This window comes from Streptomyces sp. NPDC053048 (genome assembly GCF_044547045.1).
Classification (GTDB): Bacteria; Actinomycetota; Actinomycetes; order Streptomycetales; family Streptomycetaceae; genus Streptomyces.
The window spans coordinates 145,311-200,216 of the sequence record NZ_JBITZS010000010.1 but is presented as its reverse complement, the minus strand read 5'-3'; the positions used below and the strand labels follow the sequence as shown (position 1 = coordinate 200,216).

The window sequence follows — 54,906 nt, the reverse complement described above, 5'->3', positions numbered from 1 at the left end:
CGCCGAGAAGGACGGCACGGCGCTGGCCGGCCGCGGCAGCGCGTGCCACTTCTGGAAGGAGACGATCCATGGCTGAGACCGGCAAGAAGGACGAGGCCGTGGCGGCGGACGCGACCCCCAACGTCTCCAAGGTCGAGGTCAGCGACGCCAGTACGACGGCGGAGGTCGAGGCCGTCCTCGACGCCCCCGTCGAGCGCGGCGAGCCGATCCTGCAGGTGCGCAACCTGGTCAAGCACTTCCCGCTGACCCAGGGCATCCTCTTCAAGAAGCAGGTCGGCGCGGTCAAGGCCGTCGACGGCGTCTCCTTCGACCTCTACCAGGGCGAGACGCTGGGCATCGTCGGCGAGTCCGGCTGCGGCAAGTCGACCGTGGCCAAGCTGCTGATGACCCTGGAGACGGCCACCTCCGGCGAGGTCTTCTACAAGGGCCAGGACATCACCAAGCTGTCCGGGCGTGCGCTGAAGGCCGTCCGCCGCAACATCCAGATGGTCTTCCAGGACCCGTACACCTCGCTCAACCCGCGCATGACGGTCGGCGACATCATCGGCGAGCCCTTCGAGATCCACCCCGAGGCGGCTCCCAAGGGCGACCGCCGCAAGCGCGTCCAGGAGCTGCTGGACGTCGTCGGCCTCAACCCGGAGTACATCAACCGCTATCCGCACCAGTTCTCGGGCGGACAGCGCCAGCGCATCGGCATCGCCCGCGGCCTGGCGCTGAACCCGGAGATCATCATCTGCGACGAGCCGGTCTCGGCCCTGGACGTCTCCGTCCAGGCGCAGGTCGTCAACCTGATGGAGAAGCTGCAGGACGAGTTCAACCTCTCCTACGTCTTCATCGCCCACGACCTGTCGATCGTCCGGCACATCTCCGACCGCGTCGGCGTGATGTACCTCGGCAAGATGGCCGAGATCGGCACGGACTCCGAGATCTACGACCACCCGACGCACCCCTACACCCAGGCGCTGCTGTCGGCCGTCCCGGTCCCGGACCCCGACGCCCGCGAGGGCCGCGAGCGCATCATCCTCACCGGTGACGTGCCCTCGCCGGCCAACCCGCCGTCCGGCTGCCGCTTCCGCACCCGCTGCTGGAAGGCGGAGGACAAGTGCGCGAAGGAGGTGCCGCTGCTGGCGGTGCCGGAGGTCTTCGCCGGCAGGAAGACGCCGGCGGCGCACGAGTCGGCGTGCCACTTCGCCGAGGAGAAGCAGGTGGTGGGCGCGGCGTAACGCCCGCTGCCGCCTTTCGAACGCCGACAGGGGCTCACCCGGGGGACCGGGGGAGCCCCTGTCGGCGTCACATTCCCTCGCCGCGAGCGTCTGCGGCGGCTGGACCTGGCGTGCTGGGGGAGTGAGGGTGACACCGTTCGATGGATCCGCCTCTTGATCAGCCGAACCAGGAGACTTGCACGACAACGATGCGTTCACCTCGGACATCCGTCAGATAGGTGAGAATGACCCGGCCCCGGCTCTCGGTGCGCAGCCCGGGGCCGGGGCCCACGTAGGCGGTGCCGTCGAGGAAGACCATGGAGTCGCGTGTGGCGATCTCCTGAGCCAGGAGTGCGACCTCGGCAGTCGCTTCGGGAGGAAGCCCGTCGAGAAGGTCGTCCGGGTCGTGCTCCCAGTGCCAGTCAGCCACTCTCGACCTCGCGATGTGCGGCACGGACGATCTCGCCGGCTTCGCGGACCGCCTGGTCCCGTACCGCCGCATGCTCGCTGTCCAGTGCGCGTTCCGCGTCGTGCAGGCGCCGCGCGGTCTGCGGATGGCGTTCGATCTCGACGACGACGGCCCAACGCCGGTAGAACATCCGGATCGGGACGACGCTTCCTTCCTCACCTGCCTGGACGAACGCGTTCTGCATGTCCTCGAAGAATTCCGGCAGGCGCGACGGAGCGACCGCGGCCACGGCTTGGCGAAGGGCGGGCAGCGTCTGGGCGGGCTTCGGGATGAGCGGGCCGTCGTGATCGGCGTGCTGTACGGTCATGCGCCGTCCTTCTCGATCGCGGAATTCGCTGGCAGCCGGCGGTCAGGATAGCGCCGACAGCGGGGGTGGCGGGCCGTCGGCCTGCTATCACCTGTTCGGGCACGTGGTAACGCGCACCGGCCGGGTGTGCGCCGTGACAGCCCACGCCGGTCTTCGTCGTGTGCACATGAAGCTGATCCGGTCATCCCAGTGAGGAACAGGGCCTGGCGAGCTACGGTGGCGGGATGACCGAGCCCGAAACCGAGCCTGAGACCTGGAACGCCGACGCCGTGGGCGTCCTGCGGTTGCCGTCCGGGCGGCTGGTCAGGGGCCGCGGCCTGTGCCGGGGTCTGCCCGCCGGCCCGGTGCCGCAGTTCGGCGTCCATCTGCTGGGCAAGCGACCGCCCGAGGCTCCCTGGGAGTCCCGCTGGCTGCGCTGGCCGGACTTCCGGCTCCCCGCCGACCAGGACGCCGCCCGAGCCGTGCTGCGCGAGGCCTGGGAGCGGGCCGCCGCCGAACGCGTGGAGATCGCCTGCAGCGGCGGCCGCGGCCGCACCGGCACGGCCCTGGCCTGCCTGGCCGTCCTGGACGGGGTGCCGGTCGCCGAGGCGGTCGCCTACGTGCGCCGGGGGTACCACCCGAGGGCCGTGGAGACGCCGTGGCAGAAGAGGTACGTGCGAGGGTTCGCGGGGTGACGGGAGCGGGGTGAGGCTGGTATCGGCCGCCCCCCGCCGTCACTCCCGCATATGGGCGGTTTCTCGGCCCATGGGTGCTTCGAACGCCGCCTCACATCACCTCATAGGGTGTTATTTGGGCCTAAGTGGGATTGAGTGGACTTGGGACCGATGAGGAGGGCACCCCATGCCTGGAGGCACGCGCGCCAGAGCCGGAGCGGGATCGCGCGTCGTGGCCGGACTCGCCGTCTGCGCGACCGGCGCCGTGCTGCTGGCGGCGGCCGGCTGCGGCGGGGGTGGCGTCGGTGCCGGCACCGGGACCGTGCGGTCCTCCTGGGGCGACCCGCAGAGCCCGCTCGAGCCCGCGAACACCAACGAGGTGCAGGGCGGCAAGGTGCTCTCCATGATCTTCCGCGGGCTCAAGCAGTACGACCCGCGGACCGGCGCCGCCCAGGACATGCTCGCCGAGAAGATCGAGAGCCCCGACCAGCAGAACTTCACCATCACGGTCAAGGACGGCTGGACGTTCGGCAACGGCGAGAAGGTCACCGCGAAGTCCTTCGTCGACGCCTGGAACTACGCGGCGCTCACCGACAACAAGCAGAAGAACGCCCCCTTCTTCCAGGACATCGACGGCTACGACAAGGTCCACCCCGCCGGCGGCCGCGCCACCGCGAAGACCCTCTCCGGGCTGGTCGTCAAGGACGAGCGGACGTTCACCGTCAAGCTGCGCACCAAGTTCTCCACCTGGCCGGACACCCTCGGCTACACCGCCTTCGCGCCGCTGCCCCGGGCGTTCTTCGACGACCACGCCGGCTGGCTGAGGAAGCCGGTCGGCAACGGCCCGTACCGCATCGACTCCTACACCAAGGGCTCGCAGATGCGGCTGTCGAAGTGGGACGGCTACCCCGGCGAGGACAAGGCCAGGAACAGCGGGGTGGAGCTGCGCGTCTACACCGACAACAACACCGCCTACACCGACCTGCAGGCCGGGAACCTCGACCTCGTCGACGACATCCCCAGCGCCCAGCTGAAGAACGTCAGGACCGACCTCGGCGACCGCTACATCAACCAGCCGGCCGGCATCATCCAGACCGTCGTCTTCCCGATGTACGACCCGGCCTGGTCAAAGGCCGGGATGGAGAAGGTCCGCCGGGGCCTGTCCATGGCCATCAACCGCGACCAGATCACCGAGCAGATCTACCGCAGGACCCGCACCCCCGCCACCGACTGGACCTCGCCGGTGCTCGGCGAGAAGGGCGGCTTCAAGGCCGGGCTGTGCGGCGAGGCGTGCACATACAACCCGGGCGAGGCCAAGAAGCTGATCCAGGAGGGCGGCGGGTTGCCGGGCGGCAGGGTCACCATCACCTCGAACGTCGACACCGGCTCGCACCGGGTGTGGATGGACGCCGTCTGCAACAGCATCAACAACGCCCTGGGCAACGACCAGGCCTGCACCGTCAACCCCGTCGGCACCTTCGCCGACTTCCGCAACCAGGTCTCCGACCAGCGCATGACCAGCATGTTCCGCTCCGGCTGGCAGATGGACTACCCGCTGGCCCAGAACTTCCTGCAGCCGCTGTACTACACGGGCGCCTCGTCCAACTTCGGCCGGTTCAGCGACCAGCAGTTCGACCGGCTCGTCGACCAGGCCAACGCCGAGTCCGACACGGCCAAGGCCGTCGCCACGTTCGAGGACGCCGAGCGGATCCTCGCCGAGCAGATGCCGGCCGTCCCGCTCTGGTACCAGAACGGCAGCGCCGGCTACTCCGAGAACATCTCCGACGTCCAGCTCAACCCGTTCAGCGTGCCCGTCTACGAGCGGATCACCGTCAAGTAGCCCGTCTCGTCCTCGTCCAGCACTCCCGGAGTTCCCATGGGACGGTATGTGATCCGGCGGCTGCTGCAGATGATCCCCGTGTTCATCGGCAGCACATTCCTGATCTTCTTCATGGTCTACGCCCTGGGCGACCCCGTCGCCGCGCTCTTCGGCGACAAGGCCCCCGACCCGGCCACCGCCGCCCGCATCCGCGCGGACCTCCACCTCGACCAGCCGCTGTGGAAGCAATACCTGTACTACATGCGGCAGATCCTCACCGGGGACTTCGGCACCGCCTTCAACGGCCAGGACGTCACCGAACTGATGGCCGACGCCTTCCCCGTGACGCTGCGGCTGACGCTCGTCGCGATCCTCTTCGAGATCGTCATCGGCATCACCCTCGGCCTCCTCAGCGGGCTGCGCCGCGGGCGGACCGTGGACACCTCCGTCCTGCTGGTCACCCTGATCGTCGTCTCCGTCCCCACCTTCGTCAGCGGCTATGTGCTGCAGTACCTCCTGGGCGTCAAGTGGCAGGTGGTCTCCCCGTCCGTGTCGCCCGCCGCGCCCTACGACGAACTCCTGCTGCCCGGCGTGGTGCTCGCGCTGACCTCGCTCGCCTACGTCACCCGCCTCACCCGCACGTCCATCGCCGAGAACTCCCGCGCCGACTACCTCCGCACGGCCCTCGCCAAGGGCCTGCCCCGGCACCGCGTGGTCACCCGGCACCTGCTGCGCAACTCCCTCATCCCCGTCGTCACCTTCATCGGCACCGACATCGGGGCGCTGATGGGCGGGGCCATCGTCACCGAGCGGATCTTCAACATCCACGGCGTCGGCTACCAGCTCTACCAGGGCATCCTGCGGCAGAACTCGCCGACCGTCGTCGGCTTCGTGACCGTCCTGGTCATCGTCTTCCTAGTGGCGAACCTGATCGTCGACCTCCTCTACGCCGTGCTCGACCCGAGGATCCGCTATGCCTGAGACCGATCCCTCCGACCCGAACGCGACCATCACCCCGGCCGGCGGCGGCGCGATGACCCTGGCCACCAGCGACGCCCAGACGCTCGAGGGCGGCCCGATCCCCGGCGGGACCGAGAGCGGCAAGGCCCGCAGCCTGTGGTCCGACGCCTGGCACGACCTGCGGCGCAACCCCGTCTTCGTCATCTCCGCGCTCGTCATCGTCTTCCTCGTCCTGATCGCCGTCTGGCCCCGCATCGTCGCGAGCGGCAACCCGCTGAGCTGCGACCTGGCCAGGGCCCAGGAGGGCTCCGGGCCCGGCCACCCCTTCGGCTACGACGCCCAGGGCTGCGACGTCTACACCCGTACCGTCCACGGGGCACGGGCCTCGATCGCCGTCGGCGTCTGTGCCACGGCCGGGGCCGCGCTGCTGGGCGGCGTGCTGGGCGGGCTCGCCGGGTTCTTCGGCGGCTGGTGGGACGGGCTGCTCTCCCGGCTGGCCGACATCTTCTTCGGCATCCCGATCATCCTGGGCGGGCTGGTCTTCCTGTCCGTCGTCACCAGCGGATCGGTCTGGCCGGTCGTCGGCTTCATCGTGCTGCTGGGCTGGCCGCAGATCTCCCGCATCGCCCGCGGCGCGGTCGTCGGCGCCAAGCAGCACGACTACGTACAGGCCGCACGGGCCCTCGGCGCCGGCAACGGACGGCTGCTGCTGCGCCACATCGCGCCCAACGCGGTGGCGCCCGTCATCGTCGTGGCGACCATCGCCCTCGGCACGTACATCGCGCTGGAGGCGACGCTCTCCTTCATCGGCGTCGGCCTCAAACCACCCACCGTCTCCTGGGGGATCGACATCTCCAACGCCTCGAGCCAGATCCGCAACGCCCCGCACATGCTGCTGTGGCCGGCGGGCGCGCTGAGCGTCACCGTGCTCGCGTTCATCATGCTCGGCGACGCGGTGCGCGACGCCCTCGACCCCAAGCTGCGCTGAGGAGCCGCCAGGCATGAAGGAACCGCCAGCCGTGGACCAGCCGCCGGCCGCGGATCAGCCACCGGCCAGGGAACAGCCGCCCGCCGTGGACCAGCCGACCCTGCTGGACGTACGCGACCTGCACGTCGAATTCCGTACCCGGGACGGGGTGGCCAAGGCCGTCAACGGCGTCAGCTACACCGTCCGGGCCGGGGAGACGCTGGCCGTGCTGGGCGAGTCCGGTTCCGGCAAGTCCGTGACCGCGCAGGCCGTCATGGGCATCCTCGACTCGCCGCCCGGCTTTGTCACCGGCGGCGAGGTGCTCTTCCGGGGCAGGGACCTGCTCACCATGGGCGACGAGCACCGGCGCCGGATCCGCGGCGCCAAGCTCGCCATGATCTTCCAGGACGCGCTGTCCTCGCTCAATCCGGTGATGACGGTGGGCGCGCAGCTCGGCGAGATGTACGAGGTCCACCAGGGCATGACCCGCAAGGACGCCCGCGCGCGGGCCGTCCAGCTGATGGACCGGGTGCGGATCCCGGCGGCGAAGGAGCGGGTGGGCGACTATCCGCATCAGTTCTCGGGCGGTATGCGGCAGCGCATCATGATCGCGATGGCGCTGGCGCTGGAGCCGGACCTGATCATCGCGGACGAGCCGACGACCGCGCTGGACGTCACCGTCCAGGCGCAGGTGATGGACCTGCTCGCGGAGCTGCAGCGCGAGTACAACATGGGTCTGATCCTGATCACCCACGACCTGGGCGTCGTCGCGGACGTCGCCGACAAGATCGCGGTGATGTACGCGGGACGCATCGTCGAGACCGCCCCCGTGCACGAGCTCTACAAGCGCCCGGCGCACCCCTACACCAAGGGCCTGCTGAACTCCATCCCCCGGCTCGACCGGAAGGGCCGGGAGCTCTACGCCATCAAGGGCCTGCCGCCCAGCCTGACCGCCATCCCGCCCGGCTGTCCCTTCAACCCGCGCTGCCCCATGGCGCAGGACATCTGCCGCACGGACCGGCCCCCGCTCTTCGCCGTGGCGCCCGGCCGCACCAGCGCCTGCCACTTCTGGAAGGAGACCCTCGATGAGAGCTGACGGCGAGGCGATCCTCGAGGTGCGGGACCTGGTCAAGCACTACCCGCTGACGCGGGGCGTCGTCCTGAGGAAACAGGTCGGGGCCGTGCACGCGGTCGACGGGGTCTCTTTCGACCTGCGGCGTGGTGAGACCCTCGGCATCGTGGGCGAGTCCGGCTGCGGCAAGTCCACGGTGGCGAAACTGCTGGTCAACCTGGAGCGGCCGACGGCGGGCGAGATCCGCTACAAGGGTGAGGACATCACCAAGCTGTCCGGGCGTGCGCTGAAGGCCGTCCGCCGCAACATCCAGATGGTCTTCCAGGACCCGTACACCTCGCTCAACCCGCGCATGACGGTCGGCGACATCGTCGGCGAGCCCTTCGAGATCCACCCCGAGGTGGCTCCCAAGGGGAGCCGGCGGCAGAAGGTACGCGAGCTGCTGGACGTCGTCGGCCTCAACCCGGAGTACATCAACCGCTATCCGCACCAGTTCTCGGGCGGCCAGAGGCAGCGCATCGGCATCGCCCGCGGCCTGGCGCTGCGGCCCGAGGTGATCGTGGCCGACGAGCCGGTGTCGGCGCTGGACGTGTCGGTGCAGGCGCAGGTCGTCAACCTGCTGGAGAAGCTGCAGGACGAGTTCGACCTCTCCTACGTCTTCATCGCCCACGACCTGTCGGTGGTACGGCACATCTCGGACCGGGTGGCGGTGATGTACCTGGGCAAGCTGGCCGAGGTCGGCACGCATGCGCAGATCTACGAGCACCCGACGCATCCCTACACCCAGGCGCTGCTGTCGGCGGTCCCGGTCCCGGACCCGGCGGCGAGGGAGCGGCGGGTGGGGGCACCTCCCAGCGGTAGCTGGGGGAGGATCCTGCTGCCGGGGGACGTACCGTCCCCGGCCCACCCACCGTCCGGCTGCCGCTTCCGCACCCGCTGCTGGAAGGCCCAGGACAAGTGCGCCCGCGTGGTGCCGCCCCTGGAGGTCCCGGACTGGTTCCGCGAGGGCGGCGGCCCGGCGGCGCACCTTTCGGCCTGCCACTATGCGGAGGAGCGGGGGGTGGTGTCGGCGGGGGCCGAGGAGGAGCCCTGAAGGGGGTGCGGCGAGCCGGCCCCTGACGGGAAATCAACCCTCCTCCCACCTACTCATGCACACTGAACCCTCTTCGTGTCAGCGGTTCAATGGTGAGGATGTGGTGGGCGGATGAGGTCGAACGAGACGTACGAGAAGCTGATCGCCCTGCTGGACGAGCACGGGGCCGCGTACCGGACGATCGATCACGAGGCCGAGGGCGGCACCGAGGCCGTCAGCCGGTTGCGGGGGCACGGGCTGGAGCAGGCCGCCAAGTGCATCGTCGTCATGGTGAAGCTGGGCAAGAAGACCAAGCGGTACGTGCTCGCCGTCGTCGCCGGTCACCAGCGTGTCGACCTCGCCGCGATCAAGGCGCTGCTCGGCGGGAGCTACGCGGGGTTCGCCTCGCAGGACGTCGCCGAGCGGCTCTCGGGCTGTGAGAGCGGGACGATCCTGCCGTTCTCCTTCGACCCCGAGCTCGAGCTCGTCGTCGATCCGGCGCTCCTCGAGCAGTCCGAGTTCTTCTTCAACGCGGCCCGCCTCGACCGCTCCCTCGCCCTCTCCACCGACGACTACCTCAAGGCCGCCCAGCCCCGCGTCGAGCCCATCGGGGTCACTGCGCCGTCGGCGTGAGCGGCGTCAGCCGCCCAGTTTTGTCGGTGCCGGAAGGCCGCCGCCCAGGCGGGTCGGGTCGGGGAGCGGGGCCGCGTCGGCCTTCCTGGTGAAGGTGTCCTTCTTGCCGCTGCCCCAGGAGACCACGAGGGTGTCGTTGTTCGGGCGGCTGATCGTGCCGGTGGCCCGGTCGGTGTTCCCGTCGGCGCAGCGGAGCTCGAATGCCGCGGGCTTCCTGTCCTCGTGGACGACACCCGTGCACGCGCGCTTGCCCTGGTTGCTGTACAGGCCGGCCTTGCCGCGGTGGACGGACAGGCCGACGGGGCCGTCGTCGGACCGGGCCGCGTAGGTTCCGTCGAGTGCCCCGGCGCCGCCCGTCCCGCCCGTGGCCCGCTGCGAGGTGGCGGCGGACGGGCTTCCGGAGGCGGAAGCCGCCCGCTCGTCCTTGTCGCTGCCGCTGCCGCCGCTGCCCCCGCAGCCGGTCATCAGTACGGCCGCGACCAGCGCCAACCCCGTGAACTGCACTGCTTCGCGCACGACTTCCCCCTCCGAGCACCAAACAACATGTATTCAGAAGCTAACAGGTGCCACGTGCCGCCGCCTCCTCCGGGAAGAAGCACGCCGACAGGTGCCCCTCCGCACTGCCCTCCGCCCGCACCAGCGGTGGCTCCTCTTGCGCGCACTTGTCCCGCGCCTTCCAGCAGCGCGTGCGGAAGCGGCAGCCGCTCGGCGGGGAGAGCGGTGACGGCACGTCACCCGTGAGGCGGATGCGGTCGCGGGGCGGGGCCGGCTCGGCCGGTGTCACCTCCGGGACGGCCGACAGCAGGGCGCGGGTGTACGGGTGGCGGGGGCGCTCGTAGATGTCCTCGCGGGTGCCCGTCTCCACGATCCGGCCGAGGTACATCACCGCCACCCGCTGCGAGAAGTGCCGCACCACCGCCAGGTCGTGGGCGATGAACAGGAAGGCGATGCCGAGCTCGCGCTGCAGGCGCTGCAGCAGGTTGACCACCTGGGCCTGGATGGAGACGTCCAGCGCCGAGACCGGCTCGTCCGCCACGATCACCTTCGGCTCGAGCGCCAGGGCGCGGGCCACGCCGACGCGCTGGCGCTGACCGCCGGAGAACTCGTGCGGGAAGCGGTTGTAGTGCTCGGGGTTCAGGCCCACGATCTCCAGGAGTTCGCGGACGCGGGCCTCGCGGCCGCCGGGCGGGGTGATGCCGTTGATCTCCATGGGGCCGGAGACGATGCTGCCGACCGTGTGCCGGGGGTTCAGCGAGGAGTACGGGTCCTGGAAGATCATCTGGATCTGGGAGCGGATGGGCGCGAGCTGCCGGCGGCCCGCGTGGGTGATGTCCTCGCCCCGGTAGAGGACGCGCCCGGCGGTCGGCTCCAGCAGGCGCGTCAGCAGCCGGCCCGTCGTGGACTTGCCGCAGCCGGACTCGCCGACCAGGCCGAAGCTCTCGCCCGCCCGTACGGTCAGGTCGACGCCGTCCACGGCCCGCACGGCGCCCACCCTCCGCTTGAACGGGAAGCCGGCCATGACGGGGAAGTGCTTGGTCAGGCCCTCCGCGACCAGGATGTCGGTCAAGGAACTCACTCACTCTCCGCCCGGTCGGGGCCTGATCTGTTCGGCGAGGACGGTCCGCCGTTGCTCGGGGGTCAGATGGCAGGCCGCCCCGCGGCCGGCCGGCAGCTCGGGGCGGGCCGTGCGGCAGGCGTCGTCCGCGACGGCCGTCACATACCCGCAGCGCGGGTGGAACGGGCAGCCGGGCGGCGGTGCCAGCAGGCTCGGCGGGGTGCCGGGGATCGGGGTGAGCGGCTCGGTGACGGACGAGGTCAGGCGGGGCATCGAGCCCAGCAGGCCCCAGGTGTACGGATGCCGGGGCGAGCGCAGCACCTCCCGGACGGGGCCGCGCTCCACGGCCCGGCCCGCGTACATCACCAGCAGCTCGTCCGCGGTGTTCGCCACCACTCCCAGGTCATGGCTGATCAGCACGATCGCCGAGCCGGTCTGCTGCTGAAGGTCCTTCAGCAGGTCGAGGATCTGGGCCTGGACGGTGACGTCCAGCGCGGTCGTCGGCTCGTCGGCGATCAGCAGCTCGGGGTCGCAGACCAGCGCCATGGCGATCATCGCGCGCTGGCGCATGCCGCCGGAGAACTGGTGCGGGTAGTCGTCCACCCGCTGCCGGGCGTGCGGAATGCCGACCTTCTCCAGCATCTCCACCGCCCGCGACCGCGCCTCGCGCCGCGAGGCGCCGGTGTGCTTGCGGAACGGCTCGGCGATCTGCCGGCCGACGGTGTAGTAGGGGGACAGGGCGGTGAGCGAGTCCTGGAAGATCATCGCCATCTTGTTGCCGCGCAGCTTCTCCAGCACGGACTCCGGCGCGGTGGTCAGCTCCTGCCCGTCCAGCGTGATCTCGCCGACGACCTCGGTGGTGCGCGGGTCGTGCAGGCCCAGCACGGTCAGGTTGGTGACGGACTTGCCGGAGCCCGACTCGCCGACGATGCCCAGCGTCCGCCCGCGCTCGAGGTCGAAGGAGAGGCCGTCGACGGCCCGTACGACGCCGTCCTCGGTGCGAAAGCGCACCCGGAGGTCGCGTACGGACAGGAATGGCTGCGTGGTCACGGTCGTCCGTTCTCCTAGGCCAGCCGAACGCGCGGGTCGATGAGGGCGTACGCGGCGTCGACGACGATGTTGGCGATGACGATCGCCGTGCAGCCGACGAGCATCACGGCCATCAGGGTCGGCAGGTCCTTGCTGGTCGTCGAGGACACCGCCAGCCGCCCCAGCCCGTGCAGGCTGAAGGTGAACTCGGTGATGATCGCCCCGCTGAGCAGCGAGCCGAGGTCGATGCCGAAGATGGTCACGATCGGCGCCAGCGCGCCCCGCCAGGCGTAGCGGAAGAACACCGTCCTGCGGCCCATCCCCTTGGCGCGCGCCGTGCGCACATGGTCCTCGGCGAGCTGCTCGATCATCTGGGAGCGCGTCATCCGGCTGTATCCGGCGACGAAGATGATGGAGAGCACCAGCCAGGGGATGAGCATGCCCGTGAACCACTTGGCCGGGTTCTCGGTGATCGGGTGGTACGCCGGGTTGTCCATCCAGTGCAGCCCGCTGACGAGGACGGCCAGCGCGATGACGCCCACGAAGTAGATCTGCAGGGCGTTGCCGAGGAGCGACAGGGAGCTGAAGAGCTTGTCGATCCAGGTGCCCCGGAAGGCGGCCGCGAGCATGCCGATGCCGACGCCCACGAGGAGGAACACCGCCGCCCCGCCCAGCGCGATGGACAAGGTGGTCGGGTAGCGGTCGACGATGGTCTCCCACACCGGCTGCTGGTTGGAGAAGGAGTAGCCGAAGCAGGGGGCCGGGCAGTGGCCGACGGAGAAGTCGCGGCCGGCGAAGATGCCCGTCATGTAGTGCCAGTACTGCACCGGCACGGGCTGGTCGAGGCCCAGGTTCTTGTTGATGACCGCGAGGGCGTCCGGGGTGCAGTTCTTGCCGCAGGACATCAGGGCGGGCTCGGCGGGCAGCGCGAAGAACAGGAAGAACGTGATCGCGCTGATCAGCAGGATGATGACGAGGGCGCCGAGGGTGCGGCGGGCGAGGAATCTCAGCATGGTTCTTCCGTGGCCAGGGCCGGGCCCGCCCGTGAGGGGAGCCCGGCCGGGGCGGCTACTTCACGTACACGCCGGTCGGGTCCACGCTTCCGTAGACCGGGTGGTACTTGATCCCGCCGAGGCCCGAGCCCCACAGCGAGAACTGCCGGTTGTAGAAGGTGGGCACGCCCGGTACGTCCTCGCCGAGGATGCGGTCGGCGAGCTTCTGCCACTCCGGCGCCGCCTTCTTCACGTCGGGGATGGCGTTGATGCGGTCGATGTCGGCGTTGACCCGCGGGTTGTTCAGGTGGCCGTAGTTCTGGGCGCCGTCGGAGATCTGCCGGCCGTCGAAGAGCGGCGGGACGACGGTGGAGGGGACCGGCCAGTCCGCGCCCCAGGAGGTCCGGTAGATGTCGAACCGGTTCTTCACCTCGGCGATCGCCGTCCGCCAGGTGTTGGCGTCGATCTCCTTCTTCTGCACCCTGAAGCCGGCCCGCTCCAGGGCCTGGGTCACCACCACCGAGACCTTCTGCTGCACGTCGGTGTTGGCGTAGGCGTAGACGATCTCCTGGCCCTCCTTGCCCGCCTCCTTCAGCAGCGCCCTGGCCTTGTCCGGATCACCGGCGGGCTTGGCCTTCTTCCCGAACGGGTCGCTGGGCCGGTAGCCGTCCATGGCGGGGGAGAGCAGGCCGGTGGCCACCACGCCCGCCGTCGCCCCGCCGTTCTGCTGCAGGATCTGCCCGTTCGGCATGGCGTACGCGAGGGCCTTGCGGACCTTGACGTCCTTGAGGCGGTCGGTGTTGAAGCTGATGTAGTCGACGTACGGCTGGACCTCCACCAGGCGCCGCGCCTTGGTGTCGGGCTGGTTCAGCACCTTCTCGGTCATCTCGGGCGCCACGGCGTTGCTGAACGACAGCGCGTTCTTGTCGGCGCCCTGGTCGGCGAGGAAGCGGCGGGTGGAGTCCGCGTACTGGTGGCCGAAGCTGATGTCGAAGCGGTCGGCGTACTGGTGGCGGATGGGGTCGGTCTTCGGATCCCAGTGCTCGTTGCGCACGAGCGTCAGCGACTTGCCGGGCTTGTGTTCGCCGATCCTGTACGGGCCGCAGGAGAAGGGCGCGGTGTCGTACTTCTGCTTGGTGTCCTTCTCGGCCTTGACGGGCGCGACATTGGGCATCGCCGTCGCGAAGGGGGTGTCGGCGTGCGGCTGCCGGAAGTGGAAGATGATCGTCTTGTCGTCCGGGGTGTCCAGCACCGACGACGGCAGGTGCTTGCCCTCGTACGGGCCGTCCGGCAGCGCCTTGCGGAAGTCGTTGCCGTCGCCGGAGAGCCACTGCGGGATGTAGAGCGGCCCGTCGGACTGGTACGAGGCGTACAGGCGCTCGATGCCCCAGCGGACGTCCTTGGCGGTGATCGGCGAGCCGTCCTCGAACTTCAGCCCGTCCTTGAGGGTGAACTTCCAGGTCTTCCCGCCGTCGGAGGCGGTGCCCGCGTCGGTGGCCAGGTCGCCGACGACCTTGACCCGGCCCTTGTCGTCGATCTTGTAGCCGGTCAGGCTCCGGTTGTAGAGCAGCTGGTTGGTCAGGATGTCGATGTAGTAGATCTGGCCCGGGTCGAGGTGGTTGAAGGCGTCGCGCTGCAGGACGCCGACCGTGCCGCCCTTCTTGGCGCCCGGGACCTCGGGGGCGGGCCCGGTGGAGTCGGCCCTGGTGCCGAGGGTGTAGTTCGCGGACGTCGTCTTGTCCTCGCCCGGACCGTGGCTCCCGCCGCCGTCCCCGCCGCCACCTCCTCCGCTGCTGCACGCGGAGAGCACCACCGCTCCCGCCGCCAGGGCCACGGCCGAGAGCCGGACCCTGTGCCTGGGGAACCTCGACGTGGGGGTCATGTCGATGCACCTGCCTGTCGGTCGTGGGACGTCGTCAGCGGCTTCAGCGTCCGGTCCGGGGGTCGAAGGCGTCCCGGACCGAGTCCCCGAGCAGGTTGAAGGCGACCACGAACGCGATCATCGCCAGCCCGGGGAAGAAGATGTAGGTGATGTCGCTCTCGTAGTACTGGGCGCCGTTGGCGAACATCCGGCCCCAGTCGGGGGTCGGCTCGACGATGCCCACCCCGATGAAGGACAGCCCCGCCTCGGCCGTCACCAGCGTGGGCAGCATCAGGGTCGACTGGACCAGGATCGGCGTCCACAGATTGGGCAGCAGCTCCCTGGTGATGATCCGCCAGGGGGAGGCGCCGGTCACCTTGGCCGCCTCGACGAACTCCCGCTCCCGCAGGCTCAGCACCTGCCCGCGCAGCAGCCGCGCCAGCCCCATCCAGCCCAGCGCCCACAGCACCAGGATCAGCGTCACCACCCGCAGGGAGGTCGGCGTCTCCTTCTCGGGGCTGACGAAGAGCGAGTAGACGACCGGGGTGAAGGCGATGAACGACAGCTGGGCGGGGAAGGCCAGCAGCAGGTCGATGAACCGGCCCAGGAAGTAGTCCGTCCTGCCGCCCGCGTAGCCCGCCGTCACCCCGACGAGCACACCCGTCAGCACGCACAGCACGGTGGCGGCCGAGGCGATCAGCAGCGAGGTGCGGATGCCGTAGACCAGCTGGGTCAGTACGTCCCGGCCCAGGGTGGGCTCGATGCCGAACCAGAAGCGGCCGGAGATCCCGCCGTTGGGCCGGACGGGATAGCCGAACTCGTTCAGCAGCCCCGGCTCGTCGAGCCCGTAGGTGGTGGCCGGGTCCTTGCCGTAGAGCATCGAGATCAGCGGCGCGGCGAGCGCCACGAGGAAGAAGAAGGCGACGACGTACGCCGAGACGACCCCCGCGCGGTCGCGCTTGAAGCGCCGCCACATCAGCTGCCCGGGGGACCGGCCCACGAGGTCGGCCGGCTCGGTCCGGAAAGGAATCGGCATCGCGTGGATCCCCCGCACTGTCGTCTCGTCGTCCCTGCCCGGATGTCGCGAACGCGGTTGGGTTGAGCGGACTTTCGCAATGGATGAACAGTGCAGTCAAGGGGGCTGCGATGGACGGCGGGGCCTTTCCCGGCTTCTTGAGCGAAGGTTGTGCAGATCGAGGTCACGGCGTGCTTGACAGCCAGGTCAAGCACGCCGCACCGCGACCACCCGAAGGAGAGCCGGCGAGTCACCCCACCGGACCGCCGTCACAGCCCCAAGGAGCGCTTGAGGAAGTCGACTTGCAGCAGCAGGAGGTTCTCTGCGACCTGCTCCTGCGGGGTCATGTGGGTCACCCCCGACAGCGGCAGCACCTCGTGCGGACGACCCGCGGCGAGCAGCGCCGAGGACAGCCGCAGGGTGTGGGCGGCCACCACGTTGTCGTCCGCCAGGCCGTGAATGATCATCATCGGACGGGTTTCCTCCGCCGGCGACGACAGACCGTCGTCGGTGACGAGGGAGTTACGGGCGTACACCTCCGGCTGCTCCTGGGGCAGGCCCAGATAGCGCTCGGTGTAGTGGGTGTCGTACAGCCGCCAGTCGGTGACCGGGGCGCCCGCGACGGCCGCGTGGAAGACGTCGGGCCGCCGCAGCACGGCCAGCGCCGCCAGGTAGCCGCCGTACGACCAGCCGCGGATGCCCACCCGGCCCAGGTCCAGCGGGTACCGCCCGGCGAGCGCGTGCAGCGCCTCGACCTGGTCGTCCAGGGTGGCGCCCGCGAAGTCCCCGTGGACGGCCTTCTCCCAGCCGGGCGAGGTGTGCGGGGTGCCCCGGCCGTCGGCGACGACGACGGCGAAGCCCTGGTCGGCGAACCACTGCGAGGTCAGGTGGGCGTTGTGGGCGGCCACCACGCGCTGCCCGTGGGGCCCGCCGTAGGGGTCCATCAGCACGGGCAGCGGCCCGTCGCCGTCCCGGTGGCCGCTGGGCAGCACCACGGCGCAGGGGATGCCGCGCGCGCCCGCCCGGAGCAGGCTCGGCCGGGCGGTCAGCACGGGCCGTTCGGCGTACGAGAGCACGGTGGCGACCTGCTTGCCGTCGCGCAGGACCCGCACCGAGGCGCCGGGCCGGTCGGTGGCGGAGGACGCCAGGACGGTCACCGCGCCCGAACGCACGGCCGAGTGCCAGCCGGGCTCCTCCGAAACCCGCTCGGCCCCCCGCTCGTTGACGCGATAGACATGCCCCTCGCCCGTCTCGGGATCCTCGGCCTCCGGGCCCGCCGAGGCACTGATCAGTACGTCGTCCGGTCCGATGTCCAGGACGGCCCGCACATGCAACCGCGGCCCGGTCAGCGCCCGGTCGCCGACCGCCAGCACCCGGGCGCCGGAGTCGTCCGCGATCCTGACCAGCCTGCCGTCGGGCGTCCATGCGGGCACACCGCCGAAAAGTTCCAGCCACTTCGGATCCTCGTCCGCGTGCAGCACACGCGTGGCACCCGTGGCGGTGTCCACGGTGAGGTACGCCTGCGACCGCTGGTCCCGCGCCTGGACGAGCAGCAGCGGCGGACCGTCGGCCGACCAGTGCACCCGTGCGAGATAGGGGTGGCGCTCCCGGTCCCACGCGATGTCCGTGCGCGAGCCGTCCAGGCGCAGCAGGGACAGCGAGACCTCAGCGTTCGGGGTGCCCGCCGCGGGGTAGGCGACCTCGGCGGGCGCGCCGGAGGGGTTGGCCGGGTCGGCGATCCACCAGCGGCGCACGGGCGCGTCGTCCACGCGGGCGGCCAGCAGCGCGTCGCTGTCGGGCGACCACCAGAAGCCGCGCGAGCGGTCCATCTCCTCGGCGGCGATGAACTCCGCCAGGCCCCAGGTGGTCGTGGCGTTCTCCGGCTCGGCCGGCGCCCGGTCGCCGCTTCCGTCCGCCGCCACGACACGCAGGGCGCCGCCGGCCGCGTAGGCCACCCATCGGCCGTCCGGGGAGGGCCGGGGATCGGCCACCGGGCCGGGGACGTCCAGTTCCCGGGCCGTGCCGCCGCGCAGCTCGGCGACGAACAGCCGGCCCGAGAGCGCGAACGCCGCCAACTCCACGGCGGCGTCCACCGCGTACGCCACGACGCCCGCCGAGCCCTCCCGGCTGCGCTCGCGGCGCGCCCGCTCCTCCGCGGACAACTCCTCCTCGGCCCCGCCCAGCAGGGCGGCCGGGTCGGCGGCCGGGTACTCCCGGCCGGCGTCGAGGTCGAGCACCCACAGCACGTTCGCCCGGTCGGTGCCGCCGCGCGAGCGCAGGAAGACGACCCGTGAGCCGTCCGGCGACACGCTGAACGCGCGCGGCGCGCCGAGGGAGAAACGCTGGGTGCGGGCGTGCTGACGGGGGAACGAGAGGGGAAGCGAGGGCTGTCCGGTCATATCGGCGAGCCTAGAGCCACTACCACCGGGTTCACCCAAGACGGCGAGAACTCGCCGTGCGCCCCGTGTTTGCTCCCGTGCACCGAGTCATGCGCACGCACGGAAAGTTATGATCGCTCGCGCATAGTGGATATGACGCACCGGTGTCGTAGCCACCGGGCATTCGTATGCCGTCCTGTTCCGACCGCGCGTATCTGGAGGTGAGCCGCTGTGGCACTTTCGATTTCGGCGGTGGTGCTGCTGGCGATCATCGTCTTCCTGCTGGTCCGGAAGTCCGGGCTGAAGGCGGGCCACGCCGCGGTCTGTGTGCTGCTGGGCTTCTACCTCGCCAGCTCGTCCATCGCGCCGACGCTGAACCAGTTCACCACCAGCGTCCAGAGCATGATCAGCAACATCAAGTTCTGACGGCACGGCGAACGCGGCGCGGGGTGCGGCCGGACGGGCGGCGCTCCGGTGGCCCGTCGTGGCTCGTAGGCTGGGGGCATGACCGACCTTCCCGGCCGCCGGCTGCTCCTGGTGCACGCGCACCCGGACGACGAATCGATCAACAACGGCGCGACCATGGCCAAGTACGCCGCCGAGGGTGCCCTCGTCACGCTCGTGACCTGCACGCTCGGCGAGGAGGGCGAGGTGATCCCGCCCGAACTGGCGCATCTCGCCGCGGACCGGGACGACACCCTGGGCGCCCATCGGATGGGCGAACTCGCGGCCGCGATGAGGGAGCTGGGCGTCACCGACCACCGCTTCCTCGGCGGCCCCGGGTGCTACCGCGACTCCGGAATGATGGGCGCCGAGCAGAACGCCCACCCCCGTTCCTTCTGGCGGGCCGACGTGGACGAGGCCGCCGCGTCCCTCGTTGAGGTGATTCGCGAGGTACGTCCCCAGGTGCTCGTCACCTACGACGCCGACGGCGGTTACGGGCACCCCGACCACATCCAGGCGCACCGCGTCGCCATGCGCGCCGCCGAACTCGCGGCGGAACCGGCGTTCCGCCGCGATCTGGGCGATCCGTACGACATCGCGAAGATCTACTGGAACTGCGTGCCGCTGTCCGCGGTGGAGGAGGGCTTCGCCCGGCTGCGCGAGGCCGGCCGGGAAGGGGACCTCTTCCCCGGCATCGCCTCGCCCGCGGACGTGCCCGGCGTGCTGCCCGACGAGGAGGTGACGGCCGCCGTCGACACCTCCGCCTACGCGCCCGCGAAGGCGGCCGCCATGCGTGCCCACGCCACGCAGATCGCCGTGGACGGTCCCTTCTTCGCGCTCTCCAACGACTTGGGGCAGCCGCTCTTCCCCACCGAGTACTACCGGCTCGTCAAGGGCCGGGCCGGTGCCGCCGGGCGCGAGGACGACCTCTTCGCGGGGGTGGACGCGTGAACGGTGGCCTGATCACACCTACCGCCGTCGGACGCGTGTTCGCCTATCTCGGGCTGGCGGTGCTCGGCTCCGTCGTCGGGGTCGGCGGGGCGCTCGTACAAGGGGGCTGGTTCCCCGGCGGGTTGCTGCTGGCCCTGCTCGGCGTCGGCGGGCTCTGCTACGGCGGCACCGTGGCGATGCTCAGCAGGACCGGCGGCCTGGTCCCGCTCGCCGGCTGGCTGATCGCGGTGCTGTTCCTGGCCGCCAACCGGCCGGAGGGCGACTTCCTCTTCGGCGCCGGGCTGGGCTCCTACGCGTTCCTGCTGGGCGGGATGATCGTCGCTGTGATGTGCGCCACGGTCCCGAAACTGCCGCAACCGGACCTGGCCTGAGCCCGACTTGGCAAGTGACGTGACGATTTCCACCTGTACGCCACCCGACCGGTCGGGGGACTGATCCGGCGGTCGTCAATGACGGGCCCGCCGTGCCCAGTATGGTTGTGCGCGCCGCCGAGCCTCCCCTGGCCTCCGGCAATGGGCGACCCAAAGCGAGGTCTACGAGGGCGGCAAAGAGTAACCGGGAGAACCTGCTTTGAGCCGTGCATCTGACAGTTCGTCCTCCGGGCCCCAGGGGCGCGGTGGCGCCGCCTATCCGTCGGGCACCCCGCCGTACGGGGCCGGTCCCGACGGGAGTCCGGCCGACGCGGCCGGGGGCGCCAAGCCCGGTGAGCCGAAGACCGAAACCACGCTGACGACGCGGATCCGCATCAACATCCCCGGCTCGCGCCCCATTCCGCCGGTCGTCATGCGGACGCCGCTGGGCGACGAGGCACCGGACGCCGCGGAGGCTCCCGCGCCCGCCGCGGCGGCCGCCGCCGCACCCGCGCCCGAGCGCAAGGAGGGGCTGCCGACGCGCCCCAAGCGGGAGAAGGGCGCGCCCACCGCGGCGCAGGCCGCGGCCGCCGCGTCCGACGCGGGGGCCGGAGCCAGCGACTGGTTCGCCCCCCGCAAGGGCGGTGGCACGCCGCCGCCCTCCGGTGCGGCACGCCGTCAGCAGGCCCAGGGTGCCTCGGGCGGCGGCAAGCAGCCGCCTCTGCCGCGCCGTGGTGGCGGCGCGGGCCGTGGTGCCGGTGCCGGTCAGCACCCGCCGGCGGCCGGTGGCGCCGGTGCGCGTGGCGGTGCCGGTACGAGCGGCGCCGGTGCGGGTGGCGCCGGCAACGTCTGGCAGGACGTGCCGCCGGTCGACGCCCCGCGGCAGCACCCCACGCCGCCCGTCTCCGGCGGTGCCCCCATGGGCGGTGGCGCGCAGTGGCAGGGCGACCCCTCGACCACGGCCGCGATGCAGCAGCCTCCGCTGCCGCAGCCGCCCGCCGGTGGCGGCGGTCAGCAGTGGCAGGGCGATGCCCAGGGCCGGCGGGGTGCCGTCGACGACTGGCCGGTCGACCCCTCGACCACCGGTGCCATGCCGCAGCCTCCGCTGCCGGGCGACCCCTCGACCACGGGCGCCACGCCCTGGCAGGGCGACCCCTCCACAACCGCCGCGACTCCGTGGCCCCATGCCCCCTCGACGACCGCGTCGATGCCGCAGCCGCCCGTGCCGGGTGGCACGGGCGGTGCCGTCGGTGCCGCGGGTTCCGCCGGTGCTGTCGACGACTGGCCGGTGGGCCCGTCCGCCACGGGCGGCAGCCCGGCGGGTGGCATGGCTTCCGGTGGTGCGGCCCCCGGCGGCTCGCCGTGGCCGGGTGAGACCGGCAACCGGCGCGGCGGCGTGGACGACTGGCCGGGCGCCTCCACCAACGGCGGCGCGAACGGCGGCGCAGCGGGTGGCAGCGTGCCGAACGGTGCTGTGCCGAACGGTGCTGTGCCGAACGGTGCTGTGCCCAACGGTGGCGTGCCCAACGGTGGCGCGCCGCGGGCGAACAACGCCGCGTCGCAGGCGAACGCGCAGGGCGGGGCCACCCAGCAGTTCCCCGCGCCCACCATCGGCGGCATGCCCGCCGGCGGTGCCGCCTTCGCGCCCGGCCGTACGGACACGCCCCGCGAGGGCTTCCCGGCCGTCCCGAACGGTGGCCCGCAGGCCAACGGCGCGGGCGGCAACCAGCCCGCCGCCAAGGGCAAGAAGAAGCGCGGCCAGAAGGCACCCGCCCCGGCGGGCGCCGGTAACCCGGCGGGACAGACGCTCGTCAGCGGCGTGCCGCCGGTGAACCCGGCCGCGGGCCAGGGCCCCAAGCCTCCCGTGGACAGCGGTGCGCCGCGCGTGCCCGTACCCAAGCCCAAGGCGGGCCCCGCGGTTCCCAAGCCGCCGGCCCCGGCCGGCGCCTCGGCTCCGGCTCCCAAGGGCAAGAGCGCGCCCAAGTCCGCGCCGAAGAGCGCTGCCAAGGCCGCGCCCAAGAAGAAGGGCCGCTCCAAGCTCGTCCTCGTGGGCGGCGGGCTCGTCGCCCTGGTCGGCGTCGCGTACGCGGCGGGTCTGCTGCTCGACCACGCGGATGTGCCCAACGGCACCACCGTGCTCGGCGTCGACATCGGCGGCAAGTCCAAGGAACAGGCCGTCCAGAAGCTCGACTCCGCTCTCGGCGGCCGGGCGACCGCTCCGCTGAAGGTCTCCATCGGCGGCAGGACGGCCGACCTCAAGCCGTCGGTGGCGGGGCTGTCGATCGACACCCAGGCCACCGTGCGCGCGGCGGCGGTGAAGGACTACAACCCCGTCACCGTCCTCGGCTCGCTCGTCGGCGGCGCTCGGACGGCCGAGCCGACCGTGACGGTGGACGAGGAGAAGGTCGCCGCCGCCCTCAAGACGCTCGCGGGCGAGAGCGGCGCGGCGAAGGACGGCACGATCAAGTTCCAGCCGGGCAAGGCCGTCGCCGTCTACGGGCAGCCGTACGAGGGCATCGACGTCAACGGCTCGGTCAAGACGATCGCCAAGGCCTACCGCGACCGCGCGGCCACCGGCCAGGACAAGCCCGTCACCCTGGCCACCTCGTCGCAGCAGCCGAAGGTGAGCAAGGCCGAGGTCGACCGGAAGATGAAGGAGTTCGCGGAGCCCGCGATGTCCGGCCTGGTCACCGTGCAGACGGACCCGGCGCACAAGATCCAGTTCGGTCCGGACCGCTCGCTGCCGAAGATCCTCTCCGTCAAGGAGGTCAACGGCCAGCTCGTCGAGAACTACGACCTGGACGCGCTCAAGGAGCTGTACGGGACCGCCTTCAACGGCGTGCTCATCCAGCGCGGCGGCGGGGAGAAGAAGCCCGTCATGCCGCAGGACGTCGCCAACGCGCTCAACAAGGCGCTGCGCGGCAAGACCCCGGCCGAGCGGGTGGGCGTCATCCCGCTGAGCTGAGCCGCGGAGTGACCGGTGTGAACCCCCGTGCCCCTGTGGCGCGGGGGTTCGCGCATACCGGCGAAGCATGACATCTGTCATCGAAGGCTCACGACGGTTGACACTGCCGTCCGCGGCGCGCTCCCGGAAGCATGGTGGCCATGACCACCACCGCATCCGCGATCACGGGGGACGGGCGGCATCGGACCGGCACACCCGTGGTCAGCTTCGAGAACGTCAGCAAGAGCTACGGCAGCGTGCGCGCCGTCTCCGGCCTGAATCTGGATCTGCGGGCGGGCGAGACCGTCGCCCTGCTCGGCCCGAATGGGGCGGGCAAGTCCTCCACCCTCGACCTGCTGCTGGGCCTGCGCAACCCCGACGCCGGGCGCGTCGAGGTCTTCGGCACCACTCCGCAGCAGGCCATCGCCCAGGGCAAGGTCGGCGCGATGCTGCAGTCCGGCGGTCTGATGGAGGCGGTGAAGGTCCGCGAGCTGGTCAGGCTCGCGTGCGATCTGCACCCCCGTGCCCACCCCCTCGAGCGCGTGATGGAGCAGGCGGGCATCACGGAGATCGCCGACCGTATGGTCGACAAGCTCTCCGGCGGCCAGGAGCAGCGGGTGCGGTTCGCGATGGCCACGGCGGGCGCCAATGAACTGATCGTGCTCGACGAGCCGACGACCGGCATGGACGTCTCGGCCCGGCAGGCGTTCTGGGGCGTGATGCGGCAGCAGGCGAACGAAGGCCGGGCGGTCCTGTTCGCCACGCACTACCTGGAGGAGGCCGACGCGATCGCGGACCGCGTGATCGTGCTGCACCGCGGCCGGGTCCTCGCGGACGGCTCCGCCGCCGAGATCAAGGCGAAGGCCGGGGCCCGCCGCATCGTCTTCGACCTCGAGGGGCACATCGGCGAGGCCGCTCTGCGGGAGCTGCCGTTCCTGGCCTCCCTGGAGATATCCGGGCGCACGGTCCGCATCCAGTCCCACGACGCCGACGCCACCGTGCACGCCCTGTACGGGCTCGGCTTCTACCCCCGCAACCTCGAGGTCGCGGGGCTGGGCCTGGAGCAGGCCTTCCTCGCCATCACCGACGCCGCTGCCGCCGAGGAGGCGGTCTCCCGATGAACACCCTGATCAAGCTGGAAATCACCCGCACCCTGCGGGCCAAGAAGTTCATGTTCTTCTCGGTGATCTACCCGGCCGTCCTCTATCTGCTGATCGCGGGCGGGGCGAGCAGCACGGAGGAGATCGAGGGCACCGGGCTGACCCTGCCGCTGATCATGATGGTCTCGATGGCCTCCTTCGGCGCGATCACCGCCGTCCTGGTGGGCAACAGCGAGAAGATAGCCAAGGAGCGGGAGAAGGGCTGGGTGCGCCAGCTGCGGCTCACCGCGCTGCCCGGCCGCGGCTACGTCACGGCGAAGATAGCCTCGGCGGCCGTGGTGTCGCTGCCGGCGATCCTGGCCGTGTTCGCCGTCGCGGCGGCGGTCAAGGACGTGCGGTTCGACGCGGCCTGGCAGTGGTTCGCGCTCGTGGGCGTGATCTGGGCCGGAAGCATCGTCTTCGCCGCGCTGGGCGTGGCCATCGGCTATCTCGCCACCGGTGACGCCGTGCGTCCCATCACGTTCATCATCTACTTCGGCCTGTCGATGCTGGGCGGCCTGTGGATGCCGACCGCCGCCTTCCCCCAGTGGCTGCAGGACATAGCCGAGTGGGTGCCCACCCACGCGTACGCGGCGCTGGGCCAGGCCATCGAGCAGGGCGGTGCCCCGCATCTGAAGGACGTGGCCGTCATGGTCGCCTATCTCGTCCTGTTCGGCGGCGCGGCCGCGTGGCTGTACCGCAAGGACACCCACAAGGCGTGACGCGATGTCATGGCCGCTGCCGGGCCCGGGGGAGACTGGGCGGGTGAACGAGTGCGGGGAACAACCGGTGGAACGCGGTTTCATCCAGATCGGCAGGGCCCCCGAGGACCTGCGGCAGCTGATCGCCAAGGCCTGCTGGACGTTCCTGTACATGTCCTACCTCTATTACGTGGTGGAGGACCTGACGGAGGACCGGCACACCCCGTTCGCGACCGCGGTGGGCTGGGGCGCGCTGGCCGCCTTCGTCGCCGGCTACCTCTTCCTGGTCCTCGGCCGGCGGCCCGATCGCCTGGTCCGCCGGCGGAACTGGCTGCTGGGCGGGCTGTACCTGCTGGCGGTGACGGCGTCGCTGACCCTCGGCGGGGCGTGGACCGTGCTGCTGGTGTACGTGTCCATCTCCAGCGGCGTCCAGCTGCCGCTGCGATGGGGGCTGCGGATCGTCCCCGCCATCGCGGTGACGGTGGCCGGGCTCGGCCTGCTGCACGGGATGGGCACGGCCGAGCTGCTGCTGCTCGTCCTTCCCGCGCTGCTGGGCGGCGGGGCCATGATGGCCGTGGTCCAGATGGGCCGCACGATGCGGGAGCTGCGCGAGGCGCGCGCCACGGTGGCGCATCTCGCGGCCAACGAGGAGCGGCTGCGGCTGGCCAGGGACCTGCACGACCTGCTGGGGCACTCGCTGTCGCTCATCACGCTCAAGAGCGAGCTGGCGGGCCGGATGCTGCCGGACAAGCCCGAGGCCGCGGCCCAGCAGGTCGCGGACATCGAGCGGGTGAGCCGGCAGGCGCTGGTGGACGTCCGGGAGGCGGTGAGCGGGTTCCGCCGCCCCACGCTGGACGCCGAGCTGGCCGGGGCCCGCACCGCGCTGGCCGCCGCCGGCGTCGCCGCCGATCTCGACGGGGCCACGGCCGGTCACGCCGACCTGCCGCCGGACGAGGAGGGCGCGCTGGCCTGGGCGCTGCGCGAAGCGGTGACGAACGTGGTGCGGCACAGCGGGGCGCGCCGGTGCGAGATCAGGCTCGAGGAGTCGGGGGACGAGTTGTGCCTGACCGTCACCGACGACGGCCGGGGCCCGTCCGGGGCCCGGGGCAACGGCCTGACCGGCCTCGCCGAGCGGCTGGGGCTGGCCGAGGGGAGGCTCGAGACCGGCCCAGGGCCGCGGGGAGGGTTCCGGCTGCGGGCGTACGTACCGCTGTCGCGGCGGGTCTCGGCGTGAGCCCTAGGCTGTCGCTGTGACTTCAGCTCAGCCCCCCGCGCCCGCCGCCGTCCGTGTCCTGCTCGCCGAGGACCAGTCGATGGTCCGGGAGGCGCTGGCGGCGCTGCTCGGGCTGGAGGGCGACATCGAGGTCGTCGCCCAGGTCTCCCGGGGCGACGAGGTCCTGGACGCCGCCCGTGCCACCCCGGTCGACGTGGCGCTGCTGGACATCGAGATGCCGGGGATGACCGGGCTCGACGCGGCGGCGCTGCTGCGGCGCGAGCTGCCGGCCCTCAAGGTCGTCATCCTGACGACCTTCGGCCGGCCCGGCTATCTGCGCCGGGCCATGGAGTCCGGCGCGGACGCGTTCCTGGTCAAGGACGCCCCGGCCGCCCAGCTGGCCGACGCGGTGCGCCGGGTGCTGCGCGGTGAGCGCGTCATCGATCCCACGCTGGCGGCGGCCGCGCTGGCCGAGGGCGCCAACCCGCTGACCGACCGCGAGCGCGCGGTCCTGACGGCCTCCGCCGACGGCTCCACCAACGCGGAGCTGGCCGTGGCCCTGCACCTGTCGCAGGGCACGGTCCGCAACTACCTCTCCACGGCGATCCAGAAGACGGGCGCCCGCAACCGCGCCGAGGCGGTGTGCATCGCGCGGGACAAGGGCTGGCTGTGACGGCCCCCGGGGCGCGTCCTCAGTTCAGCATCGCCCGCGCGGCCAGCGCCTGGTGCCGGACGGACTCGGCGGCCGCCGGCTCCAGCGGGGCGATGACGGCCGCGTACTCCTCCAGTTCCCGGGCGCCGCGGACGAAGTCGCCGCGCTCCACCAGCAGCTCGGCGCGCTCGTAGCGCAGGCGGGCCGGGTGGGTGGGCAGCAGGAGGGAGAGCTCGACCGCCCAGAGCTGGACGTCGCTGCGCTCGGGGCGGGCCGCGGCCCAGGCACGGATGTTGTTCAGCACCCGCAGGACGATCTCCAGCGGCTCCGCGGGGGAGAACATCGACGGTGCCAACGGCGCTCCCGTGGCCCCCGCGACGAGCAGCCCCGCGTCCTCCTCGGACAGCGGCCGGCCGCCGTCGAACGGGTCGGCCAGCACATGGTGCCCGCAGGGATCACCGAAGCCGACGACGAAGTGTCCGGGCAGAGCCACCCCGTAGACGGGCGCGCCCGCACGCCGGGCGACCTCCATCCAGACCACCGACAGCAGGATCGGCAGCCCCCGCCGCCGCCGGAGCACCTCGGGCAGCAGCGAGGACTCCAGCCGCCGGTAGTCGGCCGGGGAGCCGTGGAAGCCGCAACGTTCCCCGAGCAGCTCGGCGAGGGCCTCCGCCCAGCGCCTGGGGTCGCCGTGCCGCCCCAGCGCGGGCAGCAGCCCGGCCAGCCGGTCCAGCTCGATCTGCGCGGCGTCGATCGTCTCCTCGCGCAGCCCCTCCTCGGCCTCCGCCGCGACCAGGAGGCACAGCAGTGCCAGGTCGGGCCGGTCCTCCCGGGCCGCCTCCGCGAAGTCCCGCCGCCTGCCAGTGGTGTCGTCGTACATGGGTGCCTCGTACCCGCTCGGGGCGATGGCACTGCCACCGCCGATATCCATGGTGCGACCCCGGCCACCGCTACCGCAGCGGCTCGCGACGGTAGTGGTAGGCGTGATGGGTGGTGAAGCCGAGCTCGTCGTAGAGCGCGGCCGCCGCGCCGTTGTCCGTCTCCACCTGCAGATATGCCGCCGAGGCCCCCTCGCGCAGCGCCTCCTCGGCCAGCCGGGCCATCACCAGCGTGCCCAGCCCCTCCCGCCGCCGGGCGGGGCTCACGTCGAGGGCCGCGAAGCCGGCCCAGCGGCCGTCGACCACACAGCGCGCTATCGCCGCCGGGCGCTCCTCGCCGGCCTCGCCGGGCACCGTCGCGAACCACACCGACGGCCCGCCGGTGAGCACGGCGAGCGCGTCACCGGCCGTCGCGCCGGTGCGCCCGTAGGCGGCCGGCCAGGCCTCGTCCGGCTCGCGGGTCAACCGCACCCATCCCGTATCGGCACCCGTATCGGCGATCGGGGCCAGCGCGGCGGTGCGCATCAGGGCGTGCCGCTCGGACGTCCAGCCGCGCCGCTCCAGCTCCGCGTCCAGCAGCGCGTCACCGGCCGCGTCCCCCGTGGTGACCTGCACGCACGCGCTCAGCCCGCGCTCGGCGTACCAGGCGGTCACCCGCTCCAGCGCGGCCGGCAGCGGCAGCCCGGGGTCGCCGAGGGGCAGCACCGAGTTGGCGCGGGCGGTGAAGCCGCCCGCCGCCCGCAGCGTCCAGCCGCCCAGGCGCTCGCTCTCGCGCGCGGGCCAGCCGCGCGCGGCGATCTCCTGGAGCTCGCGGAGCGTGGCCGCCGGACCACGCCGCCGGGCCGGCGTCATCGGGATCACCTTGCCCGCGACCAGCGCGGACTCCGCGATCTCGACCACCTCGCCGGTCCGCCGTGTGATCCGCAGCACACCTCCCTGCCAGGAAGTGAGCACGCCGACCGCGTCCGTGAAGCGCTCCGGCGAGCCGCCGGAGGTGTTCAAGTGCCGTACGGAGACGCGCTTGCCCACGTCCTGCGCGGTGATCCGGACTTCCAGCCTTCCGCCCGTGGTGAATTCCACAGCTGTGCCAGCCCCTCTTGTTCGTCATGTGCCCGGGGAGGGAGATACTAGGTGTGGGCATCGACGACGCCGCGCTCCCGCGCGAAATGAGCCCTACCGAGGAGGAACGACAGCGTGACCTACGTCATCGCGCAGCCTTGTGTCGACGTGAAGGACAAGGCGTGCATCGAGGAGTGCCCCGTCGACTGCATCTACGAGGGCTCCCGGTCCTTGTACATCCACCCGGACGAATGCGTCGACTGCGGCGCCTGTGAGCCGGTCTGCCCGGTCGAGGCCATCTTCTACGAGGACGACACCCCGGAGGAGTGGAAGGACTACTACAAGGCGAACGTCGAGTTCTTCGACGAGCTCGGTTCGCCCGGTGGTGCCTCCAAGCTGGGCCTGATCGAGCGCGACCACCCCTTCATCGCCGCGCTGCCGCCGAACCCCAACGACTGAGCGGCGCCGCCGCGGCCCCGTACGGCCTGACCGTACGGGGCCGCGGCGTTTCCCTCCCCGCACACGCACCACGCACCCCCCTCATGCAAGAGAGCGAGCAGCGAGCACCGTGAGCGCAGTCTCTTCCCGCCTCCCCGTCTTCCCCTGGGACCGGCTCGAGCCGTACAAGGCCACGGCGGCCGCCCACCCCGACGGCATCGTGGACCTGTCGGTGGGCACCCCCGTCGACCCGGTGCCGGCCCTCGTCCAGCGGGCGCTGGCCGACGCCGCCGACAGCCCCGGCTATCCCACGGTCTGGGGCACCGCCGCGCTGCGCGACGCGCTCACCGGGTGGGCCGAGCGCCGCTTGGGCGCCCGGGGGCTGGCGCACACCAATGTGCTGCCGATCGTCGGCTCCAAGGAGCTGGTGGCCTGGCTGCCGACCCAGCTCGGCCTCGGCGACGGCGACAAGGTCGCCCATCCGCGCCTGGCCTACCCGACGTACGAGGTGGGCGCGCGCCTGGCGGGCGCCGAGCCGGTCGTCTACGACGACCCCACCGAGCTCGACCCCGCCGGCCTGAAGCTGCTCTGGCTCAACTCGCCCTCCAACCCCACCGGCCGGGTGCTCTCCAAGGACGAGCTGCGCGCCGCGGTGGCCTGGGCTCGCGAGCACGGCGTGCTGGTCTTCAGCGACGAGTGCTACCTGGAGCTGGGCTGGGAGGCCGACCCGGTCTCCGTCCTGCACCCGGACGTCTGCGGAGGCTCCTACGAGGGCATCGTGGCCGTCCACTCGCTCTCCAAGCGCTCCAACCTGGCCGGCTACCGCGCCGCGTTCCTCGCCGGTGACGCCGCCGTCCTCGGCGAGCTGCTGCAGATCCGCAAGCACGGCGGAATGATGGTCTCCGCCCCGGTCCAGGCCGCCACCGTCGTCGCCCTCGGCGACACCGCGCACGTCACCGAGCAGCGCGCCCGCTACGCCGCCCGCCGCGCGGCGCTGCGCGCCGCCTTCGAGGGCGCGGGCTTCCGGATCGAGCACAGCGAGGCGTCGCTGTACCTGTGGGCGACGCGCGACGAGCCGTGCTGGGACACGGTCGGCGATCTCTCCAAGCGCGGCATCCTGGTCGCCCCGGGCGAGTTCTACGGGGCGGCGGGCGAGCGCTTCGTACGCATCGCGTTCACCGCGACCGATGAGCGTGTGGAGGCCGCGGTCCGTCGACTGGCCCAGTAGCCGCTACGCACCGCGCGTACGCGAAGAGGGCCCGGGAGACGAACTCCCGGGCCCTCTTCGCGCTGTCGCTGTGCGTGCCCGCCGGATCAGCCGCCGAGGGGCAGGTTCGGCGTACCGGCCTTGGTGACACCCTGGACGGTGCCGCCGAGGGCCTGGGCGCCGCTGCCCACGAGCTTGCCGGCCTGCTTGTTGGCGGCCGGAACGGTCTCGCTGCCGGCCTTGTGCACCGCGCTGGTGGTGGTGCCGACAGCCTTGCTCCCGGCGCCCGACGCCACGGAACCGGCCTGCTCGGACGCCGCGCCCACGGTCTTGCTCGCGGTCGAGGTGTCCAGCGCGCTGACCGGGGCCAGGTCCGTGGCCTGGGGCAGGGTCGCAGCGCTCGCAGATCCGGCCGCGCCGACGACGGGAGCGGCACCCGCTGCGACGAGCAGGGCCACCCGGGCGATCCGGCGCGTGAGGGGGAGGGACATGTTGCTCCTTTGACGGAGTGAGGAAGTCGGTTGCTGTCCGGCAAGCGGACGCTGTGACTACCGCGTGAGTCCGTCGAAGGTTGCGGTGACCTCAGGTAAAGAGTAGGTAATGCGTCGCATTATCTGCCTCGCGGAAACCCCGCCAAACCGGGCAGGTTGTCAATCAATACGAAAGGCCGAAAAGCCTTTGTTCGCAAGGCATCCCGGGGGTCGGTCGGCCAGGCGTGCGGATGGCGGGGCATGGCCCGGTTCGCGGCAACTCCGGTATGCGGGACTTACTCCCGGCGAGGGGACGTCCGTACTGCTGACCGAGACCGGTACGGCTACCGGACGGTGGTGATCCGCACCGAGCCGGCCGTGTCCCCGGAGACTGTGTCCCCCGACTTCCGCCAGCCGTCCGCGGAATTCTCCGCCGTCCACGTCCGCCCGCCGAAGGAGACCCGCTCGATGCGCAGTTCCGCCGCGTGCGCCACCGCCCAGGACGCCAGCTCCCAGCCGCGCCGCCCCGGCGCGTCCTCCGCCACCGGGTCCGGCCCGGCCGGCACCGTCACCGTCCGCGCGTCCGCCGCGCCCGCGCGGCCCGCACCGGCCAGTGTGGTCGGCAGCACCCCCGGGCCGAACTCGCGCGCCAGCTTGGCCCGCACCGCCGCCGGATCCCCCGGCTTCCCGTCGTCCGGGCTCTTGGTGCACGTGAAGGAGGCCTCCGCCCGGCCCGTCAGGCCCGCGGCCAGCAGCGAGGCGTCCGGCTCGTGCTTGGCGTACGCCTGCGGGAAGCCGCTGCGCTGCACCTTCTGCGCGGCCACCGTCAGCGGCAGCCGCGAATAGCCCGGCACCTCCACCAGGTGGTCGTAGAACTTCCCCGCCGCGTAGACCGGATCCGTGATCTGCCGCGCCGATCCCCAGCCCTGCGTCGGCCGCTGCTGGAACAGGCCCAGCGAATCGCGGTCACCGTGGTGGATGTTGCGCAGCCCCGACTCCTGCATCGCCGTGGCCAGCGCGATCGTCACCGCCCGCTCCGGAAGCCCGCGCGCGGACCCCACGGCCGAGATCGTCGCCGCGTTCACCGCCTGCTCCGGGGAGAGCGCGTACGACTCCCCGTTCGCCCGGACCGTGCACCGCGGCGCCCCCGGCCCGCCCGTCACCAGCTGCGCGACCAGATACCCGATCACGGCCAGCAGCACCGCACAGGCGGCCACGGTACGCAGCAGTCGGCCACGGCGGGTGACGATGATCCGGGACATGCGGGCCACGTTACTTCAGAGACCACCCCACGACCCCTCCGGACCGTACCGGCGGTCGCGTTAGGCTCGCCGGCATGGATGACACCGCACTGGACCTGTCCCTCGACGCCGTAGCCCTCACCGCAGCGCTCGTCGACTTCCGTTCCGAGAGCGGTGACGAGAAGGCCCTCGCCGACGCCATCGAGCGCGAACTGCGCGCCCTGCCGCACCTGACCGTCGACCGGCACGGCAACAACGTCGTCGCCCGCACCGACCTCGGACGCGCCGAGCGGATCGTCCTGGCCGGTCACATCGACACCGTCCCCGTCGCGGACAACGTGCCCTCCCGGCTCACAGCTGACATCAGCGGCTCCACCGCGGGCAACGGCGTCCTGTGGGGCTGCGGCACCAGCGACATGAAGTCCGGCGTCGCCGTCCAGCTGCGCATCGCCGCGACCGTGCCCGAGCCCAACCGCGATCTGACCTTCGTCTTCTACGACAACGAGGAAGTGGCGGCCCACCTCAACGGCCTCGGGCACGTCGCCGAGGCCCACCCCGAGTGGCTGGAGGGCGACTTCGCCATCCTCCTCGAGCCCTCCGACGGCCAGGTCGAGGGCGGCTGCCAGGGCACGCTGCGCGTACTGCTGCGCACCGAGGGCGAGCGGGCCCACTCCGCGCGCAGCTGGATGGGCTCCAACGCCATCCACGCCGTCGCCCCGATCCTGGCCCGCCTCGCCTCCTACGAGCCGCGCCGGCCGGTCGTGGACGGCCTCCAGTACCACGAGGGGCTCAACGCGGTACGGATCGAGGGAGGCGTCGCCAACAACGTCATCCCCGACGCGTGCACCGTGACGGTGAACTTCCGCTACGCCCCCGACCGCACGGAGGAGGAGGCGCTCGCCCACGTCCGCGAGGTCTTCGACGGCTGCGGGGTCGTGGACTTCGTGGTCGACGACCACTCGGGCGGCGCCCGGCCGGGCCTGACGCACCCGGCGGCCGTGGACTTCATGGAGGCGGTGGGCGGCACGGCCCGGCCCAAGTTCGGCTGGACGGACGTGGCCCGCTTCAGCGCCCTCGGCGTGCCCGCCGTCAACTACGGTCCGGGCGACCCCCTGTACGCGCACAAGCGCGACGAGCACGTGGTGACCGAACACATCACGCACTGCGAGGAGCGGCTGCGCGCCTGGCTGACCAGCTGAGAAGGGCGGGCACCAGGCCTACCCTGAACCGCATCGGATCCGACGACATGCAGCGGAGGGAGCTCGGTATGGTCAATTCCGAGGGGGCGCGCGCCCCGCGGGAGCAGCGCCGGGGGCCGGTCGTGCGGCGGCAGAGCCAGATGCAGGTCGGCACCACCGACCAGCACCTGCTGGACACCCGGGGGGCGGCCGACTGGGTGCACGAGGACCCCTTCAGGGTTCTGCGCATCCAGTCCGAGTTCGTCGAGGGCTTCGGGGCGCTCGCCGAACTGCCACCGGCGATCAGTGTGTTCGGCTCGGCCCGGACGAAGCCGGGCACACCGGAGTACGAGGCGGGGGTGGCGATCGGGCGCGGCCTGGTCGAGGCCGGCTTCGCGGTCATCACCGGCGGCGGCCCCGGGGCGATGGAGGCCGCGAACAAGGGCGCGATGGAGGCCGGCGGCGTCTCCGTCGGCCTGGGCATCGAGCTGCCCTTCGAGCAGGGGCTCAACCCGTATGTGAACCTCGGCGTCGACTTCCGGTACTTCTTCGTCCGCAAGACGATGTTCGTGAAGTACGCGAGCGGCTTCGTGGTGCTGCCGGGCGGACTGGGCACGCTGGACGAGCTCTTCGAGGCGCTCACGCTCGTCCAGACGAAGAAGGTCACCCGCTTCCCGATCGTCCTGTTCGGCGCCGCCTACTGGCAGGGCCTGCTGGACTGGTTCGAGAACACGCTCGTGCCGCAGGGCAAGGTCGGCCCGCAGGACCTGCAGCTGCTCCACATCACCGACGACGTCGAGGAGGCCATCGGCGTGGTCACCAAGGAGGCCGGCACCTGAGGCCCGCCCCGGCGGGCCCCCGCGCGAGCTAGGCGAGTCCCCGGCGGGCGACCGCCGGGGGCCGGTGCCCTGCGATGGACGCCACCATGTCCAGCACCTGCCTCGTCTCCGCCACCTCGTGGACGCGGTAGACCTGGGCGCCGAGCCAGGCCGAGACGGCCGTCGTGGCGAGGGTGCCCAGGACCCGTTCCTTGACCGGCTTGTCGAGGGTCTCGCCGACGAAGTCCTTGTTGGACAGCGAGACGAGCACGGGCCAGCCCGTCTCCGTCATCTCGCCCAGGCGGCGGGTGGCCTCCAGCGAGTGCCGGGTGTTCTTCCCGAAGTCGTGCCCCGGGTCGATCATGATGCCGTCGCGGCGGACCCCGAGCGCGACGGCCCGCTCGGCCAGGCCGACGGTCACCCGCAGGATGTCCGCCATCACGTCCTCGTAGGCGGTGCGATGCGGCCGGGTACGCGGCTCGACACCGCCGGCGTGCGTGCACACCAGCCCCGCCCCGTAACGGGCGGCGACCTCGGCCAGCTTGGGGTCCACCCCGCCCCACGCGTCGTTGAGCACGTCCGCGCCCGCCTCGCACACCGCCTCGCCGACGTCGTGCCGCCAGGTGTCGACGCTGATCACCACGTCCGGGTGGCGCCGGCGCACCTCGGCGACGAAGCCGACCGTGCGGCGGGCCTCCTCCTTCGCGCTGACCTCCTCGCCGGGACCGGCCTTCACCCCGCCGATGTCGATGATCGCGGCGCCCTCGGCCACGGCCTGCTCGACCCGCGCCAGCGCCGGCTCGTCGGCGAAGGTGGCGCCCTGGTCGTAGAAGGAGTCGGGCGTCCGGTTGACGATCGCCATGATCACCGGTTCGTGCCTGTCGAACTCGCGTCGTCCCAGCCGCAGCATCTTCGGTACTCCCTCTCCGTGGTCCGCCAGCGACCTTAACTGTCAGTGCGGCATGGCACGATCGGGGTGGACGGTTTGGCTGACGGAGGACTTACGGGGAGACGGCCGTGTTCTGGTTCCTGCTCATCGCGCTGGTCGTCGTGGTCGCCGCGGTCACACTCGCCGTCGCCGGGGGCGGCGGCGCGGGAGTGCTGCCCGAGGCCGGCCAGGACCGGATGGTCTGGCCGCTGCCCGCGGGGCGGCCGCTGGGCCGCGCCGACGTGGAGGCGCTGCGCCTGCCGATGGCCGTGCGCGGCTACCGCATGGCCGAGACCGACGACGCGCTGGACCGGCTGGGCGCCGAGCTCGCCGAGCGCGACGCGCGCATCGCGGAGCTGGAGGCCGCGCTGGCCGGGGCGCAGGCCGCCGCCATAGGCGGCCTCGGCCTGATGACGCGCGAGGACGCCGGCGACGCCGATGCCGCCGGCGAGGAGGACGCGCCGTCGGCGCGCGAGGCGGCCGAGGGGCACGCCGAGGGAGGGGAGAGGCATGAGTGACGCAGGAGCGGTCGTCGGGCCCGACGGGCTGGCACGCTGCCCGTGGGGCCTGGAGGCGGAGTCCAGGGCGGACTACCGCGTGTACCACGACACCGAGTGGGGCCGGCCGGTGCACGGCGACGACGCCCTCTACGAACGGATATGCCTGGAGGCGTTCCAGTCCGGGCTGTCGTGGCTGACGATCCTGCGGCGCCGCGAGGGGTTCCGCGCGGCCTTCGCGGACTTCTCCATCGCCAAGGTCGCGGCCTTCACGGAGGCGGACGCGGAGCGGCTGCTGGGCGATCCGGGGATCATCCGCAACCGGGCGAAGATCGAGGCCGCGATGGTGAACGCGCGGGCGGCGGCGGAGCTGGCGCCGGGGGAGCTGGACGCGATCGTCTGGTCGTACGCCCCCGACGCGGGGCGGGCGGCGCCCCGGACGTTCGCCGACGTGCCGGCGATCACGGCCGAGTCGACGGCGCTGGCCAAGGACCTCAAGAAGCGGGGATTCCGTTTCATCGGTCCCACGACGGCCTACGCCCTGATGCAGGCGTGCGGGCTGGTGAACGACCACCTGGTGGGGTGTCACGCCCGGCCGGAGGTCTGATCCTCCGACGGGGCTCCGCGCCGGAGCCCGCCGGAGTCCCGCCGCGCCTTTGCCGGACGGGCCGTGCGGCCCGCCCGGCGCCCGGCTCAGCGGCCCACGAAGCGCGGCTTCTCCTTGGCGAGGAAGGCCGCGACGGCGATGCCGTGGTCCTCCGACGCCCCGGCGCGCTCCTGCAGCTCCTCCTCCTTGGCCAGGGTCTCCTCCAGGGTGTGCCCGGCCCCGTAGGCCAGCGACTCCTTGATCGCCGCGTACGCGCCCGTCGGCCCCTCGGCCAGCCGCCGCGCCACCGCCAGCGCCTCCGCGGCCAGCTCCGCCGCCGGGACGACCCGGTTGGCGATGCCCAGCGCCTGCGCCTCCTGGGCCCCGATGCTGCGCGGGAAGAGCAGCAGATCACTGGCCCGGCTGTGGCCGACGAGGCGGGGCAGGGTCCACGAGACGCCCGAGTCGGCCGTCAGGGCGACCCCGGCGAAGGAGGTGTTGAAGGAGGCGGAGTCCGCGACGACGCGGTAGTCGGCCGCGAAGGCGAAGCCGGCGCCCGCGCCCGCCGCGACGCCGTTCACCCCGGCGACGACCGGCTTGGGCATCCGGGTGATGGCCGTGACGATGGGGTTGTAGTGGTCCTTGACCGTGTCCATGGTCGTCCGCGTGCCGTGCTCGCGGTCGGCGGCCAGCGAGGCCACGTGCTCCTTGAGGTCCTGCCCCACGCAGAAGGCGCGCCCGGTGGCGGTGAGCAGCACCGCCCGGACGGCCGGGTCGTCCGCGGCCTGCCCGAGGGTGTCGCGCAGGGCGGCCTTGGTCTCCGTGTTCAGCGCGTTCATGGCATCGGGACGATTCAGTGTGATCGTCGCCAGCCCGTCGGTCACCTCGTACAGCACGCTGTCGGCCATGGTGCCGGTCCCTCCCTCGTCGGCTGCTGCGGTCAGGGTCAGCATGCCGGAGATCATCAGGCCTCGATATGTGACCTGCGTCAAAGAATCGAGGGTCACAGTGCCCTCCGGGGCGACGTACGAGTGCGGCACGATCCCCGAATTGAGTGGTTTTGCGGCAGCGCGTTGCCGAAGGGATGCGGACCGATGTTGGTCATTGGGTCGCGCGATGCGGGATAATGGCCTGGAAGCAATGTGTTCGATGCCGGTGACGCGTGCCCTTTCCCTAGGGCCGTCGGCTGACGATGAGCTGGTTTCAGGAAGGGGAACGAGCATGGCGGCCATGAAGCCGCGGACGGGCGATGGCCCGCTCGAGGTGACCAAGGAGGGGCGGGGCATCGTCATGCGGGTTCCGCTCGAGGGCGGCGGTCGTCTCGTCGTCGAGCTGACCCCTGACGAGGCCAAGGCTCTCGGCGAGGCCCTGGAGAAGGTCGCCGTCTGACCTTCAGACCCACGACTTTCCGCACCGCCCCGGCTGCCGGTATCACCGGCTCCGGGGCGGCGGTGCGTCCGCCCCCGGCGGCCGTCCCCCGGTCAGCCGCGCCGGACGGCGCACAGCAGCCCGTCCCCGACCGGCAGCAGGGACGGCACCAGCACCGTGGACTCCCGCACGGCCCGCAGCAGTTCGCGCACCCGCTGCACCTCGGCGGGCGGCAGGGCGGAGTCGACGGTGCGGCCGTCGGCGAAGACGCCCTCGAAGCAGACCAGCCCGCCCGGCCGCAGCAGGCGCAACGATTCGGCTAGGTAGTCGAGGCACTCCAGCCGGTCACCGTCACAGAAGACCAGGTCGTACCCGCCGTCGGCCAGACGCGGCAGCACCTCCAGGGCGCGGCCGGGGATGAAGCGCGCCCGGTTGCCGGCGAAGCCCGCGGCGCGGAACGCCTGCCGGGCGAACTGCTGGCACTCCGGATCGCTGTCCACGGTGGTCAGCACCCCGTCCGGGCGCATGCCGTGCAGGAGGTGGATGCCGGAGACCCCGGTGCCGGTGCCGATCTCGGCGACGGCCTTGGCGTCCACAGCGGCGGCGAGCAGGCGCAGCGCCGCGCCGGTGCCGTTCGACACCGAGCGGAGACCTGCCTCGTAGGCCCGGTCCCGGGCCCAGCGCAGCGCCTCGTCCTCGGCGACGAACACATCGGCGAACGCCCAGCTCGTCTGCTGGTTGCCGGTAATGGCCCTCTCCTGTCCCCGTAGTCGACGCAACCGTGACTGTATCCGCTGACCACGGGAACCCGCAGATGGGACCGGGCGTTGGTAGGGCGGAGGGGGATACGCGACGACGGGAACCGGACGGGTCGGCCGTTCGTCAGTGATCACAGCGGGGCGAGAACAAAAAGCGGGTCAAAAATGCTTATCCGGAGCTAACGGGCGAGGTGGATATGGTAGGGGCTCCACTGGACACCACCAGAGCCGACAGGGGAGGTGCGGCTGCGGGCGGCGACCGCCGTGGAGTGCTCAGGCGCTTCCGCAGGTACGCTCCCGAGCCGAAATCCGTGACCTACACCGCTGACAGCCCCCATAGCCTTAACGGCATGGGAGGGGCCCCCATCCGCGCCACCAGCTCCTCCGCACCCACCGCGACTTTCGTCACCGATGCGGACCCGTCGGCGTGGACCCCTCCCACCTGGGAGGAGATCGTCAGCACGCACAGCGCCCGGGTCTACCGTCTCGCCTATCGCCTCACGGGCAACCAGCACGACGCCGAGGACCTGACGCAGGAGGTCTTCGTCCGCGTCTTCCGCTCGCTGTCCACGTACACCCCGGGGACGTTCGAGGGGTGGCTGCACCGCATCACCACCAACCTCTTCCTCGACATGGTCCGGCGCCGCCAGCGCATCCGCTTCGACGCGCTGGCCGAGGACGCCGCCGAGCGGCTCCCCAGCCGGGAGCCCTCCCCCCAGCAGCACTTCAACGACACGCACTTCGACGCGGACGTCCAGCAGGCGCTGGACACCCTCGCGCCGGAGTTCCGCGCCGCGGTCGTCCTGTGCGACATCGAAGGACTCTCCTACGAGGAGATCGCCGCGACGCTCGGCGTGAAGCTCGGCACGGTCCGCAGCCGTATCCACCGCGGCCGCTCCCACCTGCGCAAGGCGCTCCAGCACCGCTCGCCCGCCGCTCGGGCCGAGCAGCGCGCCGTGGCGGGTGCGGCCCCCGGCATTCCGATCCGTGGGGAGGTAGGGATCGCGTGACCGGTTCAGGCGGTCAGTCCCCCGCCGAGCACCATCTCGGCGACCGCCTCGCGGCCCTGGTCGACGGGGAGTTGGGACACGATTCGCGGGAGCGGGTGCTGGCGCACCTCGCCACCTGCTGGACATGCAAAGCCGAAGCCGACGCGCAGCGCCGGCTCAAAAGCGTATTCGCGCAGGCGGCGCCTCCGCCGCTGTCCGACTCGCTGCTCGCACGGCTGCAGGGCCTGCCGGGCGGCGGGGCCGACGGCGGCGCGGTCCGCCGCCCGGCGCCGGACGAGGGGCGGGACCACGGCGACGACCGGGGAAGACCCGGCCTCGGCCCCCGGGCCGAGGAGTTCGCGGCCCTGCTCCCCGCCGCCGGACGGCCCCGTGAGCGCGGCTTCCGCGTCCACCACATCGAGCCCGCCGGCGCGGGCGTCCGTGGCGGTACGCGCGGGCGCCGGTTCGCCTTCGCGGCGGCCGGGGCGGTCTCTCTGGCGGCCTTCGCACTGGTCGGCGCGCAGCCCCTGGAGACGGCCGTACAGGACCCCAGGGCGCGCGGCGGTGGGCCCAGCGCGGCGACGACCTCGCTGGCGATGACGCCGGGCCGCGCCCAGCAGGAGCGCGACGCGGTCCGCACCTCGGCCACGCTCGGGGTGTCCCTGCTCCGCCCCTCGGACGCCCCGGTGCTGCCGCCGCTGGTACGGACCACCCGTGCCTTCTCGGAGGCCCCGGCCCGCTGACCGGGGTCCACCTCCCCCCTCCGCACACCCGTGTGGACCTGGTGTAATCGTCGTTGGGGCGCGCGTGCTTCCGGTGTGCGCGCCTCCGGACGAACGGTGGGGAGTAGGGATGGACGAGCCCAAGCCGCAGTGGTGGCAACGACGACGCCCGCGTGCCGGCGCACAGCCGGAGGCGGACCAGTGGCTCCTGCCCGAGGCCTCCGGCCAGGCACCGGTGCCGGACGGGGGCGGTGCCCCCGCTCCCCTGCACGCCCCCGACCCGTACGGCACGCCCCCCTACGGCCGCCCCGGCCCCTGGGCTCCCGCCCCGCCGGTGCAGCGCCCGTCGGTGACCCCGCCCCACGGCACCGCGACGCCGGCCCCGGGCACGTACCCCGAGCCCGCCCCGCGCCCCGAGTACCACCCCGCCCCGACACCGGCCCAGGGCACGCCGACCCCGCCGGCCGCCGGGGCCGTGCCGGGCGGGTACCCCGAGCCCCAGCCCGTCCCGACACCGCCCCAGGGCACGCCGCTCCAGCAGGCCACCGAGCCGGCCCAGGGCACGCACCCCGACCCCCAGCCCGTCACGCCGCCCGCGGCCGTCACGCCGGCCCAGGCCGACGGGACGGTCGGTGCCCCGCCCGGCGCGTACCCCGAGCAGCCCCCGGCGCCCGGCGCGCCCGCGTACGCATCCCCCCAGCCCGGCCCGCAGGGTCCACAGGCCGAGGGCACGCCGGCCCCGGCCGGCGGTACGGCCGTCCCGGCCCCGGCCGCGTACCCCGCCCCGGGCCCGGCCACGGCGCCCTTCCCCCAGCCCGTGCCGCAGGCACACCCGCAGGCACACCCGCAGGCACACCCGCAGGCACACCCCGCACACCCCCACCCCGGGCCCGGTCAGGGCCCCTGGCAGTACGACCCCTGGGCGGCTTCCGTCGCCACGGCGGCGCCCGCGCCCGCCAAGGGTGGGCCGTCGCGTGGGCGGATCCTGGCCGGTGCCGCCCTCGTGGCGCTGGTCGCCGGTGGGGTCGGCGGGGGGATCGGGGCCTGGCTGGAGCGGGACGGCGGCACGGGGAGCCATGTGACGTTGCCCCAGGCCTCCGCCGGGTCCGCCGAACGGCCGCCCGGCAGCATCGCCGGCATCGCCGCCCGCGCGCTGCCCGGCGTCGTCACCATCCACGTCAGCGGCGGCGGCGAACAGGGCACCGGCACCGGGTTCGTCCTCGACGACAAGGGCCACATCCTCACCAACAACCACGTCGTCCAGCCGGCCGGCTCCAGCGGCTCCATATCCGTGACCTTCAACGGCGGCCAGACCGCCAAGGCCACCCTCGTCGGCCGCGACGGCGGCTACGACCTCGCCGTCATCAAGGTCTCCGGCGTCTCCGGCCTCACCCCGCTGGCCCTCGGCAACTCCGACTCCGTGCGCGTCGGCGACTCCGTCGTCGCCATCGGCGCCCCCTTCGACCTCGCCGGCACCGTCACCACCGGGATCATCAGCGCCAAGGAGCGCCCGATCACCGCCGGCGGCAAGAAGCAGGACGGCAGCGACGTCAGCTACGTCGACGCCCTGCAGACCGACGCCCCGATCAACCCGGGCAACTCCGGCGGCCCTCTGATGGACGCCCAGGCCCGTGTCATCGGCGTCAACAGCGCCATCCGCTCGGCCGGCGGCGAGTCGGAGTCCGGCGGCCAGGGCGGCAGCATCGGCCTCGGCTTCGCCATACCGATCAACCAGGCCAAGCGGGTCGCCGAGGAGCTGATCAACACCGGCCGGGCCACCCACCCCGTCATCGGGGTCTCCCTCGACACCGCCTACACGGGCGACGGCGCCCGGGTGAAGACGGACGGCGACAAGGCCAAGGCCGTCACCCCCGGCGGGCCCGCCGACAAGGCCGGCATCGGCCCAGGCGACGTCATCCGCAAGGTCGACGGCGTGCCCGTGCACAGCGGCCGGGAGCTCATCGTCAAGATCCGCAGCCATCGCCCCGGGGACAGCCTGAGCCTGACCGTGGAGCGCGACGGCAAGGAAAGGACCGTACGGCTGACGCTGGGTTCCGCCAGCGCCCGCTGAGCCTTGGCCCGATATTGGCCGAGGTGTCTCCCATCTGCCCCTCTGGGCCAGGTACCGTGATAGACGGCCTGGACCCATGGCCACTGACGCCACAAGGAGCTGTGCAACGTGCTCGACATAGGACCCCTCGAGCTGGTCGCGCTCGTCGTCCTCGCGGTGCTCATCTTCGGCCCCGACAAGCTGCCGAAGCTGATCCAGGATGTGTCGCGCACACTGCGCAAGATCAGGCAGTTCTCCGACAGCGCCAAGGAGGACATCCGCTCCGAGCTCGGCCCCGAGTTCAAGGACTTCGAGTTCGAGGACCTCAACCCCAAGACCTTCGTCCGCAAGCACGTGCTGGAGAAGGACGAGCTGGGGCTGAAGGAGATCCGCAACGGCTTCGACTTCAAGGCCGAGATGGCCGAGGTCACCGACGCGGTGCACGGTCGCACGTCCGAGACGCCGTCCTCGTCCACCACCGGATCGGGTACTCCGGACCTGCTCAAGAAGCCCGAGAAGGTCCAGGAGGGCGAGCGGCCGCCCTTCGACGCCGACGCCACCTGAGCCCGTGTTTGCCGTGCCCCATTGACGGGGGTGGCTATCCTCCCTTTGTTCGGGGTGTCGTCGCGCGGGACGAGCCGGCGCGCCCACGACGTCCGGGGCTACGAGGAGGCGCCGCGCAGATGGAGACGACGAGTCGGGTGGGGGCGCAGGGGGCCGGAACGGCCGACGCGTCCGCCGTGGACGCGCAGGGAGCGCAGCAGGACGGGCCCGGTACCCGGCGCTCGGTCGACGGCTATCTCCTGGCGTCGTTCCCGTGGTACGGCCTGGACGAGGCCTACACCGGGCCGCGCTGGCTGATGCAGGTCGGCGCCGCCGCCGACGGCACCGTGGAGCACGGTGCCACCGGCCACGGCACCGAACCCACGCTGCGGATGGAGCGGACCGACCCGGGCGCCGCCAAGCAGCGCTTCGCGGTCGTGGTGACCGTCGCCAGCCGCCCCGTGCGGCGCAGCGCCGACGGCACGGGCGTGCTGGAGGCGACGTCCGTCTCCTCGGCCGCCTGGCTGGCCGGCTCCGGCCTGCTGGCGTGCACCTGGCCCGCCGCGATGGAGCGGGCCCTGCGCCAGGACTGGCTGGACCAGCAGACGGCGCTCGCCTGGGAGCTGGCGGACCACCTGGACGAGGGCCCGTGGTCGTCGCTGTCCCTGCCGGTGGACGGCGTGCCGACCGACTTCCGCTACCGCGAGTCCGAGTACGGCTGGGTGCTGGCCGGCTCGCCCGAGGAGGGCGGCGTCCACCTGGGCGCGTACGGGCGGGGGATGAGCGCCTATGGGATGGGCTTCTCGGTGATCAAGGACATCGCCACGTACCAGGACTGACGCCGGGCAGACGCAAGCCCTCGGCAGACGTAAGGGGCGCCCTCCATGGGAGGGCGCCCCTTACGCACGTACCGTCGTCCCTACCGTCGTCAGAACTTGTTGCGCGGTGTGATGCCCAGCGACATGCCCGACAGGCCGCGCTGGCGGCCGCCGAGCTTGCCCGCGATGGCCCGCAGTGCGCTGCCCGCCGGGGACTCCGGGTCGCTGAGCACGACCGGCTTCCCCTCGTCGCCGCCCTCGCGCAGCCGGACGTCGATCGGGATCGCGCCGAGCACCGGGACGTTCGTGCCCGTGGTCCTCGTCAGGCCGTCGGCGACCGTCTGGCCGCCGCCCGTGCCGAAGACGTCGACCATCTCGTCGCAGTGCGGGCAGGGGAGCCCGGACATGTTCTCCACGACGCCGACGATCTTCTGGTGGGTCTGCACGGCGATCGAGCCGGCGCGCTCGGCGACCTCGGCGGCGGCCTGCTGAGGCGTCGTCACCACCAGGATCTCGGCGTTGGGGACCAGCTGGGCGACGGAGATCGCGATGTCGCCGGTGCCCGGCGGCAGGTCCAGCAGCAGCACGTCCAGGTCGCCCCAGTAGACGTCCGCCAGGAACTGCTGCAGCGCCCGGTGCAGCATCGGGCCGCGCCAGACCACCGGCGCGTTGCCCGGGGTGAACATGCCGATCGAGATGACCTTCACGCCGTTCGCCGACGGCGGCATGATCATGTTCTCGACCTGGGTGGGCCGGCCCTCGGCGCCCAGCATGCGCGGCACCGAGTGGCCGTAGATGTCGGCGTCCACGACGCCGACCTTCAGCCCGTCGGCCGCCATGGCCGCCGCCAGGTTGACCGTCACCGAGGACTTGCCGACGCCGCCCTTGCCGGAGGCCACCGCGTAGACGCGGGTCAGCGAGCCCGGCTTGGCGAACGGCACCTCGCGCTCGGTCTGCCCGCCGCGCAGCGAGGACGCGAGCTCGCGCCGCTGCTCGTCGCTCATCACGTCCAGCTCGACGCTGACGCCGGCCACGCCCTCGACGCGGGCGACGGCCTCGCTCACCAGCGAGGTGATCTTGTCCCGCATGGGGCAGCCGGCGACCGTCAGGTACACCGCCACCGCGACCGTACCGTCCGCCGCGATCTCGACCGATTTGACCATCCCCAGGTCGGTGATGGGTCGCTGGATCTCGGGGTCGTTGACCGTCGCGAGCGCGGCGCGGATCGCGTCCTCACTCGGCGCGGCGGTTCCGTACGTGTCGGTAGCCATACGTCGATGGTACGGCCCTGCCCAGGCACCGGGGAAAGCCTCTCAGCGGTCGCCTTCCTCACTCTCCCGCGGGAATACCCGCCGCTCCTCCAGCTCCTTGACCAGGTCCTGGAACTCCGAGCGGATCCAGTCCCGGGTCGCCACCTCGCCCAGCCCCATCCGCAGCGCCGCGATCTCCCGCGTCAGGTACTCGGTGTCCGCGATCGACCGCTCGTTCTGCTTGCGGTCCTGCTCGAGGTTGACGCGGTCACGGTCGTCCTGCCGGTTCTGCGCCAGCAGGATCAGCGGGGCCGCGTACGAGGCCTGCAGCGAGAGCATCAGCGTCAGGAAGATGAACGGGTACGAGTCCCAGCGCAGGTGCTCGGGCGCCGAGGTGTTCCACACCACCCACAGGACGATGACGACCGTCATCCAGACGATGAACCGTCCCGTGCCCAGGAACCGGGCGATCCGCTCCGAGGCGTGGCCGAAGGCCTCCGGGTCGTACTCCGGCAGCCAGGCGCGCCGCTTGGCCTTCGGCTGGTCGAGCCGGATCCGCCGGTCGGCGAGCGGCACCGCCTTGGCGCGCTCGAGCTGGTCGGCGCGGTCGTCCCGTTCCCGGCGGAGCAGCCCGTACTCGCGTCCTCGGTCATCGCCCGCCATCGACGTCCTCCGGTAGCTCGGTCATGCCCGGCGCGCCGTGGTGCAGCTCGGTCTCGCGCCAGTCCTCGGGCAGCAGGTGGTCCAGGACGTCGTCGACGGTCACCGCGCCGAGCAGCGAGCCGCTCTCGTCGACGACGGGGGCGGCGACCATGTTGTACGTGGCCAGGTAGCTGGTGACGGCCGGCAGCGGGGTGTCCGGGGGCAGGGGGCGCAGGTCGGTGTCGGTGAGCGAGGCGACCAGGGTGAAGGGCGGGTCGCGCAGCAGCCGCTGGAAGTGCACGGTGCCCAGGTACTTGCCGGTGGGCGTCTCGTCCGGCGGGCGGCAGACGTAGACCTGGGCGGCGAGCGCGGGGGAGAGGTCGGGGTTGCGGACCCGGGCGAGCGCGTCGGCGACGGTCGCGTCCGGGCGCAGCACGATGGGCTCGGTGGTCATCAGGCCGCCCGCCGTGCGCTCCTCGTACGCCAGCAGCCGGCGCACGTCGGCCGCGTCGTCCGGCTGCATCAGCGTCAGCAGCCGCTCCTTCTCCTCCTCGGGCAGCTCGGAGAGCAGGTCGGCGGCGTCGTCGGGGTCCATGGCCTCCAGGACGTCGGCGGCCCGCTCCTCCTTCAGCTTGCCGAGGATCTCGATCTGGTCGTCGTCCGGCAGCTCCTCCAGGACGTCCGCGAGCCGGTCGTCGTCGAGGGCGGCCGCGACCTCCGCGCGCCGCTTGGGGGAGAGGTGGTGCAGGACGTTGGCGAGGTCGGCCGGCCGCAGCCGCTCGAACGTGGCCAGCAGGTTCTCCGCGCCCTGCCCGTGCTCCTCGAGGGAGAAGCCGGTGACGGCCGACCACTCGACGGTCAGTGTCTCGCCCTTGCGGCGCAGTGCGCCGCCCTTGCCGCGGCGGACGAAGACCTTGTCGATCTCCCAGTCACGGCGGGCGGGCAGCTGGGTGAGCGACACGTCGAGGACCGTCACCTCCTCGCCGCCGTCCACCAGCCGCACCCGCCGGTCCAGCAGCTCGCCGAGGACCAGCGTCTCGGTCGCGCGCTGCTCGAAGCGCCGCATGTTCACCACGCCCGTGGTGATCACCTGGCCGGACTCCACGCCGGTGACCCGGGTCATGGGGATGAAGACCCGGCGGCGGCTGACGACCTCCACGACGAGCCCGAGCACCCGGGGCGGGCGGCCGCCCACCCGCAGCATCGCCACGACGTCGCGGACGCGGCCCACCTGGTCGCCGTTGGGGTCGAAGACGGCCACCCCCGACAGGTGCGACACGAACACCCGCGGGGCACCTGCTGCCATGGCCGCGTACCTCCTCCCGTGACCGGGATCCGAGGCCTCGAACCGAGACCCATGTCCGATTCAGGCTAACGTGACCGGCTTCGCCCCGCCGGGGAGCGGGGGCCGTACGGAATCCCTACGCGCCCGGCACGGACTCTGGGCTTCCGCTCTTCGGCGGCCCGGGTACGCTGCCGCCGTATCCCACCGGTAACAGGAGGCAGGAGCAGACGTGCGAACCCGTAACACGGCTCTCGTGGGGGCCCTGTGCGTCGGCCTGTCCGCGGTGCTCACGGCCTGCGGCAGCAGCACCCCCGAGGACCCCGACGCGGGGACCAACGGAGTCGGCAAGCTCGAGCCCGCCGCCATCCAGGACAAGGCCCGAGCGGCCGCGCGCGGCGCGGAGGCCGTGCATCTGTCGGGCAACGTCGTCAGCCAGGGCCGGACGTACCGCATCGACATGCGGCTGAAGAAGAACGGAGGCCTCGGCCGGGTCTCGTCCTCCTCCGACGCCAGCGCGTTCGAGCTGCTGCGGGTGGGCGACGAGCTGTACCTCAAGGCCCCGGCCGGGTTCTGGGCCAAGGCGGCGGCGTCCTCGCCCTCGCCCGCGCCGAAGAGCACCGCCTCGAAGGCCGGCGACGCCGCCGCGGCCGCCGGCAAGCTCGACGACAAATACGTCAAGGTGCCCTCCGACGACCCCTCCTACCAGCAGTTCAAGGGCTTCACCGACAAGGACGTGCTGCTCGACGGCCTCATCGGCCTGCAGGGCAGGCTCACCCGCGGCGACCGCGGCACGGTGGGCGGCGTGAAGACGGTCCGGGTCAACGGCGCCAACGGCGGGGGCGGCACGCTGGACGTCTCGCTCGTCGGCACGCCGTACCCGCTGCGCGTGCAGCGCGCGGGCGGAGCCGGGCAGCTGGAGCTGGACTCGTGGGGCAAGGACTTCGCGCTCGCCGTGCCCGACAAGAAGCAGACGGTCGACTACGGGAAGCAGCTGCGGATCCCCAGCGGGAGCTGAGGCCCGAGGATCAACGGCCCTTGCGGCCCCGCCGCAGCAGGCGCGGGAGCGCCGCCGGCATCGGGTGACGGGTCGTCGCCGGCGTCGGCAGCGGGGTCGCCGCCAGCGAGTCCGACGGGAGCTCGGCGGACGCGCCCGTCGGCGCCAGGCGCAGCACCCGGCACGTTTCGGCCCAGCGCTCCTCCAGCCGCTCCGCGTCCGGCGCGTTCAGGCGCTTGCCCTTGAGCTCGGCCACCGCGGCCGTCCACGCCTCGCCGCGCGGCGCGAGCTCGCTCACGGTCGCCGTCCACGCGACGATGCGGCCGCCCTTGTCCTTGCTGCGCACGGTGACGGTCGCCGTGGCGCCCTCGGTCAGCCCGAGATCGTCCACCGGCTGCTCGCCGGGGCCGCCGACGAGATGCACGGCGCCCTCGTGCCACACATGCCACAGGGCCCGGCTGGGCCCGGCAGGGCCCTGCACCCAGATCAGGCCGGACTTCTTCGTGGCCTCTTCGATCAGTGCCTGCGTCAGCGTCATGCGCTTACCTTAAGGCGCCCGCCACGAGCGGCCGCGCGGCGGCTGCGCCTAGGCTGAGGACGTGAGAGCCGCCCGTGCGCGCCGTGACGCCCCACCGATCGCCCCCGCCGTGTCCGCGCGCGCCCCCGTGCGCGTCGACCTCGTCCTCCTCGCGATCGCCATCGCCGGCGTCTCCCTCTCCGCCCCGCTCATCGCCGCCACCGCGGCCCCCGCCCTGGCCATCGCCTTCTGGCGCAACGCCATGGCCGTCGGCGCGCTCAGCCCCCTCGTCCTGCTGCGGCACCGCGCCGCGCTGCGCGCCGCCGGGCGCCGGGCGGTGCTGCTGGCCGTGGCGGCGGGCGCGCTGCTCGCGCTCCACTTCGGGGTGTGGCTGCCGAGTCTGCACATGACCTCGGTGGCCTCCTCGACCGCGCTGGTCACCACCACCCCCATCTGGACCACGCTGCTGCTGCGGCTGCGCGGTCACCGGCCGCCCGCGCTGGTCTGGGCGGGCACCGCGCTCGCGTTCCTGGGCGTGGTGATCCTGACGGGCGTCGACCTGTCGCTGTCCCCGCGCGCCCTCGCCGGGGACGCGCTCGCCCTCGCGGGCGGCATGGCGGGCGCCGGGTACGTCCTGCTGGGCGCGGAGGTGCGGCGCACGGTGAGCACCACCGTCTACACGTACGTCTGCTACGCCACCACGACCGTGCTGCTGCTGATCGCCTGCCTGGTCAGCGGCGCCCGGCTCGGCGGCTACAGCGGCGAGACCTGGCTCAAGCTGGCCGTGCTGACCCTCACCGCGCAGCTGCTCGGGCACTCGCTGATCAACCGCGTCGTCAAGGGACTCGGACCGTCCGTCACGTCCACGGCGATCCTGCTGGAGACGCCCGGGGCGGCGCTCATCGCGGCGCTGTGGCTGGGTCAGGTGCCGCCGGCCGAGTCCTACCCCGCGCTGGCCGTCATCATGGCGGGGCTCGTCCTGGTGATCATGGGAGACCGGCGCCGCCAGGAGGCTGTGGCCGTCCCCCCGGAGACCGGCGTCTAGGGCGTGTCCATAGGGGTCGGCCCAACGCCGCCCCCTAAAGCCACCCGTTCCGCTTGAACCCGCGGTGGATCGTCACACAGATCGCGACCGTGACGATCAGCACCGCCGGGTACCCGTACTTCCAGCGCAGCTCCGGCATGACGTCGAAGTTCATGCCGTAGATCCCGGCGATCATCGTCGGGACGGCGAAGATCGCCGCCCAGGAGGTGATCTTGCGCATGTCCTCGTTCTGCGCGACGGACGCCTGCGCCAGGTTGGCCTGGAGGATGGAGTTCAGCAGGTCGTCGAAGGAGACCACCTGCTCGTGCACGCGCGCGAGGTGGTCGGCGACGTCGCGGAAGTACTTCTGGATGTCCGGGTCGACCAGCCGCATCGGCCGCTCGCTCAGCAGCTGCATCGGCCGGATCAGCGGGGTGACGGCCCGCTTGAACTCCAGCACCTCGCGCTTGAGCTGGTAGATGCGGCCCGCGTCGCCGCCCCGGCGGGAGCCCTTGCCCGGGTCGGAGAAGACGTCGATCTCCACCTCGTCGATGTCGTCCTGCACGGCGTCCGCGACCGCTATGTAGCCGTCGACCACCTGGTCGGCGATGGCGTGCAGCACGGCCGAGGGGCCCTTGGCCAGCAGCTGGGGGTCGTCCTGCAGCCGGTGGCGCAGTGCCCGCAGCGAGCCCTGGCCGCCGTGCCGGACGGTGATGATGAAGTCCGGGCCGGTGAAACACATCACCTCGCCGGTCTCCACCACCTCGCTGGTGGCGGTGAGTTCGGCGTGCTCGACGTAGTGGATGGTCTTGAAGACCGTGAAGAGCGTGTCGTCGTAGCGCTCCAGCTTGGGCCGCTGGTGGGCGTGGACCGCGTCCTCCACGGCCAGCGGGTGCAGCCCGAACTCGCGGGCTATGCCAGCGAACTCGTGCTCGGCCGGCTCGTGCAGGCCGATCCAGGCGAAGCCGCCCTCGGCGCGCACCCGGCGCAGCGCCTCGGCGGGGCCGACGTGCTCGCTCACGCGCTTGCCGTCACGGTAGACGGCGCAGTCGACGACCGCGCTGCTGGTGGAGGGGTCGCGCGTGGCGTCGTAGACGCCGCCCTGGACGGGCACCCGGCGCAGGGCGGGTCGGACGGCGGCGCGCAGGTCGCGGATCATCGACATGGCTGGCTCCTTCACGGGCCGGCCGCCAGCGCCGGGCGCGGAGCGCAAGCGCTGCCTGAAATAGTGGACGTGGTGGCGTGGAATACGTCCGCAAATCGGGCGGCGCTTCGTGCGGTGGTGCGCGGGGCTGACGGCGTTCGCGGAAAAACTTTGCATAAACCGCTGAGAACGCTCGGAACACGGAACAAAGCGGGAGGCGGGCGCTCTTCCGTCAAGTGCCGCGGAGGTGAAGGGACTTCCGCTGGCGACGTCGGCACGCGGTGCCGGTCGCGGAAGGCTTCAGATCACACCGTGAAGTGCGTCCGGAGCGGGAAGACGGGAGAACTGTCGGTACTGCACGGTCGACTAGGATCCACCGCAGCCCCACCTCCTCCGGCCGGTCCCCGCTGAGGGACGAACGTAATGCCCTGACCAAAGGTCGAGGCGAGTCAAGGCTAGCAGCCGCCCGGCACGTCAAGGGCCCCCGTGGCCGGGCTTTGCCCGTTCGATACGCGTTCTATGCTCACGGCATGTCAGATGTTCTCGCACTGGTCGAGGCCAGGCTGCTGATGGCGCTCGGCACCCCGGACGCGCGGGCCGCGGTGACCTTCCTGGGCGCGGACCGGATCGAGGTCCTGCGCTTCGGCGCCGCCGACGACGGCGGAGACATCGTCCGCTACGTCACCCTCGGCATGTCCGCACAGCCCATGACCGACCCCACCGCCACCGTCGCCGACCCGCTGCGCGGCCCCCGCGCCGAGCTGGTCCTCTCCGTACGCGCCGGCCGCGCCGACACCGACAAGGTCCTGCGCCCGCTCGCCGTCCTCGCCGCGTCACCCCAGGTGGAGGGCGTCGTGGTGGCACCCGGAGCCTCCCTCGACACCGGCGAGCCGCTGTGGCCGGGCGCGTCCTTCACCTCCGTGCTGGTCGCGGAGTCCGGCGGGCTGGTCGAGGACCTGGAGCTGGATCCGCCCATGGATCCCGTCCGTTTCCTCCCCCTGCTGCCGATGACGCCCAACGAGGCCGCGTGGAAGCGCGTCCAGGGCGCGGCGGCCCTGGAGGAGCGGTGGCTGCGGCACGGCACCGACCTGCGCGACCCGCTGCGGGCCGGGGTCCGGCTGGACTGACCGGGGGTCCCCGAGCGGCCCGCGGCGAGGAAGGCCAAAACCGTGCGGAGGCCTCGACTCCGGACGGGTGATCGTCCTTGACGCGGGGGCGGCCTGGTAGGACCGTTGGAGGCTATGAGGGGCGAACCCAGTTGCCCGAAGTGCGGTGGCCGGGTGCGAGCGCCCGGTCTCTTCGCCGACTCCTGGCAGTGCGGCGTGCACGGCACGGTGCACCCTCTGCAGCCCGTCGTCCCCCCGAGCGTCGAGGCGCTCGCCGTCGTGGTGAACCGGGCCCATGTGCCGGTCTGGATGCCCTGGCCGCTGCCCGTCGGCTGGCTGTTCACCGGCGTGGTCTGCGCGGGCGACGACCGCAGCGGCGGTCGGGCCACCGCCGTCGCCTGCTCGGGCCCGAGCCCGCTGGGCGGCCCCGGCGAGCTGCTGCTCGTCGCCGAGGAACTGGGCGTGGGTCTCGGCTCCCGCTACGCCGGCATCGACGGCCCCGACCCCGGCCCCCGCCTGGCGGTGGACCGTTCCCCGCACGCCAAGGTGCACGCCGCCGGCCGGCCCACCCCCCTCTGGCACGTCGACGACGCGCCCACCGACCGGGCGGTCTTCGCGGGCGAGGCGCGCGGGCTGTGGCTGTGGGCGATCGTGTGGCCCGAGAGCTCGGGGCTGCTGATGTACGACGAACTCGTGCTGACGGATCTGCGCGAGGCCGGCGCCGAGGTGGACCTGCTGCCCTGCGGGGCGCTGTCACCACGGATCCTGTCGCCCTGAGCGGCCCGCGGGCGCCGGATCACAGGCGGGCGGCGGTTATCCTGAACCGGTCCAGTCCGTTCCACCCGCCGTTGGGAGCAGCGTCGTGCGCATCGATCTGCACACCCACTCCACGGCGTCGGACGGTACGGACACCCCCGCCGAGCTGGTCCGCAACGCGGCCGCCGCCGGGCTGGACGTCGTCGCCCTGACCGACCACGACGGGGTCGGCGGCCACGCGGAGGCCATGGCGGCCCTGCCCGCCGGGCTCACCCTGGTCACCGGCGCCGAACTCTCCTGCAGGCTGAACGGCCCCGGCGGCTTCAGCGTGCACATGCTGGCCTACCTCTTCGACCCGCTGGAGCCGGAGCTCGCCCGCGAGCGGGAGCTCGTCCGCGACGACCGCGTGCCCCGGGCCAAGGCCATGGTCACCAAGCTCAACGAGCTCGACGTACCCGTCACCTGGGAGCGCGTCGCCGAGATCGCCGGGGACGGCGCCGTCGGCCGCCCGCACGTGGCCACCGCCATGGTCGAGCTGGGCGTGATCGACACGGTCTCCGACGCCTTCACCCCCGAGTGGCTCGCCGGGCACGGCCGGGCCTGGGTGGAGAAGCACGAGCTCGACCCCTTCGACGCGATCCGGCTGGTCAAGGCCGCCGGCGGCGTCACCGTGCTCGCGCACCCGCTCGCGCTGCAGCGCGGCAACTGCGTCTCCGAGGGCGCGATAGCCGAGCTGGCCTCGGCCGGACTGGACGGCGTCGAGGTGGACCACATGGACCACGACGACACCACGCGCGCCCGGCTGCGCGGCCTCGCCGCCGAGCTCGGCCTGCTGACCACCGGCTCCAGTGACTACCACGGCAGCCGCAAGACCTGCCGGCTCGGCGAGTTCACGACCGACCCGGAAATCTACGGCGAGATCACCCGCCGCGCGACGGGCGCCTTCCCCGTCCCGGGCGCCGGCGGCTGACCGCCGCGCGCGTCGGACCCGTACGTCCTTCCCCGGCATCCCGGGCGCCGCTGCCCCATGGGCCGTCGCCCGGAGTCCGTACGCCCGCACCCGCCGTCCTGCCGCACCCGGCCTACGGCGGCGTACGAACCCACCCCCTCCGCTTGTCCCCCTCTCTGCTCGCTCCACACCCGCAAGGCCCTCACTGTGTTCGACATCGCTGTCTTCGGATCCCTCTTCCTCACCCTTTTCGTGATCATGGACCCGCCCGGGATCACGCCGATCTTCCTCGCCCTGACCGCGGGCCGCCCGGTCAAGGTCCAGAAGCGGATGGCCTGGCAGGCGGCCGTGGTCGCCTTCGGCGTGATCACCGTCTTCGGCATCTGCGGCCAGCAGATCCTGGACTACCTGCACATCACCACCCCCGCGCTGATGATCGCGGGCGGACTGCTCCTTCTGCTGATCGCGCTCGACCTGCTGACGGGCAAGTCCGAGGAGCCGACGCAGACGAAGGACGTCAACGTCGCGCTGGTGCCGCTGGGCATGCCGCTGCTGGCCGGGCCCGGTGCGATCGTCTCGGTGATCCTGGCCGTGCAGCACGCCGACTCGTTCCAGGCACAGTTCTCGGTGTGGTGCGCGATCGCGGCGATCCATGTGGTGCTGTGGTTCGTGATGCGCAACTCGCTGCTGATCATCCGCGTGATCAAGGACGGCGGCGTGGTCCTGGTGACGCGGCTCGCGGGCATGATGCTCTCGGCGCTGGCCGTCCAGCAGATCATCAACGGCATCACCCAGGTGATCGCCAAGCACTGAGGCAAGCGCTGAGCAAGCGCTGAGCAAGCGCTGAGGTGTCGCACCACGACACGTCAGACACCACACGCGCGACACCCCCGTACGGACGTTCCGTACGGGGGTGTCGCGCACCCGGAGGCGGGTGAAGCGTTACCGGACCGAGGAGTCGGCCGGGCGGATGTAGATGCGTTGGCCTATCGAGGCGGCCTGCTGCACGATCCGGTTGACGGAGGCGGCGTCCACGACGGTGCTGTCAACGGCGGTTCCGTCGACGTCGTCCAGGCGCATGATTTCGAAGCGCAAGGCACTTCTCCCTTCGTCTGATCCTCCTGAGGAGAACTTTTATGAACAGTGACGCGCGCGGCGACGGTGCGGCGCGTTTCATACGTGTCCAACGAGGAGACCCCAGCAAACATTCCCTACGCTAAAGAAATTGTTGATATGTCTAACTACCAGCCCGCCGAGCCGCCCGCGCTCGCCGAGATCGCCGCGGGCATCGAGCGCACCAACGAGCTGCTCACCCGGGTCCTGGCCGAGGTCGCCACCACGCCCGCGACCCACGCGGTCTTCGTGGACGCCGGCTACGTCTACGCCGCCGCGGGCCGGCTGGTGACCGGCACCGAGGACCGCCGGACGTTCGAACTGGACGCCGAGGGCCTGATCGAGGCCTTCATCGACAAGGCCCGCTCGATCTTTCCCGACAGCAGGCTGCTGCGCGTCTACTGGTACGACGGCGCCCGCCGCCGCATCCACACCACCGAGCAGCAGGGCATCGCGGAGCTCCCCGACGTCAAGGTCCGCCTCGGCAACCTCAACGCCAACAACCAGCAGAAGGGCGTCGACTCCCTCATCCGCACCGACCTCGAGTCGCTGGCCAGACACCGGGCGATCAGTGACGCGGTGCTCATCGGCGGCGACGAGGACCTGGTCTCGGCGGTCGAGGCCGCGCAGGGCTACGGCGCCCGCGTCCACCTGTGGGGCATCGAGGCCCCCGGCGGGCGCAACCAGGCCGAAGCGCTGCTGTGGGAGGTCGACAGCCAGCGCACCTTCGACCTCGAGTTCTGCAAGCCGTACGTGACCCGGCGCACCCTCCACGAGCAGCCCTTCGGCGCCGCCGAGGAGCACGGCCGGCCGTCCGCGCCCGTCCCCGGCCGCGACGACGTGCGCTTCGTCGGGGCCCGGGTGGCGGCCCAGTGGCTGGGGCAGCGCGGCCGCGCCTCGCTCGCCGAGCTGCTGCCCGGCCACCCCTACCTCCCCGGCGCCGCCGACCAGGAGCTTCTGGTGGAGGCCGAGGCACTGCTGGGGCTGTCCCTGCGCGGCCACGCCGACCTGCGCCGGGCGCTGCGGGACGGCTTCTGGGACCACCTGCGGACGCAGTTCTGAGACGAACTGGCGGCGTGCCGCGCGTGCCGGAATGCGCGGGCGGGAGACGAGTGAAACCCTGACAGTCGACGCATTCGACGTATTCAGCGCATCCGACACAGAGGCGCATCCGACACAGAGACGAGGCGATCGGCCATG

The 54,906-nt window shown here is 72.2% G+C and carries 59 protein-coding genes (2 of these 59 running past the window's edge); 37 read left to right on the top strand and 22 right to left on the bottom strand.

Features of this window, described 5'->3' with window-relative positions; genetic code table 11:
• Positions 1 to 76 carry the final stretch of an ABC transporter ATP-binding protein gene (locus tag ACIG36_RS26740; RefSeq protein ID WP_399932827.1) on the top strand. 983 nt of this gene lie to the left of the window's left edge, so the window shows 76 of its 1,059 coding nt (coding positions 984–1,059); its start codon lies off the left edge, out of view; the stop codon is at positions 74 to 76.
• Positions 69 to 1,223, top strand: a complete 1,155-nt coding sequence (locus ACIG36_RS26735) for an ABC transporter ATP-binding protein (protein ID WP_399932825.1) — start codon at positions 69 to 71, stop codon at positions 1,221 to 1,223. Before ACIG36_RS26740 ends, ACIG36_RS26735 begins: the two co-directional genes overlap by 8 nt.
• A gap of 157 nt (positions 1,224 to 1,380) precedes the next feature.
• On the opposite strand, the gene ACIG36_RS26730 is transcribed toward ACIG36_RS26735, so the two are convergent.
• Together ACIG36_RS26730 and ACIG36_RS26725 are read right to left on the bottom strand one after the other, a co-directional pair.
• The gene (locus ACIG36_RS26730) at positions 1,381 to 1,632 is read right to left on the bottom strand and encodes a hypothetical protein (protein WP_399932822.1); all 252 of its coding nucleotides are present in this window, start codon (positions 1,630 to 1,632) and stop codon (positions 1,381 to 1,383) included.
• A complete protein-coding gene (locus ACIG36_RS26725) occupies positions 1,625 to 1,978 on the bottom strand; it encodes a hypothetical protein (RefSeq protein WP_399932819.1) in 354 nt (117 codons plus the stop codon). Before ACIG36_RS26725 ends, ACIG36_RS26730 begins: the two co-directional genes overlap by 8 nt.
• 224 nt (positions 1,979 to 2,202) lie before the next feature.
• Here ACIG36_RS26725 and ACIG36_RS26720 point away from each other — a divergent pair, with 224 nt between their 5' ends.
• The 7 genes from ACIG36_RS26720 to ACIG36_RS26690 all read left to right on the top strand — a co-directional run bounded on the left by ACIG36_RS26720 (position 2,203) and on the right by ACIG36_RS26690 (position 9,154).
• Positions 2,203 to 2,652: a protein-tyrosine phosphatase family protein gene (locus ACIG36_RS26720; RefSeq protein WP_399932816.1), complete on the top strand. Its 450-nt coding sequence runs from the start codon at positions 2,203 to 2,205 to the stop codon at positions 2,650 to 2,652.
• A 166-nt stretch (positions 2,653 to 2,818) separates the two neighbouring features.
• Positions 2,819 to 4,471: an ABC transporter substrate-binding protein gene (locus tag ACIG36_RS26715; protein ID WP_399932814.1), complete on the top strand. Its 1,653-nt coding sequence runs from the start codon at positions 2,819 to 2,821 to the stop codon at positions 4,469 to 4,471.
• Between the two features lie 36 nt (positions 4,472 to 4,507).
• A complete protein-coding gene (locus ACIG36_RS26710; RefSeq protein ID WP_399932811.1) occupies positions 4,508 to 5,431 on the top strand; it encodes an ABC transporter permease in 924 nt (307 codons plus the stop codon).
• Positions 5,424 to 6,398 (top strand): ABC transporter permease, encoded by a 975-nt coding sequence (locus tag ACIG36_RS26705; protein ID WP_399932808.1) that lies wholly within the window; start codon positions 5,424 to 5,426, stop codon positions 6,396 to 6,398. Before ACIG36_RS26710 ends, ACIG36_RS26705 begins: the two co-directional genes overlap by 8 nt.
• Positions 6,399 to 6,411: 13 nt before the next feature.
• Complete coding sequence (locus ACIG36_RS26700; protein WP_399932806.1) at positions 6,412 to 7,473, top strand: ABC transporter ATP-binding protein; 1,062 nt, start codon at positions 6,412 to 6,414, stop codon at positions 7,471 to 7,473.
• Complete coding sequence (locus ACIG36_RS26695) at positions 7,463 to 8,542, top strand: ABC transporter ATP-binding protein (RefSeq protein WP_399932803.1); 1,080 nt, start codon at positions 7,463 to 7,465, stop codon at positions 8,540 to 8,542. Before ACIG36_RS26700 ends, ACIG36_RS26695 begins: the two co-directional genes overlap by 11 nt.
• 111 nt (positions 8,543 to 8,653) lie before the next feature.
• The gene (locus tag ACIG36_RS26690; protein ID WP_399932800.1) at positions 8,654 to 9,154 is read left to right on the top strand and encodes a YbaK/EbsC family protein; all 501 of its coding nucleotides are present in this window, start codon (positions 8,654 to 8,656) and stop codon (positions 9,152 to 9,154) included.
• Between the two features lie 6 nt (positions 9,155 to 9,160).
• Here ACIG36_RS26690 and ACIG36_RS26685 read toward each other — a convergent pair whose 3' ends face one another.
• The 7 genes from ACIG36_RS26685 to ACIG36_RS26655 form a co-directional block, all read right to left on the bottom strand.
• Positions 9,161 to 9,670 (bottom strand): hypothetical protein, encoded by a 510-nt coding sequence (locus ACIG36_RS26685; RefSeq protein WP_399932798.1) that lies wholly within the window; start codon positions 9,668 to 9,670, stop codon positions 9,161 to 9,163.
• Positions 9,671 to 9,710: 40 nt separating this feature from the next.
• Positions 9,711 to 10,730, bottom strand: a complete 1,020-nt coding sequence (locus ACIG36_RS26680; RefSeq protein ID WP_399932795.1) for an ABC transporter ATP-binding protein — start codon at positions 10,728 to 10,730, stop codon at positions 9,711 to 9,713.
• Positions 10,731 to 11,759 carry an ABC transporter ATP-binding protein gene (locus tag ACIG36_RS26675; protein WP_399932792.1) on the bottom strand — a complete coding sequence of 343 codons (1,029 nt, stop codon included), beginning with the start codon at positions 11,757 to 11,759 and terminating at the stop codon, positions 10,731 to 10,733.
• Between the two features lie 14 nt (positions 11,760 to 11,773).
• Positions 11,774 to 12,751, bottom strand: a complete 978-nt coding sequence (locus ACIG36_RS26670) for an ABC transporter permease (RefSeq protein ID WP_399932789.1) — start codon at positions 12,749 to 12,751, stop codon at positions 11,774 to 11,776.
• Between the two features lie 55 nt (positions 12,752 to 12,806).
• Entirely contained in the window at positions 12,807 to 14,612 is a 1,806-nt protein-coding gene (locus ACIG36_RS26665; protein ID WP_399932786.1) for an ABC transporter substrate-binding protein, read from the bottom strand.
• A 43-nt stretch (positions 14,613 to 14,655) separates the two neighbouring features.
• Positions 14,656 to 15,627, bottom strand: a complete 972-nt coding sequence (locus ACIG36_RS26660; protein WP_399932783.1) for an ABC transporter permease — start codon at positions 15,625 to 15,627, stop codon at positions 14,656 to 14,658.
• Positions 15,628 to 15,875: 248 nt separating this feature from the next.
• The gene (locus tag ACIG36_RS26655) at positions 15,876 to 18,005 is read right to left on the bottom strand and encodes an alpha/beta fold hydrolase (protein ID WP_399932780.1); all 2,130 of its coding nucleotides are present in this window, start codon (positions 18,003 to 18,005) and stop codon (positions 15,876 to 15,878) included.
• Between the two features lie 210 nt (positions 18,006 to 18,215).
• Here ACIG36_RS26655 and ACIG36_RS26650 point away from each other — a divergent pair, with 210 nt between their 5' ends.
• The 8 genes from ACIG36_RS26650 (at position 18,216) to ACIG36_RS26615 (ending at position 26,399) form a co-directional block, all read left to right on the top strand.
• The gene (locus ACIG36_RS26650) at positions 18,216 to 18,410 is read left to right on the top strand and encodes a hypothetical protein (protein WP_399932776.1); all 195 of its coding nucleotides are present in this window, start codon (positions 18,216 to 18,218) and stop codon (positions 18,408 to 18,410) included.
• Between the two features lie 78 nt (positions 18,411 to 18,488).
• Positions 18,489 to 19,379 carry an N-acetyl-1-D-myo-inositol-2-amino-2-deoxy-alpha-D-glucopyranoside deacetylase gene (mshB, locus tag ACIG36_RS26645; RefSeq protein ID WP_399932773.1) on the top strand — a complete coding sequence of 297 codons (891 nt, stop codon included), beginning with the start codon at positions 18,489 to 18,491 and terminating at the stop codon, positions 19,377 to 19,379.
• Positions 19,376 to 19,750 carry a DUF6113 family protein gene (locus ACIG36_RS26640; protein ID WP_399932770.1) on the top strand — a complete coding sequence of 125 codons (375 nt, stop codon included), beginning with the start codon at positions 19,376 to 19,378 and terminating at the stop codon, positions 19,748 to 19,750. The genes mshB and ACIG36_RS26640 overlap by 4 nt, the downstream gene beginning before the upstream one ends.
• A 199-nt stretch (positions 19,751 to 19,949) precedes the next feature.
• Positions 19,950 to 22,694, top strand: a complete 2,745-nt coding sequence (locus ACIG36_RS26635) for a hypothetical protein (RefSeq protein ID WP_399932767.1) — start codon at positions 19,950 to 19,952, stop codon at positions 22,692 to 22,694.
• Positions 22,695 to 22,834: 140 nt separating this feature from the next.
• Entirely contained in the window at positions 22,835 to 23,794 is a 960-nt protein-coding gene (locus tag ACIG36_RS26630) for an ABC transporter ATP-binding protein (RefSeq protein WP_399932764.1), read from the top strand.
• Complete coding sequence (locus ACIG36_RS26625; RefSeq protein WP_399932761.1) at positions 23,791 to 24,534, top strand: ABC transporter permease; 744 nt, start codon at positions 23,791 to 23,793, stop codon at positions 24,532 to 24,534. Before ACIG36_RS26630 ends, ACIG36_RS26625 begins: the two co-directional genes overlap by 4 nt.
• 67 nt (positions 24,535 to 24,601) lie before the next feature.
• Positions 24,602 to 25,747 carry a sensor histidine kinase gene (locus ACIG36_RS26620; protein WP_399932758.1) on the top strand — a complete coding sequence of 382 codons (1,146 nt, stop codon included), beginning with the start codon at positions 24,602 to 24,604 and terminating at the stop codon, positions 25,745 to 25,747.
• Between the two features lie 16 nt (positions 25,748 to 25,763).
• A complete protein-coding gene (locus ACIG36_RS26615; protein ID WP_399932755.1) occupies positions 25,764 to 26,399 on the top strand; it encodes a response regulator transcription factor in 636 nt (211 codons plus the stop codon).
• Positions 26,400 to 26,418: 19 nt separating this feature from the next.
• On the opposite strand, the gene ACIG36_RS26610 is transcribed toward ACIG36_RS26615, so the two are convergent.
• Together ACIG36_RS26610 and ACIG36_RS26605 are read right to left on the bottom strand one after the other, a co-directional pair.
• A complete protein-coding gene (locus tag ACIG36_RS26610) occupies positions 26,419 to 27,258 on the bottom strand; it encodes a transglutaminase-like domain-containing protein (RefSeq protein WP_399932752.1) in 840 nt (279 codons plus the stop codon).
• 70 nt (positions 27,259 to 27,328) lie between these two features.
• On the bottom strand, positions 27,329 to 28,336 hold the full coding sequence (locus tag ACIG36_RS26605) for a GNAT family N-acetyltransferase (protein WP_399932749.1): 1,008 nt from the start codon (positions 28,334 to 28,336) through the stop codon (positions 27,329 to 27,331).
• A 114-nt stretch (positions 28,337 to 28,450) separates the two neighbouring features.
• Here ACIG36_RS26605 and fdxA point away from each other — a divergent pair, with 114 nt between their 5' ends.
• The gene (gene fdxA / locus ACIG36_RS26600) at positions 28,451 to 28,774 is read left to right on the top strand and encodes a ferredoxin (RefSeq protein WP_399932747.1); all 324 of its coding nucleotides are present in this window, start codon (positions 28,451 to 28,453) and stop codon (positions 28,772 to 28,774) included.
• Between the two features lie 109 nt (positions 28,775 to 28,883).
• The gene (gene dapC / locus ACIG36_RS26595; protein ID WP_399932744.1) at positions 28,884 to 29,981 is read left to right on the top strand and encodes a succinyldiaminopimelate transaminase; all 1,098 of its coding nucleotides are present in this window, start codon (positions 28,884 to 28,886) and stop codon (positions 29,979 to 29,981) included.
• 86 nt (positions 29,982 to 30,067) lie between these two features.
• Here the strand turns inward: dapC and ACIG36_RS26590 are convergent, their stop codons facing one another.
• A complete protein-coding gene (locus ACIG36_RS26590; RefSeq protein WP_399932742.1) occupies positions 30,068 to 30,451 on the bottom strand; it encodes an ATP-binding protein in 384 nt (127 codons plus the stop codon).
• 323 nt (positions 30,452 to 30,774) lie between these two features.
• Complete coding sequence (locus tag ACIG36_RS26585; protein WP_399932739.1) at positions 30,775 to 31,692, bottom strand: hypothetical protein; 918 nt, start codon at positions 31,690 to 31,692, stop codon at positions 30,775 to 30,777.
• 74 nt (positions 31,693 to 31,766) lie between these two features.
• Between ACIG36_RS26585 and dapE the strand changes: the two genes are divergently transcribed.
• Positions 31,767 to 32,870 (top strand): succinyl-diaminopimelate desuccinylase, encoded by a 1,104-nt coding sequence (gene dapE, locus ACIG36_RS26580; RefSeq protein ID WP_399932736.1) that lies wholly within the window; start codon positions 31,767 to 31,769, stop codon positions 32,868 to 32,870.
• Between the two features lie 68 nt (positions 32,871 to 32,938).
• Positions 32,939 to 33,688, top strand: a complete 750-nt coding sequence (locus ACIG36_RS26575) for a TIGR00730 family Rossman fold protein (RefSeq protein ID WP_399932733.1) — start codon at positions 32,939 to 32,941, stop codon at positions 33,686 to 33,688.
• 28 nt (positions 33,689 to 33,716) lie between these two features.
• Here ACIG36_RS26575 and folP read toward each other — a convergent pair whose 3' ends face one another.
• Positions 33,717 to 34,577: a dihydropteroate synthase gene (folP, locus tag ACIG36_RS26570; protein WP_399932730.1), complete on the bottom strand. Its 861-nt coding sequence runs from the start codon at positions 34,575 to 34,577 to the stop codon at positions 33,717 to 33,719.
• 107 nt (positions 34,578 to 34,684) lie between these two features.
• On the opposite strand from folP, the gene ACIG36_RS26565 reads away from it, so the two are divergent.
• Together ACIG36_RS26565 and ACIG36_RS26560 are read left to right on the top strand one after the other, a co-directional pair.
• Complete coding sequence (locus ACIG36_RS26565) at positions 34,685 to 35,113, top strand: DivIVA domain-containing protein (protein ID WP_399932727.1); 429 nt, start codon at positions 34,685 to 34,687, stop codon at positions 35,111 to 35,113.
• A complete protein-coding gene (locus ACIG36_RS26560; RefSeq protein WP_399932724.1) occupies positions 35,106 to 35,699 on the top strand; it encodes a DNA-3-methyladenine glycosylase I in 594 nt (197 codons plus the stop codon). The genes ACIG36_RS26565 and ACIG36_RS26560 overlap by 8 nt, the downstream gene beginning before the upstream one ends.
• An 86-nt stretch (positions 35,700 to 35,785) precedes the next feature.
• Here the strand turns inward: ACIG36_RS26560 and ACIG36_RS26555 are convergent, their stop codons facing one another.
• Positions 35,786 to 36,586, bottom strand: coding sequence for an enoyl-CoA hydratase-related protein (locus tag ACIG36_RS26555; protein WP_399933380.1), 801 nt, complete (start codon positions 36,584 to 36,586; stop codon positions 35,786 to 35,788).
• A gap of 313 nt (positions 36,587 to 36,899) precedes the next feature.
• Between ACIG36_RS26555 and ACIG36_RS26550 the strand changes: the two genes are divergently transcribed.
• On the top strand, positions 36,900 to 37,067 hold the full coding sequence (locus ACIG36_RS26550) for a DUF3117 domain-containing protein (RefSeq protein WP_079123638.1): 168 nt from the start codon (positions 36,900 to 36,902) through the stop codon (positions 37,065 to 37,067).
• A 92-nt stretch (positions 37,068 to 37,159) separates the two neighbouring features.
• Here ACIG36_RS26550 and ACIG36_RS26545 read toward each other — a convergent pair whose 3' ends face one another.
• Positions 37,160 to 37,825 carry an O-methyltransferase gene (locus ACIG36_RS26545; RefSeq protein WP_399932721.1) on the bottom strand — a complete coding sequence of 222 codons (666 nt, stop codon included), beginning with the start codon at positions 37,823 to 37,825 and terminating at the stop codon, positions 37,160 to 37,162.
• Positions 37,826 to 38,001: 176 nt separating this feature from the next.
• Between ACIG36_RS26545 and sigE the strand changes: the two genes are divergently transcribed.
• The 5 genes from sigE (at position 38,002) to ACIG36_RS26520 (ending at position 42,947) form a co-directional block, all read left to right on the top strand.
• The gene (gene sigE, locus ACIG36_RS26540; protein ID WP_399932718.1) at positions 38,002 to 38,814 is read left to right on the top strand and encodes an RNA polymerase sigma factor SigE; all 813 of its coding nucleotides are present in this window, start codon (positions 38,002 to 38,004) and stop codon (positions 38,812 to 38,814) included.
• A complete protein-coding gene (locus ACIG36_RS26535) occupies positions 38,811 to 39,536 on the top strand; it encodes a zf-HC2 domain-containing protein (protein ID WP_399932716.1) in 726 nt (241 codons plus the stop codon). The genes sigE and ACIG36_RS26535 overlap by 4 nt, the downstream gene beginning before the upstream one ends.
• A gap of 109 nt (positions 39,537 to 39,645) precedes the next feature.
• Positions 39,646 to 41,586 carry a trypsin-like peptidase domain-containing protein gene (locus ACIG36_RS26530; protein ID WP_399932714.1) on the top strand — a complete coding sequence of 647 codons (1,941 nt, stop codon included), beginning with the start codon at positions 39,646 to 39,648 and terminating at the stop codon, positions 41,584 to 41,586.
• Positions 41,587 to 41,694: 108 nt separating this feature from the next.
• Positions 41,695 to 42,129 carry a sec-independent translocase gene (locus ACIG36_RS26525; protein ID WP_399932711.1) on the top strand — a complete coding sequence of 145 codons (435 nt, stop codon included), beginning with the start codon at positions 41,695 to 41,697 and terminating at the stop codon, positions 42,127 to 42,129.
• Positions 42,130 to 42,248: 119 nt separating this feature from the next.
• Entirely contained in the window at positions 42,249 to 42,947 is a 699-nt protein-coding gene (locus tag ACIG36_RS26520; protein WP_399932708.1) for a hypothetical protein, read from the top strand.
• An 89-nt stretch (positions 42,948 to 43,036) separates the two neighbouring features.
• Here ACIG36_RS26520 and ACIG36_RS26515 read toward each other — a convergent pair whose 3' ends face one another.
• Genes ACIG36_RS26515 through ACIG36_RS26505 form a run of 3 tightly spaced genes read right to left on the bottom strand, consistent with a single transcriptional unit; the run spans position 43,037 to position 46,124 of the window.
• Positions 43,037 to 44,197: an Mrp/NBP35 family ATP-binding protein gene (locus tag ACIG36_RS26515; protein ID WP_399932705.1), complete on the bottom strand. Its 1,161-nt coding sequence runs from the start codon at positions 44,195 to 44,197 to the stop codon at positions 43,037 to 43,039.
• 42 nt (positions 44,198 to 44,239) lie between these two features.
• Complete coding sequence (locus ACIG36_RS26510) at positions 44,240 to 44,839, bottom strand: DUF1003 domain-containing protein (protein ID WP_399932703.1); 600 nt, start codon at positions 44,837 to 44,839, stop codon at positions 44,240 to 44,242.
• On the bottom strand, positions 44,826 to 46,124 hold the full coding sequence (locus ACIG36_RS26505) for a magnesium transporter MgtE N-terminal domain-containing protein (RefSeq protein WP_399932700.1): 1,299 nt from the start codon (positions 46,122 to 46,124) through the stop codon (positions 44,826 to 44,828). Before ACIG36_RS26505 ends, ACIG36_RS26510 begins: the two co-directional genes overlap by 14 nt.
• A gap of 208 nt (positions 46,125 to 46,332) precedes the next feature.
• Here ACIG36_RS26505 and ACIG36_RS26500 point away from each other — a divergent pair, with 208 nt between their 5' ends.
• Entirely contained in the window at positions 46,333 to 47,118 is a 786-nt protein-coding gene (locus ACIG36_RS26500) for a hypothetical protein (protein ID WP_399932697.1), read from the top strand.
• A gap of 10 nt (positions 47,119 to 47,128) precedes the next feature.
• Here the strand turns inward: ACIG36_RS26500 and ACIG36_RS26495 are convergent, their stop codons facing one another.
• Positions 47,129 to 47,635, bottom strand: coding sequence for a hypothetical protein (locus ACIG36_RS26495; protein ID WP_399932694.1), 507 nt, complete (start codon positions 47,633 to 47,635; stop codon positions 47,129 to 47,131).
• Between the two features lie 61 nt (positions 47,636 to 47,696).
• Here ACIG36_RS26495 and ACIG36_RS26490 point away from each other — a divergent pair, with 61 nt between their 5' ends.
• Positions 47,697 to 48,659 (top strand): DMT family transporter, encoded by a 963-nt coding sequence (locus tag ACIG36_RS26490; RefSeq protein WP_399932691.1) that lies wholly within the window; start codon positions 47,697 to 47,699, stop codon positions 48,657 to 48,659.
• A gap of 34 nt (positions 48,660 to 48,693) precedes the next feature.
• Here the strand turns inward: ACIG36_RS26490 and ACIG36_RS26485 are convergent, their stop codons facing one another.
• Entirely contained in the window at positions 48,694 to 49,803 is a 1,110-nt protein-coding gene (locus ACIG36_RS26485) for a magnesium and cobalt transport protein CorA (RefSeq protein ID WP_399932688.1), read from the bottom strand.
• Between the two features lie 509 nt (positions 49,804 to 50,312).
• Here ACIG36_RS26485 and ACIG36_RS26480 point away from each other — a divergent pair.
• The 4 genes from ACIG36_RS26480 (at position 50,313) to ACIG36_RS26465 (ending at position 53,406) form a co-directional block, all read left to right on the top strand.
• The gene (locus ACIG36_RS26480) at positions 50,313 to 50,909 is read left to right on the top strand and encodes a suppressor of fused domain protein (RefSeq protein WP_399932685.1); all 597 of its coding nucleotides are present in this window, start codon (positions 50,313 to 50,315) and stop codon (positions 50,907 to 50,909) included.
• A 114-nt stretch (positions 50,910 to 51,023) separates the two neighbouring features.
• Positions 51,024 to 51,665, top strand: coding sequence for a DUF6758 family protein (locus ACIG36_RS26475; protein ID WP_399932682.1), 642 nt, complete (start codon positions 51,024 to 51,026; stop codon positions 51,663 to 51,665).
• 85 nt (positions 51,666 to 51,750) lie between these two features.
• On the top strand, positions 51,751 to 52,614 hold the full coding sequence (locus ACIG36_RS26470; protein WP_399932680.1) for a PHP domain-containing protein: 864 nt from the start codon (positions 51,751 to 51,753) through the stop codon (positions 52,612 to 52,614).
• Positions 52,615 to 52,800: 186 nt separating this feature from the next.
• Positions 52,801 to 53,406: a MarC family protein gene (locus tag ACIG36_RS26465; protein WP_399932677.1), complete on the top strand. Its 606-nt coding sequence runs from the start codon at positions 52,801 to 52,803 to the stop codon at positions 53,404 to 53,406.
• A gap of 129 nt (positions 53,407 to 53,535) precedes the next feature.
• Here the strand turns inward: ACIG36_RS26465 and ACIG36_RS26460 are convergent, their stop codons facing one another.
• Positions 53,536 to 53,688, bottom strand: a complete 153-nt coding sequence (locus tag ACIG36_RS26460; protein WP_164737832.1) for a hypothetical protein — start codon at positions 53,686 to 53,688, stop codon at positions 53,536 to 53,538.
• Between the two features lie 138 nt (positions 53,689 to 53,826).
• On the opposite strand from ACIG36_RS26460, the gene ACIG36_RS26455 reads away from it, so the two are divergent.
• Both ACIG36_RS26455 and ACIG36_RS26450 read left to right on the top strand, forming a co-directional pair.
• Entirely contained in the window at positions 53,827 to 54,768 is a 942-nt protein-coding gene (locus ACIG36_RS26455) for an NYN domain-containing protein (protein ID WP_399932673.1), read from the top strand.
• A 135-nt stretch (positions 54,769 to 54,903) separates the two neighbouring features.
• Positions 54,904 to 54,906: the start of a VOC family protein gene (locus ACIG36_RS26450; RefSeq protein ID WP_399932670.1), read on the top strand. The gene runs 783 nt beyond the window's last position; 3 of the gene's 786 nt are visible here — the first part of the coding sequence; it begins with the start codon at positions 54,904 to 54,906; its stop codon lies off the right edge, out of view.

Coding starts and splice junctions, on each gene's coding strand:
- ACIG36_RS26695 (WP_399932803.1), top strand. CDS start 7,463: ATGAGAGCTGACGGCGAGGCGATCCTCGAGGTGCGGGACCTGGTCAAG.
- dapE (WP_399932736.1), top strand. CDS start 31,767: ATGGATGACACCGCACTGGACCTGTCCCTCGACGCCGTAGCCCTCACC.
- ACIG36_RS26555 (WP_399933380.1), bottom strand. CDS start 36,586: ATGGCCGACAGCGTGCTGTACGAGGTGACCGACGGGCTGGCGACGATC.
- ACIG36_RS26710 (WP_399932811.1), top strand. CDS start 4,508: ATGGGACGGTATGTGATCCGGCGGCTGCTGCAGATGATCCCCGTGTTC.
- ACIG36_RS26735 (WP_399932825.1), top strand. CDS start 69: ATGGCTGAGACCGGCAAGAAGGACGAGGCCGTGGCGGCGGACGCGACC.
- ACIG36_RS26670 (WP_399932789.1), bottom strand. CDS start 12,751: ATGCTGAGATTCCTCGCCCGCCGCACCCTCGGCGCCCTCGTCATCATC.
- ACIG36_RS26690 (WP_399932800.1), top strand. CDS start 8,654: ATGAGGTCGAACGAGACGTACGAGAAGCTGATCGCCCTGCTGGACGAG.
- ACIG36_RS26725 (WP_399932819.1), bottom strand. CDS start 1,978: ATGACCGTACAGCACGCCGATCACGACGGCCCGCTCATCCCGAAGCCC.
- mshB (WP_399932773.1), top strand. CDS start 18,489: ATGACCGACCTTCCCGGCCGCCGGCTGCTCCTGGTGCACGCGCACCCG.
- ACIG36_RS26480 (WP_399932685.1), top strand. CDS start 50,313: ATGTCAGATGTTCTCGCACTGGTCGAGGCCAGGCTGCTGATGGCGCTC.
- ACIG36_RS26705 (WP_399932808.1), top strand. CDS start 5,424: ATGCCTGAGACCGATCCCTCCGACCCGAACGCGACCATCACCCCGGCC.
- folP (WP_399932730.1), bottom strand. CDS start 34,577: ATGCTGCGGCTGGGACGACGCGAGTTCGACAGGCACGAACCGGTGATC.
- ACIG36_RS26560 (WP_399932724.1), top strand. CDS start 35,106: ATGAGTGACGCAGGAGCGGTCGTCGGGCCCGACGGGCTGGCACGCTGC.
- ACIG36_RS26495 (WP_399932694.1), bottom strand. CDS start 47,635: ATGACGCTGACGCAGGCACTGATCGAAGAGGCCACGAAGAAGTCCGGC.
- ACIG36_RS26585 (WP_399932739.1), bottom strand. CDS start 31,692: ATGTCCCGGATCATCGTCACCCGCCGTGGCCGACTGCTGCGTACCGTG.
- ACIG36_RS26575 (WP_399932733.1), top strand. CDS start 32,939: ATGGTCAATTCCGAGGGGGCGCGCGCCCCGCGGGAGCAGCGCCGGGGG.
- ACIG36_RS26590 (WP_399932742.1), bottom strand. CDS start 30,451: ATGTCCCTCCCCCTCACGCGCCGGATCGCCCGGGTGGCCCTGCTCGTC.
- ACIG36_RS26520 (WP_399932708.1), top strand. CDS start 42,249: ATGGAGACGACGAGTCGGGTGGGGGCGCAGGGGGCCGGAACGGCCGAC.
- ACIG36_RS26550 (WP_079123638.1), top strand. CDS start 36,900: ATGGCGGCCATGAAGCCGCGGACGGGCGATGGCCCGCTCGAGGTGACC.
- ACIG36_RS26505 (WP_399932700.1), bottom strand. CDS start 46,124: ATGGCAGCAGGTGCCCCGCGGGTGTTCGTGTCGCACCTGTCGGGGGTG.
- ACIG36_RS26530 (WP_399932714.1), top strand. CDS start 39,646: ATGGACGAGCCCAAGCCGCAGTGGTGGCAACGACGACGCCCGCGTGCC.
- ACIG36_RS26630 (WP_399932764.1), top strand. CDS start 22,835: ATGACCACCACCGCATCCGCGATCACGGGGGACGGGCGGCATCGGACC.
- ACIG36_RS26510 (WP_399932703.1), bottom strand. CDS start 44,839: ATGGCGGGCGATGACCGAGGACGCGAGTACGGGCTGCTCCGCCGGGAA.
- ACIG36_RS26515 (WP_399932705.1), bottom strand. CDS start 44,197: ATGGCTACCGACACGTACGGAACCGCCGCGCCGAGTGAGGACGCGATC.
- ACIG36_RS26715 (WP_399932814.1), top strand. CDS start 2,819: ATGCCTGGAGGCACGCGCGCCAGAGCCGGAGCGGGATCGCGCGTCGTG.
- ACIG36_RS26700 (WP_399932806.1), top strand. CDS start 6,412: ATGAAGGAACCGCCAGCCGTGGACCAGCCGCCGGCCGCGGATCAGCCA.
- ACIG36_RS26660 (WP_399932783.1), bottom strand. CDS start 15,627: ATGCCGATTCCTTTCCGGACCGAGCCGGCCGACCTCGTGGGCCGGTCC.
- ACIG36_RS26610 (WP_399932752.1), bottom strand. CDS start 27,258: ATGTACGACGACACCACTGGCAGGCGGCGGGACTTCGCGGAGGCGGCC.
- sigE (WP_399932718.1), top strand. CDS start 38,002: ATGGTAGGGGCTCCACTGGACACCACCAGAGCCGACAGGGGAGGTGCG.
- ACIG36_RS26625 (WP_399932761.1), top strand. CDS start 23,791: ATGAACACCCTGATCAAGCTGGAAATCACCCGCACCCTGCGGGCCAAG.
- ACIG36_RS26665 (WP_399932786.1), bottom strand. CDS start 14,612: ATGACCCCCACGTCGAGGTTCCCCAGGCACAGGGTCCGGCTCTCGGCC.
- ACIG36_RS26720 (WP_399932816.1), top strand. CDS start 2,203: ATGACCGAGCCCGAAACCGAGCCTGAGACCTGGAACGCCGACGCCGTG.
- ACIG36_RS26475 (WP_399932682.1), top strand. CDS start 51,024: ATGAGGGGCGAACCCAGTTGCCCGAAGTGCGGTGGCCGGGTGCGAGCG.
- ACIG36_RS26485 (WP_399932688.1), bottom strand. CDS start 49,803: ATGTCGATGATCCGCGACCTGCGCGCCGCCGTCCGACCCGCCCTGCGC.
- ACIG36_RS26655 (WP_399932780.1), bottom strand. CDS start 18,005: ATGACCGGACAGCCCTCGCTTCCCCTCTCGTTCCCCCGTCAGCACGCC.
- ACIG36_RS26455 (WP_399932673.1), top strand. CDS start 53,827: ATGTCTAACTACCAGCCCGCCGAGCCGCCCGCGCTCGCCGAGATCGCC.